Here is a 56,225-nt window from a genome sequence, read left to right on the forward strand (position 1 = left end):
GGGCCCACCTGCGCGAACTGCACGCCCTGCAGCAGCAGTCGGGGCTGGAGTCGCAGTGGCTGTCGGGGCGCGAGTGCCGGCGCCTGGAGCCGATGCTCGCGCCGGGCGTGCGCGGGGGGCTGCGAGTCGACGGCGATCACCAGATCGATCCGCGGCGGCTGGCCGGGGCGCTGGTCGCCGCCTGCGAGCGGACGGGCGTGGTCTTCCGCCGTACGTGGGCAGAGCGGCTCGCCGTCGTCCGGGACCGGGCCGCGGGTGCCGTCCTGGCCGACGGGACCGAGGCGGCCGCCGGGCAGGTGGTGCTCGCCGGGGGGAGTCTCAGCGGGCGGCTCGCGGGCGTCCCGGAGGACGTGCTGCCTCCCGTGCGGCCGGTGAAGGGCCAGGTCCTGCGGCTGACCATGCCGCAGCGGCACGGGCCGTTCCTGAGCCGGACCGTGCGCGCGGTCGTGCGCGGCAGCCACGTCTACCTGGTGCCGCGCGCGAGCGGCGAGCTGGTCGTCGGGGCCACCAGCGAGGAGCTGGGCTGGGACACCACCGTGACCGCGGGCGGCGTGTACGAGCTGCTGCGGGACGCGCACGAACTGGTCCCCGGCATCACCGAGCTGCCGCTGACCGAGACCCGGGCCGGCCTTCGGCCCGGCTCTCCCGACAACGCGCCCCTGCTCGGCCCGACCGGTCTGGAGGGGCTGCTGCTGGCCACCGGGCACTACCGCAACGGCGTCCTGCTCACCCCCGTGACCGGCGACGTCCTGGCCCAGGTCCTGGCGACGGGTGAACTCCCCGAGGAGGCACGGCCGTTCACCCCGAAACGCTTCAGTCCCGCCACCGCACTCACGGAGCAGCCCGCATGAACATCTCCGTCAACGGCGAGCCCCGGGACGTCGGGCCCGGCACGGCTCTGGACACCGTCGTGAGGTCGCTCACGGCCTCGCCCTCGGGCGTGGCCGCCGCCCTCAACGAAACCGTCGTCCCGCGCACCCAGTGGCCCTCCACCCCCCTGTCCGAGGGGGACCGTGTGGAAGTCCTCACCGCCGTCCAGGGAGGCTGACCATGGCCGACGATCCGTTCGTCCTCGGTGGTACGTCGTTCACGTCCCGTCTGATCATGGGCACGGGCGGCGCGCCCAGCCTCGACGTGCTGGAGCGGTCGCTGGCCGCGTCCGGGACGGAGCTGACGACGGTCGCCATGCGCCGGGTGAACGCCTCGGTGCACGGCTCGGTGCTGTCCGTCCTGGACAGACTCGGCATCCGGGTGCTGCCGAACACGGCGGGCTGCTTCACCGCGGGGGAGGCCGTCCTCACCGCCCGCCTGGCGCGCGAGGCCCTCGGCACGGACCTGGTCAAGCTGGAGGTCATCGCCGACGAGCGCACGCTGCTGCCGGACCCGATCGAGACCCTGGAGGCGGCCGAGACCCTGGTCGACGACGGCTTCACGGTCCTGCCGTACACCAACGACGATCCGGTGCTCGCGCGGAAGCTGGAGGACGTGGGCTGCGCGGCGATCATGCCGCTCGGCTCGCCGATCGGCTCCGGGCTCGGCATCCGCAACCCGCACAACTTCCAGCTGATCGTCGAGCGGGCCCGCGTGCCGGTGATCCTGGACGCGGGCGCGGGGACGGCGTCGGACGCGGCGCTGGCGATGGAGCTGGGGTGTGCGGGCGTGATGCTCGCCTCGGCCGTGACGCGGGCGCAGGAACCCGTGCTGATGGCTTCCGCCATGAGGAGCGGGGTGGAAGCCGGGCGGTTGGCGTATCGAGCTGGGCGCATCCCGCGGCGGCACTTCGCGCAGGCGTCTTCGCCGGGTGAGGGTATGGCTGTGCTCGATCCGGAGCGGCCTGCTTTTCAGTGACCCGCGCTTGTGCTGGGGGCGGACAGACGTCACAGGTCGGCTGCAGTCCCGCCCCGGAAACAGCCACGGGGACGGGGCTGTCGGTCATGGCTCGTACACTCGCCTGCGTGGACACGACCCTTCAGGACCCCTTGGTCGGGCAGGTGCTCGACGGCCGGTACCGCATCGACGCGCGGATCGCGGTCGGCGGGATGGCCACGGTCTACCGGGCCGTGGACACCCGGCTCGACCGGGTCCTCGCTCTCAAGGTGATGCACCCCTCGCTCGCGGTCGACGCCTCGTTCGTCGAGCGGTTCATCCGCGAGGCGAAGTCGGTGGCCCGGCTGGCCCATCCCAACGTGGTGCAGGTCTTCGACCAGGGCACCGACGGCTCGTACGTGTACCTGGCGATGGAGTACGTCGCGGGCTGCACCCTGCGGGACGTGCTGCGCGAGCGCGGGGCGCTGCAGCCGCGTGCCGCCCTGGACATCCTGGAGCCGGTGCTGGCCGCCCTGGGCGCGGCGCACCGCGCGGGGTTCGTGCACCGCGACATGAAGCCCGAGAACGTGCTGATAGGGGACGACGGCCGGGTCAAGGTCGCCGACTTCGGCCTGGTCCGGGCCGTGGACACGGTGACGAACACCACCGGCACCGTGCTCGGCACGGTCTCGTACCTCGCCCCGGAGCAGATAGAGGACGGCACGGCCGATCCCCGTGTCGACGTGTACGCGTGCGGCGTGATGCTGTACGAGATGCTGACCGGCGACAAGCCGCACGACGGGGACTCCCCCGCCGTGATCCTCTACAAGCACCTGCACGAGGACGTGCCCCCGCCCTCGGCCGCCGTGCCCGGTATGGCGTACGAGCTGGACGCGATGGTGGCCTCGGCGACGGCCCGCACCCCGGCCCTGCGCCCGCACGACGCGGTGGCGCTGCTCGCGCAGGTCCGCGACGGACGGGGCCGGCTGGACGAGGCGCAGCTGGACGCGGTGCCGCCGCAGGCGCTGGCGGTGGACCACGACAACGGCGACGACCGGACGACCGTGATCCCGCGCGCCCTGACCACGCCCCGCCCGCTGCCGGTCGACGCGGACGAGGAGGCCTCCGGGCCCGCCCTCAACCGCACCACCCGCTTGGCCTCCCCACCGCCGCCCCCGCCGTCCCGGCGCCGCCGTGGTCCGCTGCGCGGCCCGGCGGCGATCGTCGTCGCCGTCCTGCTCGCGCTGGGTCTCGGCGTCGGCGTCTGGTACATCAACTCCGGCCAGTTCACCGAGGTCCCGCCGCTGCTGACGAAGACCCAGGAGCAGGCCGAGGACCGGCTGCGCGACGCCGGCCTCGAACTCGGCAAGGTGGAGCACGCCTACAGCGACACCGTGGAGCGCGGCCAGATCATCAGCAGCGACCCGAAGGCCGGGACGCGCATCCGCGGCAACGACTCGGTGGGCATCACCATCTCCGACGGCCCCGAGACCGTACGGGTGCCGGCCCTCGCGGGACAGAAGCTGGGCAAGGCGCGTGAGCTGCTGAAGGACGACGGGCTGGAGCCGGGCATGGTCACCCGGAAGTTCAGCGAGGACGTGCCGCGCGGCTCGGTGGTCTCCGCGAGTCCGGCCGACGGCACGAAGGTACGAGCGGGCACGGCCGTGGCGCTGGTCATCAGCAAGGGCGCCCCCATCGACATCCCCGACGTCACCGGCGCGGACGAGGCCGACGCGCGGTCCGAGCTGACGGAGGCCGGCCTCAAGGTGGAGATCGCCACCGAGCGGGTCACCTCCTCCGAGTACGACAAGGGCCAGGTGGTCCGGCAGACGCCGAAGTCCGGCACGGCGGCCGAGGGCGACACGGTGACGCTGACGCTGTCGAAGGGCCCCGAGATGATCGAGGTCCCGGACGTGGTCGGCGACAGCGTCGACGACGCCCGGCGGGCCCTGGAAGGCGCCGGGTTCGAGGTCGACGAGGACCGCGGGCTGCTCGGCCTGTTCGGCGACGAGGTCAAAAGCCAGTCCGTCGAGGGTGGTCAGAGCGCGCCCAAGGGCTCCACGATCACCATCGAGATCAGGTGAGGCCGGCGGGCCGAGGCCCGCGGACGGGGCAGGGCCGGACGCATGACACCCTGAACGGGTGAACAATCAGCTGTCCGGCCCGTCCCGCAACCCGGTGGGCGGCCACGTCCCCGTGGCCGGTGGGCTCCACTCCGTCGGCCTGTCGTACGCCCGTGACCTGAAGGCCGAGACCGTCCAGGTCTTCGTCGCCAACCCGCGCGGCTGGGCCACGCCGGCCGGGAACCCCAAGCAGGACGAGGCGTTCCGCGCGGCGTGCGCGGACGGGTCGATCCCGGCGTACGTGCACGCCCCCTACCTGATCAACTTCGGCTCGCACACCGAGGCGACCGTGGAGCGGTCGGTGGAGTCGCTGCGGCACTCGCTGCGGCGCGGGCGGGAGATCGGGGCGCTGGGCGTGGTCGTGCACACCGGCAGCGCGACCGGCGGCCGGGAGCGGTCGGTGGCGCTGAAGCAGGTACGGGAGCACCTGCTGCCGCTGCTGGACGAGCTGACCCACGACGACGACCCGTTCCTGCTGCTGGAGTCGACGGCGGGCCAGGGCGCCTCGCTGTGCTCACGGACGTGGGACTTCGGCCCGTACTTCGAGGCGCTGGACGCCCACCCGATGCTCGGCGTGTGTCTGGACACCTGCCACATCTACGCCGCCGGGCACGACCTGACCGGCCCGAACGGGATGCACCGGACGCTGGATCTGCTGGTGGACACGGTCGGCGAGGGCCGGCTGAAGCTGATCCACGCCAACGACTCCAAGGATGTCGTGGGCGCGCACAAGGACCGGCACGAGAACATCGGCGTCGGCCACATCGGCGAGGACCCGTTCCGGGCGCTGATGACGCACCCCGCGACCGCGGGCGTGCCGCTGATCATCGAGACGCCGGGCGGCAAGCAGGGGCACGCGGCCGACGTGGAGCGGCTGAAGAAGCTGCGCGACGGCTGACGCCTCAGAGGTCGGGGCCGTCCCCCGGCAGTTCCTGGTACGAGTAGCGCTGCTCCCGCCAGGGGTCGCCGATGTTGTGGTAGCCGCGCTCCTCCCAGAAGCCCCGCCGGTCGGCGGTCATGTACTCCACACCGCGCACCCACTTGGGGCCCTTCCAGGCGTAGAGGTGGGGGACGATCAGGCGCAGCGGGAAGCCGTGCTCGGCGGTGAGCAGCTCGCCGTCCTTGTGGGTGGCGAACAGGACCTGCTCGTCGGCGAAGTCGGACAGCCGGAGGTTGGAGCTGAATCCGTATTCGGCCCACACCATCACATGGGTGACGTCGTCCGCGGGCGGGGCGAGGTCGAGGAGGGTGCGGGCGGGAATGCCGCCCCACTCGGCGCCCAGCATGCTGAACTTCGTGACGCAGTGCAGATCGGCCACGACGGTGGTGTGGGGCAGGGCCGTGAACTCCTCGTGCGTCCAGCAGTGCTTGCCACCGCCGGCGGTGGCGCCGAAGACGCGGAATTCCCAGCGCTCCGGCCGGAACTTGGGGACGGGCCCGTAGTGCGTGACCGGCCAGCCGCGCTGCAGCCGCTGGCCCGGGGGCAGGTCCGGCTGCGCCGCTCCTGCTGGATCGCGCCCTTCTCCCGATTCGTGTTCCAGCGGCTGACCCATGACTCCATCCTGACAGACCCCGGGCGGTGCCCCTGACCGAGGCCACCCCGAAACAGAACAAACTCGACTAAGCATGCCCTTACTTACTAAGTGCAGACTTACTGGACGATCTTCTTCCTCAGTGGAATCATGCGGCGCAACCTGCCAGTTCCCCCCGCGCGGAAGGAGCCTCTGCGATGCAGGGCGACCCCGAGGTCCTCGAATTCCTCAACGAGCAGTTGACCGGCGAGCTGACGGCGATCAACCAGTACTGGCTGCACTACCGGATCCAGGACAACAACGGCTGGACCAAGCTCGCCAAGTACACGCGTGAAGAATCCATCGACGAGATGAAACACGCGGACAAGATCACCGAGCGCATTCTCATGCTGGACGGCCTGCCCAACTACCAGCGGCTCTTCCATGTACGGGTCGGCCAGACGGTCACCGAGATGTTCCAGGCGGACCGGCAGGTCGAGGTCGAGGCGATCGACCGGCTCAGGCGCGGTATCGAGGTGATGCGCAGCAAGGGCGACATCACGTCCGCGAACCTCTTCGAGTCCATCCTCGAGGACGAGGAGCACCACATCGACTATCTGGACACGCAGCTGGAGCTGATCGACAAGCTCGGCGAGGCGCTGTACATCGCGCAGCAGATCGAGCAGCCGAGCTGAGGGCTGCCGTCAGGCGGCGTCTTCCAGTTCCGACAGCACCGGCTCGCCCCGGTCGGCCAGGTCACGGCGGGGGCAGGAGCCCCTGCCCAGGATCGCCTGGATGCGGCGCACACAGGACCCGCAGTCCGTGCCCGCCTTGCAGGCGGAGGCTATCTGTCGGGGGGTGCAGGCGCCGCCGTCCGCGTGCTGCTTGACCTGCTGCTCGGTGATGCCGAAGCAACTGCAGACGTACACGCGGTTCACCTCCCGACGGGTCGTTCCCGGATCTGCCGTCCCCGTTGATCGGTGAGGCTAACCTAACCTTACCCGTCGGGTCGGGAGCGGAAAAGTGGAGTGGGGCGCGGATCGTGTGATCCGCGCCCCAGTCCGTGCCCGGGTAACAGGCGCAAGCGCTACTGGTCCCTGTACATCTCGGCCACGAGGAACGCCAGGTCGAGCGACTGGCTGCGGTTGAGCCGCGGGTCGCAGGCCGTCTCGTAGCGCTGGTGCAGATCGTCGACGAAGATCTCGTCGCCGCCGCCCACGCACTCCGTGACGTCGTCGCCGGTGAGCTCCACGTGGATGCCGCCCGGGTGGGTGCCGAGGGCCTTGTGGACCTCGAAGAAGCCCTTGACCTCGTCGAGCACGTCGTCGAAGCGGCGGGTCTTGTGCCCGGAGGCCGCCTCGAAGGTGTTGCCGTGCATCGGGTCGGTCACCCAGGCGACGGTCGCACCGGAGGCGGTGACCTTCTCCACCAGCTCGGGGAGCTTGTCGCGGACCTTGTCGGCGCCCATACGGACGATGAAGGTCAGCCGGCCCGGCTCCCGCTCGGGGTCGAGGCGCTCGATGTACTGCAGCGCGTCCTGGGCGGTAGTGGTCGGCCCCAGCTTGATGCCGATCGGATTGCGGATCTTCGAGGCGAACTCGATGTGCGCGTGGTCGAGCTGCCGGGTGCGCTCGCCGATCCACACCATGTGCCCGGAGACGTCGTACAGCTGCCCGGTGCGCGAGTCGACCCTGGTCAGCGCGGACTCGTAGTCGAGCAGCAGCGCCTCGTGCGAGGCGTAGAACTCGACCGTCTTGAACTCCTCCGGGTCGGTCCCGCAGGCGTGCATGAAGTTGAGCGCGTTGTCGATCTCGCGCGCCAGCTGCTCGTAGCGCTGTCCCGAGGGGGACGACTTCACGAAGTCCTGGTTCCAGGCGTGCACCTGGCGCAGGTCGGCGTAGCCGCCGGTGGTGAAGGCGCGCACCAGGTTCAGCGTGGAGGCGGAGGCGTGGTACATCCGCTTCAGCCGCTCGGGGTCCGGGACGCGGGCCTCTTCGGTGAAGTCGAAGCCGTTGACGGAGTCGCCCCGGTAGGTCGGCAGCGTCACGCCGTCGCGGGTCTCGGTCGGCTTGGAGCGCGGCTTGGAGTACTGGCCGGCGATCCGGCCGACCTTCACGACGGGCACCGACGCGGCGTACGTGAGCACGGCGCCCATCTGGAGCAGCGTCTTCAGCTTGTTGCGGATGTGGTCGGCGGACACCGCGTCGAAGGCCTCGGCGCAGTCGCCGCCCTGGAGGAGGAACGCCTCTCCCTTGGCGACGGCCGCCATCCGGGCGCGCAGCTGGTCGCACTCGCCCGCGAAGACGAGCGGCGGATACGACTCGAGCTCCGCAACGACTGCGCGCAGAGCCTCGGTGTCGGGGTACTCGGGCTGCTGCGCCGCGGGCAGGTTTCGCCAGGTGTTGCCAGCACTCGCGCTGGTCTTAGCGTTCACGGTCACCTCACCAACACTACGGGGTCATGTCGGGCGTCCTGAGCCATGCCCAGTCAGTGAGACACCCCGAACACCCCTCGGACATGGGGTAGGGTGCGTCGCATGTTCGCGCACTCGATCCAGACCTGGTGGTGGACCGCTCATCCGGCGGCCCGCTGACTGCGCGTACTCACGACTTCGCGAAGGCCGCCCGAGGGGCGGCCTTCGGTGTTTTCCGGGGTCCGTTCCTCTCTCTCACCGAGACTCACCGAGATGGAGCACGGACCATGAACCTGCTCGGCTTGCCGGACGACTCCCGTCCGTTCGCCCTGCTGCGCCGCCGCACCCCGGGCCACGACCACGATCTGGTCGAGGTCCTGATCGGCCCGGTCGCCCCGTACGACCGGCTCGCCGACCTCCCCGGCCGGAGCCTCGCGCTGGTGCCCTTCCGGCAGATCCGCGAGCGCGGCTTCGACGTCCGCGACGACGGCACGCCCCTGCTGGCACTCACCCCCGAGGAGTCGTACAGCGTCCCGCTCGTCGACGCGCTGGGACAGCTCCCGGCGCACGGCGTGCGCGTCGAGGGCGGCGGCTTCGACGTCACCGACGAGGAGTACGGCGAGATCGTCGGACGCGTGCTGCGCGAGGAGATCGGCCGGGGCGAGGGCGCGAACTTCGTGATCCGGCGGACCTACGAGGGTGAGATCCCCGGTTTCGGCCGGGCCGACGCGCTGGCGCTGTTCCGGCGGCTGCTGGAGGGCGAGCGCGGGGCGTACTGGACGTTCGTCGTGCACACCGGGGACCGCACGCTGGTCGGGGCCAGCCCCGAGGTGCACGTGCGGATGTCCGGCGGCACGGTCGTGATGAACCCGATCAGCGGCACCTACCGCTACCCCGCCGAGGGGCCGACGCCGGAGCATCTGCTGGACTTCCTCGCCGACGGCAAGGAGATCGAGGAGCTGTCGATGGTCGTCGACGAGGAGCTCAAGATGATGTGCACCGTCGGCGACATGGGCGGCGTGGTCGTCGGGCCCCGGCTGAAGGAGATGGCGCACCTCGCGCACACCGAGTACGAGCTGCGCGGCAGGTCCACGCTGGACGTGCGGGAGGTGCTGAGGGAGACCATGTTCGCGGCGACCGTCACCGGCTCGCCGGTGCAGAACGCCTGCCGGGTGATCGAGCGGCACGAGAGCGGGGGGCGCGGGTATTACGCGGGTGCCCTGGCCCTGATCGGCCGGGACGCGGGCGGGGTGCAGACCCTGGACTCCCCCATCCTGATCCGCACCGCCGACATCGACGCGGGCGGGCTGCTGCGGGTGCCGGTCGGCGCGACCCTCGTGCGCGGCTCGGACCCGGCGAGCGAGGTGGCCGAGACGCACGCCAAGGCGGCGGGCGTGCTGGCGGCCCTGGGAGTCGGGCCGTCCCGGCCGCGTGCCGAGCGCACCCGGCCGTCCCTCGCCGACGATCCCCGGGTGCGGGCCGCGCTGGACGGACGCCGGGCCTCGCTCGCGCCGTTCTGGCTGCGGATGCAGCAGCGCTCACCGGAGCCGGCGGGGCACGCCCTGGTCGTCGACGGCGAGGACACCTTCACGGCGATGCTCGCGCACCTGCTGCGCGCCGGTGGCCTGGAGGTGAGCGTGCGGCGCTACGACGAGCCGGGGCTGCGGGAGGCGGTGCTCGGGCACGAGGGTCCGGTGGTGCTGGGTCCCGGGCCGGGGAACCCGTCGGACCTGGCGGATCCCAAGATGCGGTTCCTGCGCTCCCTCACCGCCGAGGTGATCGGGGGCGAACGGCAGGGTGTGCTGGGCGTCTGCCTCGGGCACGAGCTGATCGCGGCCGAGCTGGGACTGGACATCGTGCGCAAGGACGTGCCGTTCCAGGGGGCGCAGACGGAGATCGAGCTGTTCGGGCGGCGGGAGACCGTCGGGTTCTACAACAGCTTCGTGGCGCGCTGCGACGACGAGGCGGCGGCCGAGCTGGCGGCGCACGGGGTCCAGGTCGCGCGCGCGGCCGACGGTGAGGTGCACGCCCTGCGCGCGCCCGGGTTCGCCGGGGTGCAGTTCCATCCCGAGTCGGTGCTGACGCTGAACGGGGCCGCGATCGTGCGGGAGCTGGTGGGGCAGCTGCGGGGGGCGAACGCGCCGTCGGCGTAGTGCGGACCGGTCGGGGCCGCGCGGCCCCGACCGGCACCGGATGCCCGGCCGTCAGCCGAAGAACACCCCGACCTCCTCGTACAGCGCCGGGTCGACCGTCTTCAGGCGGGCGGTGGCGTCCGCGAGGGGGACGCGGACGATGTCGGTGCCGCGCAGGGCGACCATCCGGCCGAAGTCGCGGTCGCGGACGCAGTCGATGGCGTGCAGACCGAAGCGGGTGGCGAGCCAGCGGTCGAAGGCACTGGGGGTGCCGCCGCGCTGGACGTGGCCCAGGACCGTCGTACGGGCCTCCTTCCCGGTGCGCTTCTCAATCTCCTTGGCGAGCCACTCCCCGACCCCGGAGAGCCGGACGTGCCCGAAGGAGTCGAGGGACTGGTCCTTGAGGACCATGTCGCCGTCCCTCGGCATCGCCCCCTCGGCGACCACCACGATCGGCGCGTACGACGCCCGGAAGCGGGAGGTCACCCAGGTGCACACCTGCTCGACGTCGAAGCGCTGCTCGGGGATGAGGATGACGTTGGCGCCGCCGGCCAGGCCGGAGTGGAGGGCGATCCAGCCGGCGTGCCGGCCCATCACCTCGACGACCAGGACCCGCATGTGGGACTCGGCAGTGGTGTGGAGCCGGTCGATGGCCTCGGTCGCGATGCCGACGGCGGTGTCGAAGCCGAAGGTGTAGTCGGTGGCGGACAGGTCGTTGTCGATGGTCTTGGGAACGCCCACGCAGGGCACGCCGTGCTCGTCCGACAGGCGGGCGGCCACGCCCAGGGTGTCCTCGCCGCCGATCGCGATGAGCGCCTCCACCTCCAGTGCGGCGAGGGTCTCCTCGATCCGGCGGATGCCGTTCTCCACCTTCAGCGGGTTGGTCCGCGAGGAGCCGAGGATCGTGCCGCCGCGGGGCAGGATGCCCCGCACCGCGGGGATGTCGAGACGGACGGTGTCGCCTTCCATCGGTCCTCGCCAGCCGTCCCGGAAGCCGGTGAAGTCATAGCCGTACTCCTGCACGCCCTTGCGGACGACGGCCCGGATGACGGCGTTGAGTCCGGGGCAGTCGCCGCCTCCGGTCAGTACTCCGACGCGCATGGAACAGTCCCTTCGCCGCAGGTACCTGACGAAGGGTCAGTGTGACGTGCGCCTCACTCGTCGTCGAGGCCGCGCTCGATGGCGTACCTGACGAGCTCCACACGGTTGTGCAGCTGGAGCTTGCCGAGGGTGTTCTGGACGTGGTTCTGCACCGTGCGGTGGGAGATGACCAGACGTTCGGCGATCTGCTTGTAGCTCAGGCCCTTGGCGACCAGGCGCAGCACCTCGGTCTCGCGGTCGGTGAGCCGGGGCGCCCTGGGTTCGTCGGTGTCGGCGGCGGGGGCGGGTTCGGAGGCCAGTCGGCGGTACTCGCCGAGGACCAGTCCGGCCAGGCCGGGGGTGAAGACGGGGTCGCCGAGGGCCGTGCGGCGGACCGCGTCCTGCAGTTCCGCGGTGGAGGCGGACTTCAGCAGATAGCCGGTCGCACCGGACTTCACGGCCTCCAGGACGTCGGCGTGCTCGCCGCTCGCGGACAGCACGAGCACCCGCAGCGCCGGGTTCGCGGCGACGACCTCCTTGCAGACCTGCACACCGGGCTTGGCCGGCAGATTCAGGTCGAGCACGAGGACGTCGGGTGCGGTGGCCTTGGCGCGGCGGACGGCCTGCTCGCCGTCGCCCGCGGTGGCGACCACATCGAAGCCGGACTCGGCCAGGTCGCGGGCAACGGCGTCACGCCACATGGGGTGATCGTCGACGACCATGACCTTGATCGGGTCCCGCCGGCCCTCGGTGGTGTCCGTCATCGCTGCTCCGCCTTCCCCCGTGTGTCCGTCACGTCCTTCGGTACCTTCAGCTCGACCTCCGTGCCCTGACCCGGCACCGAGATCAGCTCCGCGCTGCCGCCGAGGTCGCGCAGCCGGCCGCGGATCGACAGGGCGACTCCGAGCCGGCCCTCGCCCTCGGCCTGGTCGAGCCGTCCCTCCGGGATGCCCGGCCCGTCGTCGCGTACGGTGACGATCACCTCGTCCGGCTCGTCCTCGACCAGGATCCACGCGCGTGCGTCCTGACCGGCGTGCCGGCGGACGTTGTCCAGGGCGGCTCCGACGGCGGCGGCCACCTCCCGGGCCGCGACCGGCGCCAGCGGCACGGGCGCCCCGGGCTCGGCGAGACTGACCCTGGCGGCCGCGTACGGCGCGAGCAGGGCGCGCAGGTCGACGGGTCCGCTCTTCTCCTCCGGCTCCTCGTCGACGGCCCGTACGACCGCTCCCTGTGCGGTGTCCTCCGACACCCGGGAGACGGGCACGAGGCCACCGGAGACCAGGGTGCGCAGCGCGACCTCCTGCTCACCCGCCATCCGGCCCAGCTCGGCCGCCTCTCCCCCGATCACGGCCCCGCGGCGCTGCACCATCGCCAGCACCTGAAGCACGCTGTCGTGGATGTCCCGGGCCAGACGCTCGCGCTCGCGGGTGGCGGCCTCGATCTCCAGGGCGCGGGCGAGGGTGCGCTCGGAGGCGCGGGCCACCTCGACGACGTAGCCGATGGCGACGGAGGCGATGCAGACCAGGATGACGTTGTGGACGGTGTCGCGGGCCGGGCTGCCGCGCTCGACCAGGTTGGCGACGGCCACCAGGCCGGAGGCGAGGGCCGCCCAGCGCCAGCCGCCCTTGATCGCGAAGGCCAGAACGGCACCGGCGGTCCATATCGACGGCAGGGTCGGGCCGCCCGACTGCACCCGCTCGTGCGCGTCGGCGACGGGCGTGAGCAGGATGCCGGTGAGGGCGATGGTGAGGTCGGCGGCGAGGAACCGCTTGGTGCAGCGGGCCGCGTTCGCGACCCGGGGCAGGGTGGCCAGGGTCCAGCCGCACAGCACCACGTAGTAGGCGACGGCGATCCAGGGGCGGGGGAAGTCCTCGTAGGCGGTGGCGAACAGGCCGACCGCGTACAGCATCGTGAGCACCCGGTAGCCGGTGAGCGCACGCCACAGCGGCTGCTCGACCGACATCCTCATGACGCGCTCGCGCTCGGCCATCTCCCCCGCCCCCCGATCCGAGCCCCCGCTAGGGCTCGGTCCGCCGCCGCTCGGGCCGCTGTTCCGTCTGCTGTTCCGCCTGCTTCTGCCGGCCGGCCTGCTGCTGCGCGGCCTGTTCCCGCTCGGCCTTCTCCTTCTCGGCCTGTTCCTTCTCCGCACGGGCGAGAGCGGCCCTGGCCGCCTTCTCGGCCTCCTTCTCCGCCTTCGCCGCTTCCGTGAGCTGCCGCTTCATGGCCGTGGCGTACATGTCGACGTACTCCTGGCCGGAGAGGTTCATGATCTCGTACATGACCTCGTCGGTCACCGCGCGCAGCACGAACCGGTCGTGCTCCATGCCCTGGTAGCGGCTGAAGTCCAGGGGCTTGCCGATCCGGATGCCGGGCCGCATCAGCTTCGGCACGACCTTCCCGGGCGGCTGGATCTTCTCCGTGTCGATCATGGCCACGGGGATCACGGGCGCGCCGGTGGCGAGCGCCACGCGCGCGAGGCCGCCCGGCTTGCCCCGGTAGAGCCGTCCGTCGGGCGAGCGCGTGCCCTCCGGGTAGATCCCGAACAGCTCACCGCGCTCCAGCACCTCTATGCCGCTCTTGATGGCGGCCTCGCCCGCGCCGCGCGCACCGGAGCGGTCCACGGGGAGCTGCCCGACCCCCTTGAAGAAGGCGGCCGTGAGCCGTCCCTTCACGCCGGGCGTGGTGAAGTACTCGGCCTTCGCGATGAAGGTGACCTTGCGGTCGAGGACGGCGGGCAGGAAGAACGAGTCGGAGAACGACAGGTGATTGCTCGCCAGGATCGCAGCGCCCTCGGCGGGTACGTTCTCCAGGCCCTCCACCCAGGGTCTGAAGGCGAGCTTCAGCGGACCCCCGATGGTGACCTTCATCGCGCCGTACAACAACCGAGTGCCTCCTGTATGTGTCGATCAGACCTTAACCCGGAGCGCTGTCAAAGGAGCCGACGGCCCTGGTCGGTGTCAGTGCGGTCGCGTACGGTGAAGGTCCCGCGAACGCCGTGCGACCCCTTCCATGACGTTCCGTGACATTCCGTGATCGTGCCAGTCCCTTCTCACGACCAGGAGGCCGAAGGTGCCGGTCCTTGCCGGAGCCGAGCCGTTTCACCACGAGGGCGGAGAGGTAGCCGTCCTTCTCTGCCACGGCTTCACCGGATCACCGCAGTCGCTGCGCCCCTGGGCGGAGCACCTCGCCGAGCACGGCATGACCGTCTCCCTGCCGTTGCTGCCCGGGCACGGCACGCGCTGGGAGGACCTGCGGATCACCGGCTGGCAGGACTGGTACGCGGAGGTGGACCGGCAGCTGCGCCTGCTGTGCGAGCGCCGCGAGACGGTCTTCGTGGCCGGTCTGTCGATGGGTGGCGCGCTGGCCCTGCGGCTGGCCGCGAAACACGGCGACGCCGTCCGCGGTGTCATGGTCGTCAACCCCGCGAACAAGGTGCACGGCCTGGCCGCGCACGCCCTTCCGGTGGTGCGCCACCTCGTCCCCGCGACGAAGGGCATCGCCAGCGACATCGCCAAGCCGGACGGCAGGGAGCTCGGCTACGACCGGGTGCCGCTGCACGCGGCGCACTCGCTGCGGCAGTTCTTCCGGATCGTCGACGGCGAGCTGCCGCAGGTCACCCAGCCGGTGCTGCTGCTGCACAGCCCCCAGGACCACGTGGTGCCGCCCGCCGACTCCGCCCGGGTCCTCAGCCGCATCTCGTCGACGGACGTGAAAGAGGTCGTCCTGGAACAGAGCTACCACGTCGCCACGTTGGACCATGACGCGGACCTGATTCACGAGGAGAGCCTCGCGTTCATCGGCCGCATCGCGTCCGGCCTCGGCAAGGAGCCCGGGCTCGGCAAGGAAGGGACGACCGCAGGTGGCTGAGCACGACTCCGACCGCGAGGGCCGGGAGCCGGACGACAAGGGCGTGCCCTTCGACGAGGAGGCCGCCTGGGCGGCGATCGTCGCCGGGTACGGCGACGAGCCGCCGGACCCGCCGGGCGCCAAGCCGTTCAAGCCCATCGAGGACCTGGCCCTGCCTGCGACCGGGACCAACGACGCCGTACTGGACGGCGACCGGGGTGACACGGCCGTGAAGTCCGGGGACGTCGTGAAGCCGGTCGAGTCGGAACAGGCCGAGGGGTCCGGGCCCGGGGACGAGCCCGTGAAGCCCCTGGGCGGCTCGGTCTCCTTCGCGCCCGGCGTCGGCCCGCGTGACTACACCACGCCCGAGCCCGCCGAGGACGACTTCGACGAGGACGACGAAGGCCACTTCGTGCCCCCGGAGCCGCCCCCGCTGCCCACCGCCGACCCCACCGCCAAGTTCGCCTGGCTCGGCGTGCTCGGCGGGCCGGTGCTGCTCCTGCTGGCCGTGCTGTTCGGCTGGGACATGACCTGGTGGCTGGCCACGCTGGGGATCGGCGGGTTCCTCGGCGGGTTCGCGACGCTGGTGATGCGGATGCGCACGGACGACGAGGAGGACGACGACCCCGGGCGGGGCGCGGTCGTCTAGGAGGGCGGGACCCTGAGGGCGGCCAGGACCGGAAGGTGGTCCGTGGCGGCCCTCAGGTCTGCTTCGGACACCCCCGGCTGCCCGGTTGGCACACCGCAGCCCAGCACCTCGATGCCCTTCGTCGCGAAGATCGCGTCGATGCGCTGGTAGGGGTCGCCGGGCGTCCAGGTGTGCTCGCCGCCCCAGGGGGCCGCCGCACGGCAGTCGGTGAGACCTTCGGCCAGCCGGCGGAAGGCCGGGCCGTCGGGGCGCTCGTTGAGGTCGCCGCCGGCGATCGCGTGTTCCACTTCCAGGCCGGCGAGCCGGTCCAGGAGCATGCCGGACTGCTCGTAGCGCTCGTCCTTCTGCAAGGACAGGTGGCAGCTGAGGACGCCGAGGCGGGCGCCGGCGATGCGGACGACCGCGGTGGCGAAGCCGCGGCGGTGCAGGCCGGGGGTGGGGGGCAGGAGGATGTCCTCGGTGCGTTCGACGCTCGCCCGGAGCGAGCTGAGGATGGCCGGACCGGTGGTGGTGGCGCCGCCGGTGACGATCACCAGGTCGGAGGCGAGGGCCAGGCGGGCGAGTTTCTTGCGCCAGCGGAAGAAGCGGGGGGCTTCCTGGATGAGGACGAGGTCGGGCTCGCACGCCCTGATGACGCGGGCCAGGGCGTCGGTGTCGTCGCGCATGGAGCGGATGTTGTAGCTGAGGACCCTGATGACCGCGGAACCGTCCGGTTCCGTACGGGAGTTGGGGAGCAGCGGCATGTGATCAATCTACGCCCCATGGCTCGGGGCGCGAGGTACGTGCGCGAGTGCCGGTTGTTCGTGGCTCGTCGCGCAGTTCCCCGCGCCCCCGGGGACAGGAACCTCAGGGCGTTCACATGATCGGGTCGGGTTCCCTCGCCAGGTCCGCCGCGCCCACCAGGCCCGCCTTGTTGCCCAGTTCCGCCGCGCGGACCTCGGCCACCGGACGCCAGTTGCCGCCGACCAGCCAGCGCTTGTACGACTTGCGGATCGGGCCCAGGACCAGTTCGCCCTCGTCGGAGAGGCCGCCGCCGACGATGAACGCGGAGGGGTCGAAGAGGGAGGCCAGGTCGGCGAGGCCCGCGCCGACCCAGCGGGCCAGTTCGCGGTAGGAGTCGACGGCCACCCGGTCGCCCTGACGGGCGGCCATCGAGATGTGCTTGCCCTCGATGCCGTCGGGCGTGCCGTTGCCGAGGCCGAGCAGGGTCTCGGCGTTCTCGGGGGTGGCGTTGGCGCGCTGCTTGGCGTACCGGACGAGGGCGCGGCCGGAGGCGTACTGCTCCCAGCAGCCCTGCGAGCCGCAGCCGCACAGCAGGCCGTCCGGCACCATGCGGATGTGGCCGAACTCGGCGGCCACGCCGAAGTGCCCGCGGCGCAGCTTGTTGCCGATGATGATGCCGCCGCCGAGGCCGGTGCCGAGGGTGATGCAGATGACGTTGCGGTGGCCCTTTCCGGCACCGAACTTGTACTCGCCCCACGCCGCGGCGTTCGCGTCGTTCTCCACGACCACCGGAAGCCCCACGCGGGCCTCGACCTTGTCCTTGAGCGGCTCGTTGCGCCAGTGGATGTTGGGCGCGAAGTAGACCTCGGAGCGCTGCCGGTTCACGTAGCCGGCGGCACCGATGCCCACGCCGACGATGTCGTGACCGACGCGTGCGCCGTCCACCGCCGAAGCGATGGCGTCCACGATGCCCTCAGCCGTGTCCGGGGTCGGCACCTTGTGGGTCGAGAGGATGTTGCCGTCCTCATCGACCACGCCGGCCGCGATCTTCGTGCCGCCGATGTCGACGCCGATGGTGAGTCCCATGAATCCCTCAGTTTCGGTCGAGCCCCGCTACGGCCAACGGTACCCGAGGCATGCCGCCGGGTTCGTCGTCGTCCGCACGCTGGGCACCCCGGGAGGCCGTGCCGGGGCCGCCTTCCGGCCGGGGCCGGGGACTCAGTCCAGGTCGATGCGCTGCCCGGGGCCGGCGTCGTCACCGCCGTCCCGGCGTTCGCTCCCGTCACGGGGGTCGTGCCGTTCGTCGCGGCCGGTCCAGCGGCGTTCCTGGGCCTGGACGGCGGAGCGGTAGGCGGCGAGCAGTTCGTTCCCGGCCGCGGCCAGGTGGCCGAAGACGTCCGGATTGCGCTCGATGACGGGCTCCACGGCGTCCTTGGCCTGCTGCACGACCTGTCGCACGGCCTGCTGGGCGGCGGGTCCGGCGACGGCGCCGAGCAGCGGGGACTGGGCCCCGGACAGCTTCTCGGCGACGGCGTCCACGAGCTTCTTCAGTTCCTCGGCCGCGGAGCCGGGGGGCGTGCCGTACTCGGCGCGGCGGCGGGCCTTCTCCGCCTGGAGGTCCTCGGCGCACGCGGTCGCCCAGGCGTCGGCGTCGGTCGCCCGATCGTCGTCCGCGGCCCCTTCCCGGGCGGCGCCGGACGGAGGGAGGTCTTCGCTCATCACGGACTCCTGACTACGGTTCGTCCCTACGACGTTACCCGAACGGCCGTACCGGGTTCACGGGCCGTGCCGGCCACTGTTCCTCCCCGTTCGGCACCGCTGTCTCACCGGCTCCGCGGCCACAGCTTCGGGTCGGGCGCGAAGCGGATCCGCAGCTCGCCCTCACGCAGGGCGGCCCCGTCGACGGTGCAGCGGCGCAGCACGGAGGGCAGCGGGACGATCCGGCGGAACCGCCCCGCCGTGACGACGAGTTCGTCGCCGCGCCGGACGAGGTCGAGTTCCTCGCGTATGGCGCCGGGCAGCGGGATCCGCCAGACGAGCACGCCGTCCTCGCCGAGCCGGTCGGTCACGGGCCAGTCGGCGGCGGGGACCGCCTGCCCGGTGCCGGGCACGGCGAGGGCGGTGAGGTCGTCGGTGCCGCGCGGTTCGCGCCCGAGGTGGGCGACGGTGCGGACGTCGTAGGTCTCCCGCCACTCCTCCAGCGTCTTGCGCTGCTGGGCGACCGGCCCGGCGAGCCAGGTGTCCGGGGACGCCTCGGGCAGCACGCGGTTGGCGACCACGACGTCGGTGCGCAGACCGCGCAGGGCGAGTCCGAGGCGGGCGGTGCGCAGCGCCTCGGCACCGGCCGGGCCGGGCTCGGCGACCAGGCGCACGACGGTGCCGGGATCGGCGACGACCGCTTCCACGGCGGCGAGTTCCAGGTCCTGGCGGGCCGCCGTCTCGTAGAGCCACTCGGCGGGCATGGGGACGCCGGCGAGGCGGCCCAGGACGGGGCGCAGGGCGCGGGCGGCCTGCCGCTCGGGCGGGAGGAGGCGGCGCAGGTAGCGGCGGAGCTCCTCGGGCAGGGCGAGCAGGGCGAGGGCCTGCGGGGCCGGGGGGAGGTCGACGACGAGGGTGTCGTACTTCTCCGACAGGGCGGCGTCGCGCAGGGCACGCAGCCAGGTGAGTTCCTCGGCCCCGGGCAAGGGGGTGAGTTCGTCGGGGTCGAGGCGGGAGGCGCCGAGGAGGTCCAGGGCGGAGGAGGCGCGGTCCTGCAGGGCGACCAGGTCCCTGCGGAAGTCCTGGGCGGCGTCGGGGCGCCAGACGGTGAGGTGCGGGGCGGCTTCGATCGGGGCCGAGCCGGTCGGGACGCCGAGTGCGGCACCAAGGGTGTCCGTGCGGTCGGAGCCGAGGAGGAGGGTGCGGGTGCCCTCGCGGGCGGCGGTGAGCGCGGTGGCAGCGGCGACTGTGGTGCGCCCGCTGCCGCCGGGGCCCATGATCAGGATGGTGCGCATGGGGATGAACGCTAACCCAGACGCCCCAAAGGGGCGCGGGGAACTGCGCGAGCGACCACGGTGCACCCACACCGAACCATGCACGGGTGCCCCAGCGGCGCGATGCGATCAGGCCGCTTCGACCCTCTTCTTCAGCCCCGCCAGCGCCCGGTCGATGATGACCTTCTCCGCCTTGCGCTTGATCATGCCGAGCATGGGGATCTTGACGTCCACCGTGAGCAGGTAGGTGACCTCCGTGCCGCCCGTGCCGGACGGCTTGAGGATGTACGAGCCGTCCAGGGAACGCAGCATCTGGGACTTCACCAGCGTCCAGGACACCTCGTTCTCGCCGGTCCAGGTGTATCCGAGGACCTGGTCGTCCTTGATCGCGCCCGCGTCCATGACGAGGCGGACCTGCTCGGCGCGGCCCTGGGCGTCGGTCTTGAGGACCTCCGCCTCCTTCACCTCGCCGGTCCAGTCCGGGTAGCGGGCGAAATCGGCGATGACCGCCATGACGTCGGCCGGGGCCGCCTCGATGGTGATGCTCGAGCTGGTGTGTTCCGCCATCGCCGTGGCTCCTCCAGATGCGGGCCGTTATGAGGTCGTGCGCACGAGTGTGCAGCGTGAAGGCTACCGCGCACGGGACCCGCGGATCTCACCCGACCTGAGGCGTCCTCACCACTCCAGGGCCCACGGCGTCCCGTTGCCCGCGAAGTGCCCCACGTTCACGCACTCGGTGGCCCCGATCCGCATCCTCCTCACCAGCGGCTGGTGGACGTGCCCGAAGAGGGAGTAGCGGGGCCGCGTGCGGCGGATGGCGTCCAGCAGGGCCCGGCTGCCCCGTTCGAAGCGGCGAGCGACGGTGTCGTAGACCAGCTCGGGGACCTCGGGCGGGATGTGGGTGCAGAGCACGTCGACCTCGCCCACGGCCTCGATCTTCGCCGCGTACTCCTCGTCGCTGATCTCGTACGGCGTCCGCATCGGCGTGCGCAGGCCGCCGCCGACGAAGCCGAAGACCCGGCCGCCGATCTCGACGCGCTCACCGTCGAGGACGGTCGTGCCGGGGCCCGCGTACTCGCGCCACAGGGGCGGCATGTCGACGTTGCCGTAGGTGGCGTACGTAGGAGTGGGGAAAGCGGCGAACAGTTCGGCGTACTGCTTGCGCACCGCCTTCTCGATCACGGTGGCGCGGTCCCCCTGGAGGCCGGCCCACAGCTCGGCCCCGAACACCCGGGCCTCCTCGAAGCGGCGGGCGGTGCGCAGCGCGACGATGCGGTCGGCGTTCTCGACGCCGAACAGGTCGGGGAAGATACCGCGCGAGTGGTCGGCGTAGTCGAGGAAGAGGACGAGGTCGCCCAGGCAGATCAGGGCGTCGGCGCCCTCGCCCGCCCTGGCCAGGTCGCGGGCGTTGCCGTGCACGTCGCTCACGACGTGGACGCGCGTCCGGTGGTTTCCGGCTGGTGTGGGTGCCATGACGATCAAGCGTAGGTCGCGCGCTGCGGTTGTGAACAGTGGCGGTCCTACCTGCGGTTACTGGCCAGTCAGTTAGCAGGTGGACTACTGTGCGCAAAGGAATACCCAACTGTGTGACGCAGCGAACATCTCGACAGGCCCCCCTGTCGTAGAAGCCATACCGGCGGGTAACGTCCGGCCAGTCCAGTCGTGCTCTGCATTTCAACAAGTGAATGCGCGAGCACTTCCCCGAGCCTTGGACCGCACCGTCGCAGCACACACCGTCGTGGCGCCGGCGCCCTATGAGGAGCAGCAGTCTTGCGCGAGTTCAGCCTTCCGGCTTTGTACGAGGTCCCTGCGGACGGGAATCTGACCGACATCGTCCGCAGAAACGCCGCGCAGCACCCGGACGTCGCCGTCATCGCCCGCAAGGTCGGCGGCAGCTGGCAGGACGTCACGGCCACCACGTTCCTCGCCGAGGTGCACACGGCGGCGAAGGGGCTGATCGCCGCCGGTGTCCAGCCGGGCGACCGGGTGGGCCTGATGTCCCGCACCCGGTACGAGTGGACGCTGCTGGACTTCGCGATCTGGAGCGCGGGCGCGGTGACCGTGCCGGTGTACGAGACCAGTTCGGCGGAGCAGGTGCAGTGGATCCTCGGCGACTCGGGGGCGACCGCCTGTGTCGTGGAGTCGGAGGCCCACGCGGCCGCGATCGAGTCGGTGCGCGACCGGCTCCCGGCGCTCAAGCACGTGTGGCAGATCGACGGCGGCGGTATCGACGAGCTGGGCCGGCTCGGCCAGGACGTCACCGACGAGACGGTCGAGGAGCGCGGCTCGTTCGCCAAGGCCGACGACCCGGCGACCATCGTCTACACCTCCGGCACCACCGGCCGCCCCAAGGGCTGTGTGCTCACCCACCGCAGCTTCTTCGCCGAGTGCGGCAACATCGTGGAGCGGCTGCGTCCGCTGTTCCGCACGGGCGAGTGCTCGGTGCTGCTCTTCCTGCCGCTCGCGCACGTCTTCGGCAGGCTGGTGCAGATCGCGCCCATGATGGCGCCGATCAAGCTGGGCACGGTCCCGGACATCAAGGACCTCACCGACGAGCTGGCCGCGTTCCGTCCGACGCTGATCCTCGGTGTGCCGCGCGTCTTCGAGAAGGTCTACAACTCGGCACGCGCCAAGGCCCAGGCCGACGGCAAGGGCAAGATCTTCGACAAGGCGGCCGACACCGCCATCGCGTACAGCAAGGCGCTGGACACCCCCTCGGGCCCGTCGCTCGGACTGAAGATCAAGTACAAGACGTTCGACAAGCTCGTCTACAGCAAGCTCCGCGCGGTCCTCGGCGGCCGGGGCGAGTTCGCCATCTCCGGCGGCGCCCCGCTCGGCGAGCGCCTCGGCCACTTCTTCCGCGGCATCGGCTTCACGGTGCTGGAGGGCTACGGCCTGACCGAGTCCTGTGCGGCCACCGCGTTCAACCCCTGGGACCGGCAGAAGATCGGCACGGTCGGCCAGCCGCTGCCCGGCTCGGTGGTGCGCATCGCCGACGACGGCGAGGTGCTGCTGCACGGCGAGCACCTGTTCAAGGAGTACTGGAACAACCCCGGGGCGACCGCCGAGGCGCTGGCCGACGGCTGGTTCCACACCGGTGACATCGGCACCCTCGACGAGGACGGCTACCTCAGGATCACCGGCCGCAAGAAGGAGATCATCGTCACCGCGGGCGGCAAGAACGTCGCCCCGGCCGTGATCGAGGACCGCATCCGGGCGCACGCGCTGGTCGCGGAGTGCATGGTGGTGGGCGACGGGCGGCCGTTCGTGGGCGCGCTGATCACCATCGACGAGGAGTTCCTGGGCCGTTGGTGCTCCGACCACGGCAAGCCGGCCGGTGCCACCGCGGCGTCGCTGAGCGAGGACCCGGACCTGCTGGCCGCGATCCAGGCGGCGATCGACGACGGCAACGCCGCGGTGTCGAAGGCGGAATCGGTGCGGAAGTTCCGCATTCTGAACTCCCAGTTCACGGAGGAGTCGGGCCACCTGACGCCGTCGCTGAAGCTGAAGCGCAACGTGGTGGCGAAGGACTACGCGCACGAGATCGAGGCGATCTACGCGAAGTGACCTCCCGGTCGCCTATGGCGCGGTGTCCTCGGCGAGGACCCGCGCCATCGTGCGTTCGGCGAGCGCGGTGATGGTCACGAACGGGTTGACCCCGAGCGACCCGGGCACGAGCGAGCCGTCGGTGACGTACAGCCGGGGGTATCCCCTGACCCGCCCGTAGTCGTCGGTCGCCCTGCCCAGTACGCAGCCGCCGAGCGGGTGGTAGGTGAAGTCGTCGGCGAAGACCTTGTTCTTCGAGCCGAACAGGTCGTACCGGTAGATCGTCGCGTTGGCCGCGTTGATGCGGTCGAAGAGCTTCCTGGCCATGGCGACGGAGACCGCGCTGTGGGCGGCCGTCCAGCCGAGCCGCAGCCGGTCCGAGCCGGTGTCGTAGGAGAAGGACGCCCGTTCCGGGTTCCTGGTGATCGCCAGGTAGAGGCTCACCCAGTGCTCCAGGCCCGTCGGCAGGGGGGCTATCTCGGCGAACACCGGGTTGGCGGCGTTCGCCCAGTCGTCGATGCCCATGACCGGCATGGTCGACTGGTTCGCCCCGACGGTGTCCCACACGTGGTTGGCCCGGCCCAGCATCACGTTGCCGTTGGTGCCCCAGCCGGCGCCGACATCGGCGCCGAGGCCGGGGAGCGTGCCCGTCTCCCGGGCGCGCAGCAGCAGTTCGGTGGTGCCGAGGCTGCCGCCGCCGAGGAAGAGGTACCTGCAGCCGTACTCCCTGGTCGCGACGGTCTTGCCGGTCTCGTCGATGCGGTCGGCGGTCAGGACCCATGTCCCGTCCGGAGCGCGGCTGATCGCGCGCACCTTCTCCAGGGTGTGGACCGTGACGTTGCCGGTGCCGAGGGCGGCGGCGAGGTACGTCTTGTCGAGGCTGCGCTTGCCGTGGTTGTTGCCGTAGATGACCTCTCCGCCGAGCGCGGACTTCGGGGCGGTGCCGGCCGCCTCGCGCTCCATGTGGCCGAAGTCGTAGACGCTCGGCACGAAGGTGGTCCGCAGGCCGGTCTTCTCGGCGTGCTTGCGGGAGACGCGGGTGAAGCGGTACCACTCCGTCGACTCGAACCACGCCGGGTCGACGGTGTTCACACCGAGGGCGGCGCGGGCGCGCGGGAAGTACGTGCCGTACATCTCGTCGGCGTCGACGGTGGGGAACTGCTCGGCGAAGTAGGACCGGGGCGGGGTGACCGCCATGCTCCCGTTGACCAGGGAGCCGCCGCCGACGCCCCGGCCGACGTACACGGACATCTGGTCGAAGTGCACGCGGTCGAGGACGCCCGGGTAGCGGCCGATGTCCCGGTTGACGACGTCCAGCCAGAGGAAGGTGCCGAGGGGGGCCTCGGTGCGGGTGCGGAACCACATGGAGCGGTGGTCGGGGGCGCTGGTGGTGCAGAAGACCTTGCCGTCGGGGCCCGCGGTGTTCCACAGGCGGCCCATCTCCAGGACGATCGTGCGGATGCCGGCCTGGGCGAGGCGGAGGGCGGCGACCGCTCCGCCGTAGCCGGAGCCGACGACGATCGCCGGGGCGGTGTCGGCTGCGTCGGGCTGGGCGGCTCGGGCGCTTTGGAGGCCTATGCGGGTGAAGCCGAGGGCGGCTGCGGTTTGCAATGCGGCCATGCCGAGGATTTGACGTCTTGTCAGCTGACGCTGCATCAGATTTACTGTCATGCGCGCAGCATCGGCGGAATATACGGTTCCGCCTAGTGGGGTGCGGCTTGATCCTTGTGGGCGGGTGCGGGTTGTTCGTGGTTTCTCGCGCCCACGCGGCGGAGCCGCACATCGATACAGCCCCGCGCCCCTTACGGAGCGATTGCTCTACAGCAAGTCTTTGAGGTGCTCCGCGAGCAGGTCCCAGCGCCACTTCTCCTCGACCCATTCCCTGCCCCGCTCGCCCATGCTGCGGCGCAGCTCCGGGTCGGCGAGGAGGGTGGTGATGCGGTCGGCGGCCTCTTCCGGGGAACCGCCTCGCACCACCCAGCCCGTCTCGCCGTCGAGGACCGCGTCCGGGGCGCCGCCCGAGTCGCCTGCCACGACCGGCAGGCCCGTCGCGGAGGCCTCCAGGTAGACGATGCCGAGCCCCTCGACGTCGAGGCCGCCGCGGCGGGTGCGGCAGGGCATCGCGAAGACGTCGCCGGCGCCGTAGTGGGCGGGCAGCTCGGACCAGGGCACGGCACCGGTGAAGCGGACGGCGGAGGCGACGCCGGTCTCGTGGGCGAGCCGCCGCAGGTCCCGCTCGTAGGGGCCGCCGCCGACGATCAGCAGGACGGTGTCGGGCTCGGCGGCCAGGATGCGGGGCATGGCCCGGATCAGGGTGTCCTGGCCCTTGCGCCGGACCAGCCGGGAGACGCACACCACCACCGGGCGGTCCGTCAGGCCGAGTCGTGCCCGGACCTCGTCGCCGCCCGAGCCGGGGTGGAAGGTCTTCTCGTCGACGCCGGGCGGCAGCTGCGCCATCCGGGCGGCCGCCTCGGGCGTCAGTGCGGAGGCGATGCGCGAGCGGGTGTACTCGCCCAGGTAGGTGATCGTGTCCGTGGCGTCGCCGATCCGGCGCAGCAGCTGCCGGGCGGCGGGCAGCTGCGCCCAGCCGGCCTCGTGGCCGTGCGTGGTGGCGACCAGCCGCTCGGCTCCCGCGGCGCGCAGCGCCGGGGCCATCAGGCCGAGCGGGGCCGCCGCCCCGAACCACACCGACTCGCACCCGTGCTCCCGCAGCAGGTTGGCGGCCCGCCGGGTGGCGCCGGGCGTCGGCAGCAGCATGGTCGTACGGTCCCGTACGACGGTGAAGGGCTGCTCGGCGTCGAAGGCGCGGGTCGCCTCGACGCCCTCGCGGGTCCGCTTCCAGGTCGAGGCGTAGACGACCAGCTGCTGCGGGTCCAGCCGCAGCGCCATGTTGTGCAGAAACGCCTGGATGCCCCCGGGCCTGGGCGGAAAGTCGTTCGTCACGATCAGGGTCTTGCGCACGCCGCCGACCCTACCGAACCGCCCTCACCGCCCTGTGCGCAAGCACATGTGGCACGCTCACAGCCGGTGGGCCCATCATGGCCCCATCAACACGGCACGCGAACGGGCAGGGATCACGTGAAGACGACGGGCACGAGGCGGTCCCTGGCATGGCTGCCGGTGGTCTGGTGTCTCACGAGGCTGTTGCTGCTGCTGTTCGTCCTGAAGGTGTACGTCTTCCCGGGCCCCGACGTCACCAGTGACGTGCAGGTGATCTACCAGGGCTGGTACCGCGTCCTGAGCACCGGGACCTTCCCGCTGGCCGACGTCACCTGGCAGTACCCGCCCGCCGCCGCCCTGGCGATCCTCTCCCCCGGCCTGCTGCCCTTCCTCGACTACGCGACGGCCTTCTTCGTGCTGGTCTGCGTCACCGACCTGGCCGTGCTGGCCCTCATGGCCTTCGCGGGACGCCGCCCGGGCCGTTCATTGCGCGGCGCCTGGGTGTGGGTGATCGGCGTGCCGCTGCTCGGCCCGACGGTGTACGCCCGCTACGACGTGATGGTCACGGCGGTGGCCGTGGCCGCGCTGCTCGCGGGGGCCAGGCATCCGAGGACCATGGGCGCCCTGGCCGCCTTCGGCGCGCTGCTGAAGGTCTGGCCGGCGATGCTGCTCCTGGGCGCCCGCCGCCGCAGCGCCTGGGTGTCGGCCCTGGTGACCGGCATCGCCGTGACGGGCGCGTTCGCCCTGGCCATGCCCGGCGCGTTCGCCTTCCTGACGTTCCAGCGCGACCGGGGCACCGAGGTGGAGTCGCTGGGCGCGCTGGTCTTCCACGTCGCCCGGCACTTCGGCTGGCAGGGCGAGGTGCGGCTGAACTACGGCTCGATCGAGTTCCTCGGGCCGTATGTGAGCGAGGTGAGCACGGGCGCGCTGTTCCTGACGGGGGCGGCCTTCGGCTGGCTGGTGCTGTGGCGGTTGCTGGCCCGGCGCTTCGAGGAGCACACGCTCGCCGACGCGGCCTTCGTGGCGGTGCTGATGTTCACCACCACCAGCCGGGTGATCAGCCCCCAGTACATGGTGTGGCTGGTGGGGCTCGCGGCGGTGTGCCTGTACTTCCCCGGCAGCCGGATGCGGCTGCCGGTCGCCCTGGTGCTGGTCGCGTGCTTCGTGACGGTGCTGGAGTTCCCGTTCTACTTCGCCGACGTGGTGGCCAGCAACGGCCTCGGGATCACCTTGCTGTTCGTGCGCAACGGTCTGCTGGTGGCAGCCGCGCTGATCGCGGCCCGGACCCTGTGGCGGCAGACCGTACCGCCCGTCACCCAGCCCGCACCCGTACCCCCTCAGCCGACCCGGACGGACGAGACCCCCGTCTCCTCCTGAGCCGGAACCCGCCAAAACAGCAGCCCCACCAGGGCACACTGCACCGCCGCCGCGGACGCCAGCGCCAGGCACACGCCGGGCAGTCCGAGCCCCGTCAGTCCGTACGCGAACGCCAGCTGGACCGCGGTCCCGAGCGCGGTGACGCGCAGCAGCGCGGGGGCGCCTCCGCTGCCCTCGAAGACACCGCCGAGCGCGATCAGGCCCGCCATCAGCATCCAGCCGGTCCCGCGGTCTACGGCTCAGTCCAGCCGGTGCCGCGGTCTCCGGGTCAGTCCAGCCGGTGCCGCAGACTCCAGGTCAGCCCAGCTGGTCCCGCGGACTCCAGGTCAGCCCAGCTGGTCCCGCGGACTCCAGGTCAGCCCAGCCGGTCCCGCGGTCTCCGGGGCGCTCCAGCCACTCCCGCAGTCTCCGGGTCAGCCCAGCCGGTCCCGCGGTCTCCGGGTCGCTCCAGCCACTCCCGCGGTCTCCGGGTCTGCCCAGATGGTCCCGCGGTCTAGGGCCAGTCCAGCCGGTGCCGCGGACTCCGGGTCAGCCCAGCTGGTCCCGCAGATACGCCCGCCAGTCCTCCGTGAAGGCCTCGGGCGTGGTCCCCAGGACCTTCCGCATCGCGTCCTCCACCGCCCCGGCCCGCTGCCGGTGCTCCCCGACGGCCCGGTAGAACGCGCCCAGCCGGGCCTCGCCCCAGCGGTCGGCGATCAGCCGGCACGCCGTCCAGCCGCTCTCGTAGGAGCGGGCCAGTCGGCCGGCGTCGCCGGTGAAGCCGAAGTCCTCGTCGCCGGGGAGCGCGGCGGGGATCCGGTCCTCGCGGACGGCCCGGGTCAGTTCCGGCGCGGCCTCGGCGGGGGTGCGGCCGGCGGCGCGGTAGCCGACCCAGTCGGCGTACCCCTCCGACAGCCACAGCGGCGTGGCGGCCGTGGTCCGGGCGCGGGTGGCGACATGGGTGGTCTCGTGGGTGACGACGACCTGCTCGCCGAGACCGCCGAGGAGCGCGAACGCGTCCGGGTTGACGATGATCCGGTCCGCCGGCGCCCGGGCCGGAGCCCCCGTCTCGCCGGTGGTGACCGCCGCGATGCCGCGGTAGGAGGAGGCGGGTGAACCGAGCAGCCCCGCCATCCCTTCCACCGACTTCGGCACCAGCACGACGACCCGCCGGCTCCAGCCCGTGCCCCAGGCGTCCGACACGGCCGGTACGGCGCGGTCGGCCAGGTCCGCGAAGTGCCGCAGCGCCCGCCCGGACTGCCCGACGCCGAGCACGAGACTGTGCCGGCCCCGGACCGGTTGCACCGCTCCCTGGTCCCACAGCTGCTGTGCGGCCTTTCTCGCCGGCCGGTCGGCGTCGACGAACCACCGCCCGTCCGGGTCCCGGGCCAGCCGGAGGGTGCGCCCCGCCACCACCGGCGCCCGGTCGTACCCCGCCACGCGGTACCGCAGTTCGGCGTCGGCGGTGGCCGTGTCGCCGGTGCGGTGCACGGCGGTCACCCGGTACGACCACGCGGCCACCGGAACCGCACGCAGCCTGGCGAAGTCCGTCCCCCCGCCCGTCCGTTCATAGGACCGCTCGTCGCGGTCCAGGACCGCGGCGGCCCTGCGGTCCAGCAGGCGCTGGACGTCGGCGGTGGCGCTGTCGGCCGTGGACCGCCCGCCGCACCCGGCCAGGAAGGCGAGCAGCACGACGAGCGCCACCAGCGCACGCCCCGACCTTCGACCAGCCACGTCCCGATCGTACGGGCGCCGGGCCGCGCCGGTCAGACCCTGGTGACCGAGGAGACGGGCATCATCCCGACCGGGTCGTAGCGCACCGGCGCGCCGGGATAGGGCGCGTGGATGACCTGGCCGTCGCCCATGTACATCCCGACGTGGCTGGCGTCGCCCCGGTAGAGGACCAGGTCTCCGGGGCGCGCCTCGGACAGCGGGACCTGCCGGCCGGCGTACCGCTGACCCTGGGAGGTGCGCGGCAGGGCGACCCCCGCCTGCGCGTACGACCACTGCATCAGGCCCGAACAGTCGAAGCCGGTGGGCCCGTTGGCGCCCCAGACGTAGGGCTTGCCGAGCGCGCTGCGGGCGGCGGCGACGGCGGCGGACCCACGTTCGGAGGCGGCGCCGGTGCCGCCGAGGCCTGACATGCCCGGGCGGCCGGAGCGGGAGGCACGGGCGTAGGCGTCTCGCTCGGCGTCCGGCAGGGAGTTGAGCAGTCGCCTGGCCGCGGCGAGTCTGCGCTCCACGGTCTTCTTGTGGGCGGCGACGGACGTGCGGCTCTTCTCCAGTTCGCGGAGCTTGGCGGCGGCCTCCTCGCGCTCCTGGGCGAGGTCGCGCAGGGCGTCCTGGAGCTTCCTCAGCTCACCGGCCTGGCGGGTGGTGAGGCGGTCGAGCCGGGACGCGTGGTCGAGGTAGTCGTCCGGGTCGTCGGAGAGCAGCAGGGCGAGCGACGGGTCGATGCCGCCCGAGCGGTACTGGGCGCCGGCGAGCGAACCGAGGGACTCACGCAGGTTGTTGACCCGCTGCTGCTGGCGGGCGACGCGGTCCCGGGCGGTGCCGGCCTCCTCGCGCAGCACGTCGGCGCGCTCGTCGGCCTCGTTGTACGCCTCGGTCGCCTTCTCGGCCTGCGCGTAGAGCCGGTCCACCGTGGCCCGGGTGTCGTCGTGCGGCGCGGCGCCCGCGGGTACCGTGCCCAGGGCGGCGGCCGCGACGGACAGGATGCTGACGGCGGCACCGGCGCCCCGGTCGAACCCGGACGGTGCAAGGCGGCGATGGGACCCCACGGGAAGCCGCTCTCCTTCCGCTGACGGACTTGGAACGCGGCAGACAGTAGCCCCGTCGCAGGGGGCCGCCAACGACCGTCCGTGGGTGTCCGGCACTGCGCCCCGCCGCTGACGCAGGTCAATGGCGGGGCGTGGGCTCACTCGGGCGGTCATGAATCGCCCGAACGGCGGACACGGTGTCCTGATCTTGAAGGCGCGGAAGGGACCTCGGGACGGTGTCGCGAGCTGCGAGGAACGGGGTCAGACGCGGACGCCGAACATGAACGGACCGCCGATCGTGCTCATCGACTCGTAGCGGACGACCGTGCCGGTGCGCGGGGCGTGGATGATCTGCCCGTTTCCGGCGTAGAGGCCGACGTGGTGCAGGTCGTTGAAGAAGAAGACCAGGTCGCCGACCTTGAGCTGGCTGGTCGAGTAGATCTTGGTGCCGATCTGGGACTGCGCCTCGGAGGTGCGCGGGATCTGGATGCCGGCGGAGGCGTAGGCCCGGGAGGTGAGGCCGGAGCAGTCGAAGGAGCTCATGCCGGTGGCGCCGTAGACGTAGGGCTTGCCGAGCTGGCTCTGGGCGAAGGCGAAGGCGGCGGCGGCGCGGCCCGAGCCGGGCGGGACGTCGACGTCGAGGGCGTCGCGCTCGCTGGCCCGGCTGGCGCGGTTCTGCTCGGCGGCGAGTTCGGCCTTCTCGGCGGCGGTGAGGCTGTTGAGCAGCTTCTGCGCGGAGGCGAGCTTGCCCTGGACTTCCTTCTTCTTGTTGCCCAGTTCGGTCCGGGTGGAGGCGAGGTCCTTGAGCTTCTCGGAGGCCTCGGCGCGCTCCTGGGCGAGTTCGCGCTGCTTCTCCTGGACCTTCTTCAGCGCCTCGACCTGCTGGCTGCTCAACTGGTCGAGCGTGGAGGCCTTGTCGAGGTAGTCCTCGGGGTTGGCCGAGAGGAACAGCTGGACCGAGGGGTCGATGGAGCCGGTGCGGTACTGGGAGGCGGCGGCGAGACCCAGACTGTCGCGGAGCTCGTTCAGCTCCTCCTGGCCGCGGGCCACGTTGTCCTGGATGGTGGAGATCTCCTTCTGGAGCTTCTCCTGCTTCTCCTTGGCACCGTTGTACTTCTCGGTGGCCTGCTCGGCCTCTTCGTAGAGCTTGTCGACCTTGGTCTTGACCTCGTCCTTGCTCGGCTTCTCGCTGGGGGCCGCGTTGGCGGCCTGCGAGCTGAAGGCGACGGCAGCGGCGGCGGCTGTGGTCAGCACGGTCACACGTGCGCGGCTCGGCTGCTTGGGACGACGGTGGGACGCCACGGGTGAAAAGCTCCTTCTGGCCCCTCCGCCGTCTCTCCCGATGAGTGATCACCCGAGCGGAGGTTGGGCCTGACCCTAGTGACCTTCCTGTGATCAGTTCAAATCCTCAGATGAAAAATTGCGTCACGGTAGGCCATCTTTTCCCCTGGACTCACAGGCAGTGAGACTCATTTGACGCACCGTGGCCCACGGGCCTCACCAATCCGGGCATCACGCCCGGAGGTTACAGAGCGGGCGTACGCCCCCTAGGCGCGCGAAAGGCGCTTGAGCAGCATGGCCGAGGCCACCGGGCGGGCACCGGCCCGGGCCACGCCGTCGGCGACCTCGCGGTCGGTGGACGCCACGATGACCGGACGCCCCGGCGGTTCGGCGCGCACCAGCTGGCGGATGAGTTCGTCGGCGGTGACGCCCGGCTTCGAGAACAGCACGCGTACGCCGCGCGGCGGGGCCAGCAGCACCGGCGCGGCGAGCTCGGCACCGTCGAAGACGCAGGTCACCTCGGCGCCGCTCTGCGCGGCCAGTTGGGAGAGCTGCCCGAGCAGCCTCAGGCGCTGCTTCTCCAGCGGCATCTGCGGATAGCCGGTCTTGGTGACGTTGTAGCCGTCGACGACCAGATGCGCCTGCGGCAGCGCCAGCAGCTGGTCGAGGACCTGCGGGTCGTCCTCGGACAGGGCGCGGGCGGCGATGTCCTTCGGGGTCATCCGGCCCGGCTCGACGGCGTCCACGGTCTCGGCGGGCCGCACCGACACCGGCGGCAGGGCCAGTTCGCGGCGCAGCCCCTGGGTGGCGTCCAGGAGGGTGTCCAGCAGCAGCCGTACCCGCATGTCCTCGACGCTGCGGCCCTCGCGTGCGGCCCGGCGTGCGGCCTCCAGAGCGGCCTCGGACTCGCTCAGCCGGGACTTCAGCCGCCGGGTCTCGCTCTCGGCGGCGGACACCTGGGCGTGCCCCTCGGCGCGGACGGCGTCGATCTCGCCGTGCGCCTTGCGCAGCGCGGCCTCGCCGCGCTTGACGTCGCTGAGGGCGGCGCGCAGCTTGCGGTGCAGCGCCTCGGTTTCCTTTTTGGCCGATTCCAGCTCCGTGCGCAGCCGCTCGGTCTCGGCCCGGGTGTGCTCGCGGGCCCGGTCGAGCTCGGCCCGCAGCCGCTCCAGTTCGGCCCGGCTCTCCTCGTCGGCGCGTTCGGCGTCGGCCCGCTGGGCCTCCTCACCGGCGGCGGCCACCAGCTTCACCCAGCCGGGTGGCCGCAGTACGTAGGCCGCGGCCGCCACGTCGAGCGGGTCCGCGGCCGGGGGCGGGGAGCCTGAGTCGAGAGCGCCGGTCAGCTCCGGCTGGGCCTCTCTGAGCTTCTCCCCGATGCGCTGCCGGAACAGCGCATCCGTCTCCAGCGCGGCCGCCATGGCGTTGCCTGCGAACTTCGTCCGGCGGTTCGGCGCGAACCGGGCGTACTGCCTGAGCTGTGCGGGCAGCTCGCCGACCGTCAGCGAGCCGAAGCCGTCGGAGACGATCTGCACGACTCTGCGGCGCACGCCGTCGGGCAGCGGACGGTCGAGCACCTCGGCGGCGCCGTCGCCCGGCCCCCCGCCTGTGGTCTCCACCATCCGTCACACCCCAATCCGTGCGGGGCCCTCCCCCACTCTCGACTTCGCTCGAGCGGGGGGACCCCCATCCTCAGGAGCCGGCGCCCGGCCTGTCCACGAGTTCCACCTGGTCCACCGCGTTGCACCAGCGGCAGCGCACCGACTCGATGGTCTCACTGAGCACCTCGCGCTCCTCGACCTTCGGCTCTCCGGCCAGGTCGAGGTGGACGTACTCGACGACCTTCGACGAGCGGGTCACGTCGAACCTCGTGAGGTTGCCGCAGAGGGTGCAGCGCCACCGCGTCCCGGCGGTCGGCAGGGGAACCGTCATCGTGACCTGTTCTCTTTCCTTCTAGTGTCCGTGACGCGACCGGCATCCCCGGTGCGTGTGGCTCGTAACCCTACGGCCTGGCGGGTCCTCGCCGCCCGCGCGTCCACGGCGGCGAGGCGATCTGCGAGGTTGCGTCCGGTTACGTCATGCTCTGTGTTCATGATCAGCAAGTGGAGCGCGTCGATCATCCGGGCCGGCCGATCGGTCCGGGGATCCTCGGCGCCGGTGACGTACGCACTGATCGCCGTGTGCTGCGCGGTCTTCCTGGCCGGGCCCGCCTCGGGACTCAATCCGGCGTACGGCACCGGCGACGAGGTGCTCGCGGTGCAGCGGGCCTACTTCCGGCGCTGGGGGGTGATCCCCGCAGAACTGTTCGAGGGGTCCGCGGGGGCGGCCCTCACCCCCGCGACGGCGCTCTTCGTCCACGGCAGCTGGGTCCACCTGCTCGGCAACATGCTCTTCCTCTACGTCTTCGGGGCGATGACCGAGGAGCGGATGGGCCGGGTGCAGTTCATCCTGTTCTACGTCGGCTGCGGCTACCTGGCCCTGCTGGGCTACGCCGTCGCCAACGCGGACTCCGATCAGTCCCTGGTCGGGGCCTCGGGGGCGATCTCGGCGGTCCTCGGTGCATTTCTGTACCTGTTCCCCCGGGCCCGGGTGACCAGTCTCCTGCCGTTCCTGTTCTTCCTGCCGGTGCGCTTTCCGGCATGGGTCGTCCTGCCGTTCTGGGCGGCGCTGCAGTGGCTGGCGGCGGGACGGGCCCCGGACGCGCCGGGGGTGGCCTACCTGGCCCACCTGATCGGTTTCGGTCTGGGCTTCGGCTACGCGTCGGTCCGCTACGGCCGCCCCACCGGCCCCACTAGAGTGAAGGCCGCCCCTGCTCCGGCTCCCGAGGGAGAGAACCAGCCGTGATCACCGCGATCGTCCTCATCAAGACCAGCGTGGACCGGATCCCCGAGATCGCCGAGTCGATCGCGGCGCTGGACAGCGTCAGCGAGGTCTTCTCCGTCACCGGCACCTACGACCTGATCGCGATGGTCCGGGTGAAGGAGCACGAGGACCTGGCGGAGGTCATCCCGGGCCGGATCAGCAAGATCCCCGGGGTGGAGGGAACCGACACGCACGTGGCGTTCCGCACGTACTCGCAGCACGACCTGGAGGCGGCGTTCTCCATCGGGCTCGACAACTAGGGCGCGTCGGTCCCCCCGGGGCGGCCGGTTAGGCGGAGGTGTCCGGCACGCAGCGGCCGTCCTGCGTGCGGTAGTTCCACTGCGCGCCGTCCGTCACGAGCTCCTTCACCGCCCGCACGAACCGCTCCACGTGCTCGTCGGGCGTGCCGGCGCCGAAGCTGACCCGGATGGCGTTGAGCGACTTCTCCCCGGGGGCGGCCTCGGGCGACCCGCACTCGCCCTGCGTCTGCGGGTCGCTGCCGAGCAGGGTGCGCAGCAGCGGGTGGGCGCAGAACAGCCCGTCCCGTACGCCGATGCCGTACTCGGCGGACAGGGCGGCGGCGAAGTGGGAGCTGTTCCAGCCCTCGACGACGAAGGAGAGCACGCCGACGCGCGGCGCGTCGTCCCCGAAGAGGGACAGGAACCGCACCTCGGGCACGTCGGCGAGACCGTCGCGCACCGTGCGGACCAGGTGCTGCTCACGGGCGACGAGGGTGTCGAAGCCCGCCTCGGTCAGCGCCTTGCAGGCCGACGCGACGGCGTAGGCGCCGATGACGTTGGGCGAGCCGGCCTCGTGGCGCGCGGCGCTGTCGTGCCACTCCACGTCCACTCCCCCGTCCTCGCGCCGGCTGACCTTGCGGCTGGCGCCGCCGCCCGCGAGGTACGGCTCGGCCGCGCGCAGCCAGTCGGCGCGTCCGGCCAGGACGCCCGTGCCGAAGGGCGCGTACAGCTTGTGCCCGGAGAAGGCGACCCAGTCGACGTCGAGGTCCGCGACGGACACGGGGTGGTGGGGGGCCAACTGGGCGGCGTCCAGGACGATCCGCGCACCGTGGGCGTGCGCGGCCGCCGCGAGCTCCCGCACGGGCCACAGCTCGCCGGTGACGTTCGAGGCGCCGGTGACGCAGACCAGCGCCGGCCCGTGGGGGTCACGGCCGGCGAGGGCGCGCTCCAGGGTCCCGACGGCCTGCCGGGGGGTGCGCGGGGCGTCCAGGTAGGTGACCCGGGCCTCCTGCCAGGGCAGCAGGGAGGCGTGGTGCTCGGTCTCGAAGACGAAGACCTGGCAGTCGGCGGGGAGGGCGGCGGCCAGCAGGTTGAGGGAGTCGGTGGTCGACCGGGTGAACACGACCTGGTCGTCCTCGCGGCAGCCGAGGAACTCGGCCACGGTCCGGCGGGCGTTCTCGAACAGGTCGGTCGACAGCTGGGACAGGTACCCGGCACCGCGGTGCACGCTGCCGTAGTACGGCGCGTAGGCGGCGACGTCGTCCCAGACCCGCTGGAGCGCCGGGGCGCTGGCGGCGTAGTCGAGCGCGGCGTAGGTCACCTCACCGCCGGTCACGAGCGGCACGGTGACATCCCGCCCCAGAACGGGCAGCGGGGCACAAACGGACTGGCCGGCGGCAAGGGTGGAGACAGACATGACGGAACTCCCGTGAAGGCAGGTGGAATCCGCCCGCGAGCGCGTACGGCTCGAGCGGGGGTGAAAGGAAAAGGGGATGCGGAGGCGGGGCTCTGCGGCCCTATCGCATTCGCTGGTTCACGGAAGACTCCTCGTCACGCGCTTGCCGCAGACCTCGCTGCCTGCGGCCCGGTCTTCACCCGGGGCACCCCGCCACGGACGGAGGGTTGCCGGACAGTCGGCCGGGGCCTCATGACTGTCACTCATGACCTGTTCAGGAACGTACGCGAAGAGATCGGCGCCCCGCAACCCGAGTCCGGATCGCGGGACGCCGGTCGTTCCGCCGACGGGGGTCCGCTACGCGTTGCTCGCGGCCACCCAGCGCTCCAGCGTGCGCTTGGCCGCCCCCGAGTCGATGGACTCGGCCGCCTTCGCCATCCCGGCGGCGATCTGCTCGGCCAGGGGCGCCGCGGTGGGCTCCAGAGCCACCAGGGCCGCCGCCGAGTTCAGCAGGACCGCCTCGCGGACCGGGCCGGTCTCGCCGTCCAGCAGGCGGCGGGCGACCTCGGCGTTGTAGGAGGCGTCGGCGCCGCGCAGCGCCTCCACCGGGACGAGTTCGAGGCCCACGTCACGCGGGTCGAAGGCCTCCTCGGTGACCTTGCCGTCCCGGACGGTCCACACCCGGGACGTGGCCGTGGTGGTCAGTTCGTCGAGGCCGTCGTCGCCCCGGAAGACCAGGGACGAGTTGCCACGCTCGGCGAAGACTCCCGCGACGATCGGCGCCATGCGCGGGTCCGCCACACCGACCGCCTGGGCACGGACCCGGGCCGGGTTGGTGAGCGGGCCGAGGGCGTTGAACACCGTGCGGATGCCCAACTGGCCGCGGGCGGCACCCGCGTGGCGCAGCGCCGGGTGGAACTTCACCGCGAAGCAGAAGGTGATCCCGGCCTCGTCGGCGACCTCCGCGACCCGGTGCAGCGGCAGTTCCAGGTTGACCCCGAGCTTCTCCAGCACGTCGGAGGCCCCGGACGCCGAGGACGCGGCCCGGTTGCCGTGTTTGACGACCTTGGCGCCGGTGCCGGCGACGACGATGGAGGACATCGTGGAGATGTTGACCGTCTTCGCGCCGTCGCCGCCGGTGCCGACGATGTCGACCGTCGCCCCGGGCACCTCGATCACGTTGGCGTGCGCGTACATCGTGCGGACCAGGCCGTTGATCTCCTCGACGGTCTCGCCCTTCGCGCGCAGGGCCACGACGAACCCGGCGATCTGCGCCTCGGTCGCCTCGCCGCGCATGATCCGGTCCATCGCCCAGGCGGTGTCGTCCGCGCTCAGGTGCCTGCCGTCCAGCAGGCCGTTCAGCAGCAGGGGCCAGGAGCGGCCCGCCGCGGTGTCGCCTCCAGCGGGGGTCACAGCGCTCATAAGCCGCTCCAGGGTCAGGCGTCCCGCACTGCGGGACGAGAGTCTCAACGGGTCCACCCTATCCAGCCCCGGGCAGGGCGAAGGGCCCCGTCCGGTGATCGGACGGGGCCCCTCTGTGGCGTGGCGAAGCAGTGATCAGTGGTGGCCGTGGCCGCTCGTGATCTCCCGGTACTCCTCGGCGGTGGGCTTCGGGATCTGGGCGCCCTCGCCGTAGTAGGCGTCGCTGAGCTTGGCGCGCAGCTTCTCGGAGCCCTTCACCTTGCGCTCGACACCGTTCTCGTCGACCGTCGGGCCGATCTCGGCCGGCTTGTACTGCTCGTGCGCCGTGAGCGTGTACATCTGCTCCTGGCTGAGCGGCTCGTGCACCTCGATGAACTCACCGTGCGGCAGGCGCTTGATGATGCCCGACTCGCGGCCGTGCAGCACCTTCTCCTTGTCCCGGCGCTGCAGGCCGAGGCAGATGCGCTTGGTGACGACGAAGGCGATGACCGGGCCGAGGAAGAACCCGATCCGGACGAACCAGGTCACCGCGTTGATCGACAGATGGAAGTGCGTGGCGACGATGTCGTTGCCACCGCCGATCAGCATGATGATGTAGCCGGTGACCCAGGCGACACCTACGGCCGTGCGCGTCGGGGCGTTGCGCGGGCGGTCCAGGATGTGGTGCTCGCGCTTGTCCCCGGTGACCCACGACTCGATGAACGGGTACAGGGCGATGATCGCGAGGAAGACACCGAACAGCACCAGCGGGATGAACACGCCCAGCACGAGCGTGTGACCCCAGAGGTTGATCTCCCAGCCCGGCATGGCGCGGACCAGACCCTCGGCGAAGCCCATGTACCAGTCCGGCTGGGCACCGGTCGACACCTGGTCGGGACGGTAGGGGCCGAGAACCCAGATCGGGTTGACGGTCGCGATGCCGGCGATGGCCGCGATGGCACCGAAGACCAGGAAGAAGAAGCCTCCGGCCTTGGCCATGTAGACCGGCAGCAGCGGCATGCCGACGACGTTCTTGTTGGTCCGGCCGGGACCCGCGAACTGGGTGTGCTTGTGGTAGAAGACCAGGATCAGGTGGCCGACCACGAGCCCGAGCATGATGCCCGGCAGCAGCAGGATGTGGATCGAGTAGAACCGGGCGACGAAGTCGGTGCCCGGGAACTCCCCGCCGAACAGGAACATCGAGATGTACGTGCCCACGATCGGCATGGACAGGATGGCGCCCTGCGTGAAGCGGACACCGGTGCCGGAGAGCAGGTCGTCCGGGAGGGAGTAGCCGGTGAAGCCGGTGAACATGCCCAGGACGAACAGCAGGAAGCCGAACAGCCAGTTGATCTCGCGCGGCTTGCGGAACGCGCCGGTGAAGAAGACGCGCATCATGTGCACGAACATGCCGGCGAGGAAGATGATCGCCGCCCAGTGGTGGATCTGCCGGATGAGCAGACCGCCGCGGACGTCGAAGCTGATGTCCAGGGTGGAGGCGAACGCCTCCGACATCAGCTGCCCCTGAAGCGGGACGTAACTGCCGTGGTACTCCACCTCGTTCATCGACGGGTGGAAGAACAGCGTCAGGTACACACCCGTGAGGATGATGATGATGAAGCTGTAGAGGCAGATCTCACCGAGCATGAAGGACCAGTGGTCCGGGAAGATCTTGCGCATGTTGGCCTTGGCCAGGGAGTAGATCCCGAGGCGGCCGTCGGCCCAGTCGGCGACCCGCTCACCCGCGGGTGCCTTGCGGCGATTCTGTGCAGTGCTCATCCGCGCTCCCAGAAAGCAGGGCCGACGGGCTCTTCGAAGTCGCCGAGCGCCTCGAGGTAGCCCTCGTCGTTCACGCCGATGCGGAGCTGCGGCAGGGCGTGACCGGCGGGACCGAAGATCACTCGGGCACCGTCGGAGAGGTCGAAGGTGGACTGGTGGCAGGGGCAGAGCACGTGGTGCGTCTGCTGCTCGTACAGGGAGATCGGGCAACCGACGTGGGTGCAGATCTTCGAGTACGCGACGATGCCCTGGTGCGACCACTCGAGCTCGCGCTTGTCCTTGATGTCCTCCGGCTGGATCCGGACGATCATCAGGGCGGCCTTGGCGATCTCGTTCTGGAAGTCGTGGTCGTGCTCCTCCAGGCCCTCGGGCTTGGCGAAGGTCAGCGACCCGACCGCGACGTCCGAGGGACGCAGCGGCTCGTTGGTGTTCATGTTGACGAGCAGCTTGCCCTTGGACCACAGCGTGTGGCGGAGCTTGGTGCCGGGCAGCGGACCGAGGTCACGCAGCAGCACGACGCCGGAGAGCGGCACCAGCGTGAGCGCGCCGAGCATGGTGTTGCGGATCAGCTTGCGGCGGCCGAGCGCGGACTCCTTGGCGCCCTGCTTGAAGTCGGCGAAGACCTTCTCGCGGACCTCGGGCGACGCCTCGATGGGGTGCCGCTCGTCGGCGACCTCCACGTCCGACATCAGGGTGCGGGCCCAGTGGACGGCGCCCGCGCCGATGCAGAACAGCGCGATGCCGAGCGTCATGCCCAGCGCGAAGTTCAGCGCGCTGATGTGGCCCAGCGGGAAGATGTAGACCGACTTGTCGACCGGGATCGCCACGAAGGAGGCGATGAAGGCGACGGTGGCCAGCATCGACACCGTGAACAGCAGGGCGACCGAGCGCTCGGACCGCTTGGCGGCCCGCTCGTCGATGTCCTGGACTCGGTGCTCGTGAGGGGGCAGGCCCGGGTCGGCGAACGGGTTCTTGTCGTCCGCGACGCTCACCGCGCCGTGCCCGTGCTCGTCATGTCCTGCGGACTGCGCGGCAGGCAGGTTCTCTTCTGGAATGTCTTGGCTACTCATGACTTCTTGGCCTTTGCGGTCCGGGCGGCGACCCACACGGCGACGGCGATCAGACCGCCGAGACCGAAGATCCAGCCGAACAGGCCCTCGCTGACCGGCCCGAGGCCACCCAGTTCGAGGCCGCCGGGGCTCTCGGTCTTTTCGCTGTTGACCGCGTCGAGGTACGCGATGATGTCCTTCTTGTTCTTCTCCGACAGCGTGGTGTCGGGGAAGGACGGCATGTTCTGCGGGCCGGTCTGCATGGCCTCGTAGATGTGCTTCGGGGAGACGCCCTCGAGGTCCGGCGCGTACTTGCCGTGCGTCAGCGCGCCGCCCTTGCCGGTGAAGTTGTGGCACTGCGCGCAGTTGGTGCGGAACAGCTCACCGCCCTTGGCGATGTCGGCACCCTCGGGGCCGTACTGCTCCTCCGTCGGAACCGACGGACCGGCGCCCAGCGAGGCGATGAACGCCGCGAGCTGGTCGATCTCGGCCTGCGAGTAGATGTTCTTCTTCTCCGGGACCTGGGGGCCCTGGGAGGTGGCGGCCGGCATACGGCCGGTGGCCACCTGGAAGTCGACGGCCGCGGCGCCCACACCCACCAGGCTCGGCCCGTCGGAGGTGCCCTGACCGCCGGTGCCGTGGCAACTGGCGCAGCCGACCGAGTAGAGCTTCTTGCCCTCCTCGATGGTGAGGGACTGGGCGGTTTCGTCGGCCTGTGCCTTGTCCGCGGGTGCGAACACGGCGTACAGCCCCCCGGTGCATGCCAGCGCGAGGAGTAGGACGACGAGCGCCGCCAACGGGTGGCGTCGTCGTGCGGAGAGCTTTTTCACGGATTACCCCGGTGTCAGGATCTTCTGCGTCGATGCTTCTGGGATGCGCGCTTCGTCGAGCACGCGCGGATGCGGGCCCTGCTACTTGATCATGTAGATCGTGGCGAAGAGACCGATCCAGACGACATCGACGAAGTGCCAGTAGTAGGACACGACGATCGCGGCCGTCGCCTGCTCGTGGGTGAACCTACTGGCCGCGTAGGTCCGGCCCAGGACCAGCAGGAAGGCGATGAGACCGCCCGTCACGTGCAGGCCGTGGAAGCCGGTGGTCAGGTAGAACACCGAGCCGTACGGGTCGGAGGACAGGGACAGGCCCGCGTCCTTGACCAGCTCCGTGTACTCGAAGACCTGACCGCCGATGAAGATCGCACCCATCACGAACGTGACGATGAACCACATCCGGAGCTTCTTCACGTCACCGCGCTCGGCGGCGAAGACGCCGAGCTGGCAGGTGAGCGAGGAGAGCACCAGGATGGTGGTGTTCGTCGCCGAGAACGGGAAGTTGAGATGGGCGGCCATCTCCTTCCAGTGATCGGGACCCGTCACCGATCGCAGGGTGAAGTACATCGCGAAGAGGGCCGCGAAGAACATCAGCTCGGAACTCAGCCAGATGATCGTTCCGACGCTGGTGAGGTTCGGCCGATTGACCGACGGGTGCGCGTGCCCGGTTTCTACTGTCGTTGCTGTCGCCACGACCGACATTATGTCGGTCGCTTATCCCGCCCTCACTCCGGGGGGTGCCGTTCGGAGTGTCTTCACCGTTCGTACCGGTGTTGACGTGGTGTTCAAGGGAGTAGCATCCGGCCCACGGGCCTGTCCTTACGACGCTGACGTCACGGAGGAACAATGCAGCCGACCGCCACGGTGCTGGTCTACAGCGACGACTCCAACACCCGAGAGCAGGTGCGGCTCGCCACGGGGCGGAGGCCGGCTCCGGACGTCCCGGTGGTGGAGTTCGTGGAGTGCGCGACTCCCGCCGCTGTGCTCACGGAGCTGGACCGGGGTGGGATCGACGTCTGCGTGCTGGACGGGGAGGCCGTGCCGATGGGGGGCATGGGTCTTTGCCGGCAGATCAAGGACGAGGTGTTCGAGTGCCCGCCGGTGCTGCTGCTGATCGGGCGGCCTCAGGATGCGTGGCTGGCGACGTGGAGCCGGGCGGAGGCGGCGGTGACGCTGCCGGTGGAGCCGGTGGAGTTCGCCTCCGCGCTGGCTTCTCTGTTGCGGGAGAAGGCGGCTTTGAACGCCTAGGGGGCCGGTTCGCCTCGTTGTTCGGCGGCTGCGGGCGCGTGGGGGTGTTCGCGCAGTTCCCCGCGCCCCTGAAGGCGATGCCCCCGAAGGCGTCTAGACGCTCTGGGGCCTCAGGCGGGCCCTGTCGGCCTCCGTGGGGCCGTCGGGGGTGCCGCCCAGGAGGGCGCTGCCGGTGCGCCACTTCGCCCAGTCGAGGTTCCAGTCGCCGTAGCCGTTGCCGAACGGCGCCATCGTGTCGCCGCCGGAGTTGATGACCTTGACGATGTCGCCCTCGCGGACGGTGTCGTAGAACCAGGCGGCGTTCTCGGTGCTCATGCCGGTGCAGCCGTGGCTGACGTTGGCGAAGCCCTGGGAGCCGACCGACCAGGGGGCGGCGTGGACGTACTCGCCGCTGTTGGTGACGCGGACGGAGTGGTGGACGATCAGGTCGTAGAAGTCCGAGGCGCCGATGCTGGCGCTGGTCATGCGGACGGTGCCCTCCTTGGCCAGGACGACCTTGACGCCGTTGCGGGTGTCGTAGCCGGGCCTGCCCGTGGTGACCGGTATCTGGCGGACGATCTCGTCGTTCTTGTAGACGGTCATCTGGTGGGCGGCGGCGTCCGTGACGGCTATGAGCTTGTCCCCGGTGGTGAAGGTCAGCGGCTTGGCCTTGCCGCCCCGCATCCGGTCGCCGATCTTGATGCCCTGCAGGTTGCTGCGGACCTGGACGGTGGCCTGGGCGGGCCAGTAGTCCTTCGGGCGGTAGTGGAGCTTCTTGTCGTCCACCCAGTGCCAGGCGCCGTCCGTGGCGGGCGTGGAGGAGACCTTGAGGGCACGCTCCACGACGGCCCGCTGGGCCTTGTCCCTTACGGGCTGGCTCAGCTCGGCGGTGACGGGCTGGCCGACGCCGTAGGTGCCGGTCTTGGGACCGAAGGTGACGTCCAGGCGCTTCTTGGTGGTGGGCTTGCCGGTGTCGAAGGTGACGACCTTGCGGCCGGGCGCCCCGTCCTCGTCCTCGGTGCTCACACGGACCGTGTAGCTGGCGTTGGCGGCGAGCGGGGAGGTGCTGTGCCAGCGGCTGCCGTCGGCGGCGAGTTCGCCCGCCACGTAGCGTCCTGAGGCGTCGTGGGCCGTGACGTCCGTGATGCGCCCGTCGGAGTCCTCCACTATTTCCAGGGGCTTGTCCGGATCCGCCTTCTTGCGGTCGCCGTCGGGGGCGTTGAAGGAGATCTGGTCCGCGGCGTCGTAGGGGCGGGCGGCCAGGGGGTTGCCGTCGGAGCCGCAGGCGGTGACGCCCGCGCTGAGGGCTATCACCAGCAGCGTGCAGCTGACGACGGTGCGGGGGCGGGAGATCACTGTGTGGCTCATGACCTCACGCTAGGAACGGGAGTCAAGAGCGGCACGCCGAACGACTCGTACGAGTGACATCCATGACGGCAGAAGGAAGGGGCCCGGACGCTCCTGTCGGAGTGTCCGGGCCCCTTGGGCGCTCGGCGCGTGCTACTGAGTGCGGTTCTCACCGCGGTAGTACTCGAAGACCCAGCCCCAGACGCCGATCAGGATGATCGGCAGCGAGAAGTACATCAGCCACCAGCCGATGGCGACCGAAAGAAAGGCGAGCGCGCCGCCGATGCCGAGCGAGAGCGGCTGCCAGCTGTGCGGGCTGAAGAACCCGACCTCGCCGGCGTCGTCCGCGACGTCCGCCTCCTTGTCGTCCTGCGCGCCGACGTCCACCCGCTTGGCCGTGAAGCCGAGGTAGAAGCCGATCATGATGCACAGGCCGAACGCCAGGAAGAGCGCCGTGGTGCCGGCCGGCTCCTTCGACCAGAAGCCGTAGACGACGGCCATGGCGAGCACGAAGACGCTCAGCCACATGAACATCTTGCCCTGGATCTTCACTTGCCGGCCTCCTTGCCGCCAGCGAGGGCCTTCTCGCCGTGACCGGCGTTCTCGAGCTGGTCGAGAGCGGCGATCTCCGGGTGGTGCAGGTCGAACGCCGGGGATTCACTGCGGATCCGCGGCATGGTGATGAAGTTGTGCCGCGGCGGCGGGCAGGAGGTCGCCCACTCCAGGGAGCGGCCGTAGCCCCACGGGTCGTCGACGCCGACCGGCTTGCCGTACTTGGCCGTCTTCCACACGTTGTAGAAGAACGGCAGGATCGACATGCCGAGCAGGAACGAGCTGATCGTCGAGATCGTGTTCAGCGCGGTGAAGCCGTCGGCCGCCAGGTAGTCGGCGTAACGACGCGGCATGCCCTCGGCGCCCAGCCAGTGCTGGACCAGGAACGTGCCGTGGAAGCCGATGAACAGCGTCCAGAAGGTGATCTTGCCGAGGCGCTCGTCCAGCATCTTGCCGGTCCACTTCGGCCACCAGAAGTGGAAGCCGGAGAACATCGCGAACACCACGGTGCCGAAGACGACGTAGTGGAAGTGGGCCACCACGAAGTACGAGTCGGACACGTGGAAGTCCATCGGCGGCGAGGCCAGGATGACACCGGTCAGACCACCGAAGGTGAAGGTGATCAGGAAGCCGGTCGCCCAGAGCATCGGCGTCTCGAAGGACAGCGAGCCCTTCCACATGGTGCCGATCCAGTTGAAGAACTTCACGCCGGTGGGTACGGCGATGAGGAACGTCATGAAGGAGAAGAACGGCAGCAGCACACCGCCGGTGACGTACATGTGGTGGGCCCACACCGTCACGGACAGACCCGCGATCGCGATGGTCGCGCCGATCAGACCCGTGTAACCGAACATCGGCTTGCGGGAGAAGACCGGGATGACCTCACTGATGATGCCGAAGAACGGCAACGCGATGATGTACACCTCTGGATGGCCGAAGAACCAGAACAAGTGTTGCCACAGCAACGCGCCGCCGTTGGCGGAGTCGAAGACGTGGGCACCGAACTTGCGGTCCGCCTCCAGGGCGAACAGGGCCGCGGCCAGGACCGGGAAGGCCAGCAGGACCAGGACACCGGTCAGCAGCACGTTCCAGGTGAAGATCGGCATGCGGAACATCGTCATGCCCGGGGCGCGCATGCAGATGATCGTGGTGATGAAGTTGACCGAGCCGAGGATGGTGCCGAAGCCGGAGAAGGCCAGGCCCATGATCCACATGTCGGCGCCGATGCCCGGGCTGCGGACCGCGTCCGACAGCGGGCTGTAGGCGAACCAGCCGAAGTCGGCCGCGCCCTGCGGGGTGAGGAAGCCGCCCACCGCGATGAGCGAGCCGAACAGGTACAGCCAGTAGGCGAACATGTTCAGCCGGGGGAAGGCCACGTCCGGCGCGCCGATCTGCAGCGGCATGATCCAGTTCGCGAAGCCGGCGAACAGCGGCGTCGCGAACATCAGCAGCATGATCGTGCCGTGCATCGTGAACGCCTGGTTGAACTGCTCGTTCGACATGATCTGCAGACCAGGCCGGGCGAGCTCGGCGCGCATGAGCAGCGCCATGACGCCGCCGATGACGAAGAACGCGAACGACGTGGCCAGGTACAGCGTGCCGATCGTCTTGTGGTCCGTCGTCGTCAGCCACTTGACCACGACACTGCCGCGGTTCTGGCGCCTGACCGGCAGCTCGTCCTGGTAGTGGGACCCTGCTGCCGCGGCACCCTGGGGTTCGTTGAGGATGCTCACAGGTTGTTCGTCTCCCGGTTCTTCTCGTGGCTCGTCTGCGCGATGCCGGCAGGAACGTAACCGTTCTGCTGCTTGTCCACGAGGTCCTTGAGGTGCTGCTCGTAGCGCTCGGGGGAGACGACCTTCACGTTGAACAGCATCCGAGAGTGGTCGACGCCGCAGAGCTCGGCGCACTTGCCCATGAAGGTGCCCTCCTTGTTGGGGGTCACCTCGAAGGCGTTGGTGTGGCCCGGGATGACGTCCTGCTTCATGAGGAACGGCACCACCCAGAAGGAGTGGATGACGTCACGCGAGGTGAGGACGAAGCGGACCGTCTTGCCCTTGGGCAGCCACAGGGTCGGGCCCGGGTTGCCCGTCTGCGGGTTGCGCGTGCCCGGGGTGCCGCAGTCGTAGACGCCGCCGGCGCCTGCCGGGAAGTCCTTCTTGAACCGGTCCGGGATCGCGTCCAGGTCCTTCGAGGTCTTGGCGTCCCCGGTGGAACCGGCGACCGGCTCGATGTAGTTGAAGCACCAGCTCCACTGGAAGCCGACCACGTTGACCGTGACGTCGGGCTTCTTCTTGAGGCTGAGGAGCTCGGACTCGTCACGGGCGGTGAAGTAGAACAGCACCGAGACGATGATGAGCGGGACCACGGTGTACAGCGCCTCGATGGGCATGTTGTACCGGGTCTGCGGAGGAACTTCGACCTTGGTGCGGCTGCGCCGGTGGAAGAAAGCACTCCACAGGATCAGACCCCACACCAGCACGCCGACGGCGAGCGCAGCCGCCCAGGACCCCTGCCACAGGGAGAGGATCCGCGGAGCCTCTTCCGTGGTCGGGGTGGGCATACCAAGGCGGGGGAAGTCTTCCCAGTTGTACGAGCAACCGGTGGCTGTCGCCAAGACCAGGCCCGCGGTCAGTGCCTGCAGCAGCTTCCGCCGCATCGGGCGCCGCGGCGAGCGGTCGGAGCCGTTGGGACTCACGTAGCGCCTTCCCGAGAGTCTCGCCCGCGCGGATCGGCTGCGGCCTGGCCTTCTCGCTGGTCGGTCGCCGCCCTGCGTCGGGCAGGGGTTTGGATGTTTATGCGGACCAAACCCTAGCCGACGCCCTCCGGGGGTTCTCGGGGAGGGGTGCCTACTCACCCGGGCGGTTCGCTGAATTGGCGGCTGCGGGTGGTTTGTGGCTGTTCGTGCCCTGCGACGGAGCCGCAGATGTCGCAGCCCGCGCCCCTTTGGGGGCGTCCGTGTGCTGGGCGTTCTAGCGTTGCCCTGTGGGTTACTTCGATGCTGCTTCCGGTGCTCCTCTTCATCCTGTCGCCCGGCAGGCTCTGCTGGCCTCGCTCGACGAGGGGTGGGCGGATCCCTCGCGTCTGTACAGGGAAGGGCGGCGGGCCCGGCTGCTGCTGGACGCCGCGCGGGAGGCCGCCGCCGAGGCCGTGGGGTGCCGACCGGACGAACTGATCTTCACCTCGTCCGGAACCCGTGCCGTGCACACGGGGATTGCCGGGGCGCTGGCCGGGCGCAGACGCGTCGGGCGCCACCTGATCGTGTCAGCGGTCGAACACTCTTCTGTCCTCCATTCGGCCGAGCTGCACGAGACGGACGGCGGTTCGGTCACCCAGGTGACCGTCGACCGGGGCGGGTCGGTGGATCCGGTCGTCTACGGCGATGCCCTGCGCGCCGACACGGCGCTGGCGTGTCTGCAGTCGGCCAACCACGAGGTGGGCACGGAGCAGCCGGTCGCGGCGGTGGCGGAGCGGTGCCGGGAGGCCGGGGTGCCGTTGCTGGTGGATGCGGCGCAGTCCCTGGGATGGGGGCCGGTGGAAGGGGGCTGGTCGCTGCTCACGGGCAGTGCGCACAAATGGGGCGGGCCGTCCGGGGTGGGGCTGCTGGTCGTGCGCAAGGGGGTGCGGTTCGCGGCGCAAGGGCCGGTGGACGAGCGGGAGTCGGGGCGGGCGCCCGGTTTCGAGAACCTCCCGGCGATCGTGGCGGCGGCCGCGTCACTCAGGGCCGTTCGGGCCGAGGCGGCCGAGGAGGCGGTGCGCCTGCGGGAGCTGACGGACCGGATCCGGGCGCGGGTGCCGCGACTGGTGACCGACGCCGAGGTCGTCGGTGATCCGGCGCGCCGGCTGCCCGGGGTCGTCACCTTCTCCTGTCTCTACGTCGACGGCGAGGCGCTGCTGCACGAGCTGGACCGCGAGGGTTTCTCCGTCTCGTCCGGATCGTCCTGCACGAGCAGCACCCTGACGCCGAGCCATGTGCTGCGGGCCATGGGTGTGCTGAGTGAGGGAAATGTGCGGGTTTCGCTGCCCCTCGGGGCGGCCGAGGAGGAGGTGGAGAGGTTCCTGGAGGTGCTTCCCCGGGCGGTGGCCGCGGTGCGGGAGAAGCTGGGGGCGCCGGTTCCCGAGACGGTGGTGCGGGAGGCCGACGAGCTCGTCGTGGACTCCCTGGGCAAGAGGTGCCCGATCCCGGTCATCGAACTCGCCAAGGTCATCGGCGACGTGCCGGTGGGCGGTCTGGTCCGGGTCCTGTCGGACGACGAGGCGGCCCGGCTGGACATCCCGGCGTGGTGCGAGATGAGGAACCAGGAGTACGTGGGCGAGGAGCCGGCGGACCAAGGAACGGCGTACTTGATCCGCCGGGCGAGCTGAGTCACTCGGGGGCGCGGGGCTGTGTCGACATGCGGCTGCCGCCGCGGGGCGCGACCGGCCCCCACGCACCCGCGGCCGACGACGGTCAGCCCAGATGCCCCCGGACCTCTTCCGCGGCCTCGTCCCCGTACGCCTTGGTGAACCGCTCCATGAAGTGCCCGCGCCGCAGCTGGTACTCCTGCGTGCCCACCGTCTCGATGACGAGGGTCGCCAGCATGCAGCCGACCTGCGCGGCACGCTCCAGGGAGACGCCCCAGGCCAGACCGGAGAGGAACCCGGCACGGAAGGCGTCGCCGACGCCCGTCGGGTCGGCCTTGCGCTCCTCGTCGGGCGTGCCGACCTCGACGGGGTCCTCGCCGGCCCGCTCGATGCGTACGCCGCGCGCGCCGAGGGTGGTCACCCGGTGGCCCACGCGGGAGAGGATCTCCGCGTCGCTCCAGCCGGTCTTGTTCTCGATGAGGCCCTTCTCGTACTCGTTGGAGAAGAGGTAGGTCGCCCCGTCGAGCAGGATGCGGATCTCCTCGCCGTCCATCCGGGCGATCTGCTGGGAGAAGTCGGCGGCGAACGCGATCTCCCGGGAGCGGCACTCCTCGGTGTGCCGGAGCATGGCCTCCGGGTCGTCGGCGCCGATGGACACCAGGTCGAGCCCGCCCACGCGGTCGGCGACGGTCTTCAGCTCGATGAGGCGGGCCTCGCTCATGGCACCGGTGTAGAAGGAGCCGATCTGGTTGTGGTCGGCGTCGGTCGTGCACACGAAGCGAGCGGTGTGCAGCGTGTCGGAGATGCGGACGGACTCCGTGTCGACGCCGTGCCGGTCGAGCCAGGCCCGGTACTCGTCGAAGTCCGCGCCCGCCGCGCCGACCAGGATCGGGCGGGTACCGAGCTGCCCCATGCCGAACGCGATGTTCGCGGCGACGCCGCCGCGGCGGACGTCCAGCTTGTCGACCAGGAACGACAGCGAGACCGTGTGCAGCTGGTCCGCTACGAACTGGTCGGCGAAGCGGCCGGGAAAGGTCATGAGGTGGTCGGTGGCGATGGAGCCGGTGACTGCGATGCGCACGGCGTGGATTCTCCTGAGGGAGGCGGACCTTGACGGTTCACGCTATCGGGTGGGCCGGCAGCGCTGAAGGCATCGAAACTACCCGATAGTAGATCTTTCTCGGTGAGCTCGGCCGTGCATACGGTGCCGCTATGACGAACCTCAAGGTCCATGCGCCCGTTCCGGTCGATCTCGAAGGCGACCTGGCGTCGCTGCCGGGTGACGGGGCGCGGATGGCTCCGCACTGGGCGGTCCCCCGGGTCGCTTCCCGACCGGTCTCCCCGGCCCTGATCCACGGTGTGTCCGTACCTCCGGCGTCGGCGCGGCTGCTCGACGCGATGTCCGACTACGGGGACTGAACGGCGCACGCGCGGGAACCGTGAGCTCCCCCGCTGCGTCCCATCGCTGTCCCCCGTAAAGGGGAGGCGGGATACGACCCACCAGCGGTCCGTGTGCGACCGGGCAGGGTCCCATGGGACAGCTGTGCAGCCGAAGGAGCGATGCGGTGAACACCGAGCGACCCGACAACGACGCCGACGCCAGGGAAGCGGCCGGCGCCACCGCGGACGCCCCGAAGGCCGGGGAGCCGGGCACGGGAGAGGCCAGGGCGGCGGCTGAGGGGTCGAAGGGTCATGAGGCACCTGCCGAAGCAGGAGAGTCGCCGGAGGCCGGGGCTCCGGCGCGAGCTGGAGAGTCGGTGGCGGCCGGGGCTCCGGCGGATGCCGCCGACTCCGACGGGGCCGCCGAGTCTCCCGAGGGCTCGGTCGACGATGAGCGGGACGCCGGGGCGGCGGCCCCCGCCCCGCCGGTCGCGGAGACCGGCGCGCCGGAAGCCTCGGGGGCGGACACCCCCGAAGGCGCGCAGCGCGACGGCGAGTCCGCCGCGGCCACCGGGGACCGGCAAGGCGGCACCGAGCGGTCCCCGGACCGCGAAGCCGCCGCGGACGCCGGGGAAGGCCAGTCCACCACGGACGCCGGGGAAGGCCAGGTCGCCTCCGACGCCGCGGAAGGCGCAGACGGCGAGGGCGTTCGCTCCGGCTCGGCCCCGACGCCGGTGCCGGGATCAGCACCTGAAGGCGACGCCGCGGCGGGGGACCTGACCGGCGCCGGGACGGCCCGTCCCCGTGCCACCACCGCACCCGCCGGTGACCTGCCCCGCCACGAGGAGGACCTGGTCCGCCCCGGCGGTGGCCGTCCCCGTACGCCCGCGATCATCGCCTCCGTCGCCGCCGCCGTGCTGCTGATCGGCGGCGGTGGGGCGTGGCTCGCTTCCAACGCCGCCAGTGGACCGGGCGGCGGCGCGACGTCCGGTGCGCCCGGTGGTGGCGGCACTCCCCCGCCGCTCGCGCTCGACGGCTACTCGGAGTCCACCGCCGGTGGCGGCAACGGCATCGCGCCCGGCGAGCCCAACCCCTACGGCGCCACCTACCGCGTCGCCGGCACCCTGCCCGAAGGCCCCGGCGAGGCGCCGGTGTACCGGGCGCGGGGCGAGGTCACCGAGGCGGACGTGACCCGGCTGGCGAAGGCCCTCGGAGTCGAGGGGGCGCCGGTGGCGCAGGGCGAGGCCTGGAAGATCGGGGGCCAGGACGGGTCCGGGCCGAGTCTGCAGGTGAACCGGCAGGCACCGGGCTCCTGGACGTTCAGCCGGTACGCCCCCGGCACGGACAACTGCAAGGGCACCGACACCTGCACGGCCCCGCAGTCCGGTGGCACTCCGGTGAGCGAGGAGGCGGCCGGGAAGGCCGCGGCGCCCGTGCTGAAGGCGGTGGGTCAGGACGACGCGAAGGTCGACGCGAGCCAGGTCATGGGGGCCCAGCGGGTGGTGAACGCCGATCCCGCGGTCGGCGGACTCCCCACGTACGGCTGGACGACCGGGATCACGGTCGGCCACGACGGCGAGGTCGTCGGCGGCAGCGGACAGCTGAAAGCGCCGGTGACGGGTGACACCTACCCCGTGGTCAGTGCCGGGAAGGCGCTGCAGCTGATGGAAGGGCAGCCGAAGAGCGACCACCGGATGGGCATCGGCGGCTGCGCCGAGCCCGTGCCCCTGGAGGACCGGCTGGAGCAGCCCTGCGGTCAGTCGGCGAGCGGCGCTCCCGAGCAAGACACCGTGACCGTCGAGAAGGCGGTGTTCGGGCTGGCCGCGCACGACGTGGACGGACGGCGGGCGCTGGTGCCGTCCTGGCTGTTCGAGGTGACGGCGGCGGGCGCGAAGGACCCGTTCACGGTGACGTACCCGGCGGTGGAGCCGAAGTACCTGGCCTCTCCCGAGCCGAGCCGGCCGGGCGAGAAGCCCTCGCCGGCGCCCGGTCCGCGCGAGGAGAAGGTGGAGGGCTACCGGGCCGAGGGCGCGGAGCTGACGGTGACCTTCACGGGCGGCGTGTGCGCCGACTACGACGTGAAGGCGAGCGAGAAGGGCGACGAGGTGACGGTCACGGTCACGTCGACCCCCTGGCCGGGCAAGGTCTGCGTCATGATCGCCAAGCAGTTCCAGAAGACCGTGCAGCTGGACGAGCCGCTCGGTGACCGGGCCGTCGTGAACGCGGACGGCAAGGCGGTGCCGCTGGCGAAGGAGGGCGCACGGCTGCCGGCTCCCCCGACGCAGGAGCGGTAGGCAGGGACCGGTACAGCACGAAGGCGGCGGCCCCCTGAGGGGGCCGCCGCCTTCGTCGTGTCCGCGGCCGCCCATGGCGGCTCGGCAGGCTCAGCTGAAGGAGTCGCCGCAGGCGCAGGAGCCCGTCGCGTTCGGGTTGTCGATCGTGAAGCCCTGCTTCTCGATGGTGTCCACGAAGTCGATCGTGGCACCGCCCAGGTACGGGGCACTCATGCGGTCGGTGACGACCTTCACACCGCCGAAGTCCTTCTCGACGTCGCCGTCGAGGGCGCGCTCGTCGAAGAAGAGCTGGTAGCGCAGGCCGGAGCAGCCGCCGGGCTGGACGGCGACGCGCAGCGCGAGGTCCTCGCGGCCTTCCTGGTCGAGCAGCGCCTTGACCTTGGACGCGGCGGCGTCGGTCAGGATGATGCCGTCGGTGACGGTGCTGGTCTCGTCCGATACGGACATCTACATCTCTCCCGGGTTGTACGGAGACTGCTTGCCGACGGTTGCAACCGGCGGGGCCGCGGATTCATTCCGCGCCGGGCTCTCGATCCCGGCTCCTTTTCATGCTCGCACACGCGCCGGGAACCGGAAAACGGCTCTTTCCGGGTGTTCCCGGGAATGAACGGCGGCTCGCCGGGATTCACGTCACACAGACGCTATGGCCATCGTCAAAGTGACGTGAAGCGGTTATGATAGATAGCGTCAAATCGACGAAAAGTCGCAGAAACAGAAAGGGTGCGTGTGGTGACCACCGCCCAGACCCAGGAGCTCGACGTCCAGCCGACGCCCCTCGCCCTGCTGCTCCTCGGCCGTGAGGCCGACCCGAAGAGCGAGCGCGGTGTGGAGTGTCCCGGCGACCTGCCCTCGCCGTCCGACCCGGACCTGGTGGAGCGCGCCCGCAAGGCGAAGGAGAAGCTCGGGGACAAGGTCTTCGTGCTCGGCCACCACTACCAGCGTGACGAGGTCATCCAGTTCGCCGACGTGACGGGTGACTCGTTCAAGCTCGCCCGGGACGCGGCCGCCCGCCCGGAGGCCGAGTACATCGTGTTCTGCGGCGTGCACTTCATGGCGGAGTCGGCGGACATCCTGACGTCCGACGACCAGAAGGTCGTTCTGCCCGACCTGGCCGCCGGCTGCTCGATGGCCGACATGGCGACGGCCGAGCAGGTCGCCGAGTGCTGGGACGTGCTGACCGAGGCCGGGATAGCCGAGCAGGTCGTGCCCGTCTCGTACATGAACTCCTCGGCCGACATCAAGGCCTTCACCGGCAAGCACGGCGGCACGATCTGCACCTCCTCCAACGCCAAGCGGGCCCTGGACTGGGCCTTCGAGCAGGGGGAGCCCTCGGCAACAAAGGTGCTCTTCCTGCCGGACCAGCACCTCGGCCGCAACACCGCCGTGCGGGACATGGGCATGTCCCTGGACGACTGCGTCGTCTACAACCCGCACAAGCCGAACGGCGGACTGACCGCCGACGAGCTGCGCGCGGCGAAGATGATCCTGTGGCGCGGCCACTGCTCGGTGCACGGCCGCTTCAGCCTGGACTCGGTGAACGACGTGCGCGAGCGGATCCCGGGGGTGAACGTCCTGGTGCACCCCGAGTGCAAGCACGAGGTCGTGGCCGCGGCGGACTACGTCGGCTCGACGGAGTACATCATCAAGGCCCTGGAGGCCGCGCCGGCCGGTTCCAAGTGGGCCATCGGCACGGAACTGAACCTGGTCCGCCGTCTGGCGAACCGTTTCGCTCCCGAGGGCAAGGAGATCGTCTTCCTGGACAAGACGGTCTGCTTCTGCTCGACCATGAACCGCATCGACCTCCCCCACCTGGTCTGGGCCCTGGAATCCCTGGCCGAGGGCAACCTCGTCAACCGCATCGAGGTGGACAAGGAGACGGAGGCGTTCGCGAAGCTGGCCCTGGAGCGGATGCTGGCGCTGCCGTAACCCACGCCCCTTCCGTCGTCACCCCGAGCGCGGTTTCCGCTCGGGGTGGGCGGGGTCCAGGGTGAAGATGCTGCCGCCCGGGGTGGTCGCCACGAGGGCGCCTTCGAGGAGCCGTACCGGGGTGGCGCCCCAGTCGGTGGCGTTGCTCTGGGCCCTGGGCTGCGTCTCCCAGAGCAGCGTGCCCTTCTTCGTGTCGAGCGCTCCGACGCGGCCGCTGGCGCTGGCGAGGTACACGGCCCGGGTCCGCGGGTCGTACGTCGCCTCACCCGGCTGTTCCAGGCTGGTCGGGGTCTGCCACAGGGGCTTGCCCGTGCGGGCCGACACGGCGGTGACGCGTCCACTGGCGGTGGCGAACCACAGGGTGCCGTCCGCCAGCGTCACCTTTCCCTCGTACTCCTCGGCCAGCTTTGTCGTGCTCTGGGCACCGGTGGCGGGGTCCACGAGCCGGATGGCCGCATAGGGCGGGTCCTGGCCCACGAGGATGTTCCCGTCCTCGTCCTGGGTCAGGTCCAGGAACAGGAGCCGGCCGTCGAAGGTGCCGAGCAGCCCGTCGGCCTGGTGGGGCACGCTCAGCCGGCGCGCCGGGCCGTCGGCCGGGTGCAGCTCCATGACGAGAGCCTCTTCCGGTCTCGCCTCCGGGCTGCACTCCAGCCACAGCTTCCCGGCCACTTCTTCGATCCCGCAGGCGTGCTTCGCGGGCAGACGTTCCGTCCAGCGCGAAACGCCGGTGCGGATCGTGCGGGCCGTCACCGAGGTGCCGTCGCCCTCCGGGAGCACGACGACGTCACCCGACAGGGCCACCTCCGCCCACGCGTCGTTCACCGCGCGGTCCCACAGCCGTTCGCCGGTCCGGGTGTCGAACGCGAGGACCCGGGTCGCCCCCTCGCCCGGGGGCTCCTGCTGCACCAGGACGGCGTCGTCCCGGACGGTCAGGATCTCGAACCTGGAGAGGTCGTCGCCGGTGACGGCCGCCACGGGGCCGGCGCGCCAGACCGTCTCGCCCGTCCTCCCGTCCAGGCGGACGGGCAGGATGCCGTCGCCCGCGCAGTAGACGGCCCCCTCGTCCGTCCGGCACACCGGACCGCCCCGCAGCCCTCCGGGCTGCGGCTGCTGCGTCCTGCGCACACCGCGTGCGGCCGTCTCGTACACGGTCGTCTGCCAGGGCTGCCAGCCGGCCGGGGGCGCCGCCCACCGGGAGTTCGCGGACGGTGACGCCCCTTCCCGGTCCGCGCTCTGCGCCCACCCGGGGCCGAGCGTCAGATAGGCCGTCAGGCCGAGGACGGCGGCGCCGACCGTGCCCGTCGCCGCGAGCAGCGGGCGGATACGGCGGGGGCGGGCGGGGTCCGCCACGGTTGCGGGGTGGGCGGGCTCGACCGCCGCGAGCCGGTCCGCGCGCAGGGACATGGTGGCCGGGTCGCCGTCCCCCGGCTCGGGCAGGACGGCCGCCAGCTCCCGGGCCAGCTCGTCGAGACCGGGCCGGTCCGGGGCGTCCTTGGCCAGGCAGCGTTCCAGCAGGGCGCGCAGCCGTGGTTCCACCCGTTCGAGCACGGGTTCGTCGTGCACCACCCGGTACGCCGTCAGATAAGGGCTGTCCGCGTCGAAGGGGCCGCGTCCGGTGACGGCGTACACCAGCAGGGACCCGAGGGAGAAGACGTCCGAGGCAGGGCCGACCGCGCGGGCGTCGACGAGCTGTTCGGGGGACATGAAGGGCGGTGTGCCGATCATCTGGCCGGTCTCGGTGAGCGTCTGGTGGTCCCCGGCCGCGCGGGAGATGCCGAAGTCGATGACGCGCGGGCCGTCTGCGGCCAGCAGGACGTTGGCCGGCTTCAGGTCCCGGTGCACCACCCCTGCCCGGTGGATGTCGTGGAGGGCCTCCACCAGGCCCAGGGCCAGCCCGCGCAGTTCGCCCTCCGGCAGGGCGCCCCGGTCGCGGATCCGACGGGCGAGCGAGGGCCCGGGCACGTACTGGGTGGCCATCCAGGGCCGCGCCGCGTCGGGGTCCGCGTCCAGGACCGGGGCCGTGAAGGCGCCGCTGACCTTGCGGACCGCCGCGATCTCCTGCCGGAACCGGGCCCGGAAGACGGGGTCCGCGGCGTACTGGGCGTGGACGACCTTGATGGCCACGTCGCGGCCCGAACGCGCTCTGGCCCGGTAGACGACGCCCATGCCCCCGGCCCCGAGCCGGTCGAGCAGCCGGTAGCCGCCGACCGACTTCGGGTCCTCGCTGTGCAGCGGCACGCCCGAATCACCTTCCCCCGTAAAGCCGTTCGAGGCCACAGGATACGTAAGGGGACAAGGCGGCGGCCGGGCACCGGACCTCCCGTGTCCGGTGCCCGGCCGCCGCCGGGTCACGCCGTCACGCGCGCGCGTGCTCCGGTTCCGTCGCGTCCGTCCGCTGGGCCGGCAGGCCCTTCTTCGCCGCGCGCTTCTTCGCCCGGCGCTCCTTGCGGAGCTCGACCATCGCGTACAGC

The 56,225-nt window shown here is 71.2% G+C and carries 53 protein-coding genes, 1 pseudogene and 1 riboswitch (2 of these 55 running past the window's edge); of the genes and pseudogenes, 19 read left to right on the top strand and 35 right to left on the bottom strand.

Annotated elements, in window-relative coordinates; genetic code table 11:
- The 5 genes from thiO to AB0F04_RS09060 all read left to right on the top strand — a co-directional run.
- Positions 1-851, top strand: partial view of a glycine oxidase ThiO gene (gene thiO, locus AB0F04_RS09040; protein WP_362039363.1) — the 3' portion only. 334 nt of this gene lie to the left of the window's left edge; only the last 851 of its 1,185 coding nucleotides appear in the window; its start codon lies beyond the left edge, outside the window; the stop codon is at positions 849-851.
- Positions 848-1,048 (top strand): sulfur carrier protein ThiS, encoded by a 201-nt coding sequence (gene thiS, locus AB0F04_RS09045; protein ID WP_053671923.1) that lies wholly within the window; start codon positions 848-850, stop codon positions 1,046-1,048. The genes thiO and thiS overlap by 4 nt, the downstream gene beginning before the upstream one ends.
- Positions 1,049-1,050: 2 nt before the next feature.
- Entirely contained in the window at positions 1,051-1,848 is a 798-nt protein-coding gene (locus AB0F04_RS09050; RefSeq protein ID WP_362039365.1) for a thiazole synthase, read from the top strand.
- Between the two features lie 107 nt (positions 1,849-1,955).
- Complete coding sequence (gene pknB / locus AB0F04_RS09055) at positions 1,956-3,890, top strand: Stk1 family PASTA domain-containing Ser/Thr kinase (RefSeq protein WP_362039367.1); 1,935 nt, start codon at positions 1,956-1,958, stop codon at positions 3,888-3,890.
- A gap of 58 nt (positions 3,891-3,948) precedes the next feature.
- Positions 3,949-4,827, top strand: coding sequence for a deoxyribonuclease IV (locus tag AB0F04_RS09060; RefSeq protein WP_362039370.1), 879 nt, complete (start codon positions 3,949-3,951; stop codon positions 4,825-4,827).
- A gap of 4 nt (positions 4,828-4,831) precedes the next feature.
- On the opposite strand, the gene AB0F04_RS09065 is transcribed toward AB0F04_RS09060, so the two are convergent.
- Complete coding sequence (locus AB0F04_RS09065; protein WP_362039373.1) at positions 4,832-5,482, bottom strand: sulfite oxidase-like oxidoreductase; 651 nt, start codon at positions 5,480-5,482, stop codon at positions 4,832-4,834.
- 176 nt (positions 5,483-5,658) lie between these two features.
- On the opposite strand from AB0F04_RS09065, the gene bfr reads away from it, so the two are divergent.
- The gene (bfr, locus tag AB0F04_RS09070; RefSeq protein ID WP_344457173.1) at positions 5,659-6,135 is read left to right on the top strand and encodes a bacterioferritin; all 477 of its coding nucleotides are present in this window, start codon (positions 5,659-5,661) and stop codon (positions 6,133-6,135) included.
- A 9-nt stretch (positions 6,136-6,144) separates the two neighbouring features.
- Here bfr and AB0F04_RS09075 read toward each other — a convergent pair whose 3' ends face one another.
- Complete coding sequence (locus AB0F04_RS09075; protein WP_053671928.1) at positions 6,145-6,378, bottom strand: (2Fe-2S)-binding protein; 234 nt, start codon at positions 6,376-6,378, stop codon at positions 6,145-6,147.
- Positions 6,379-6,527: 149 nt separating this feature from the next.
- On the bottom strand, positions 6,528-7,880 hold the full coding sequence (locus tag AB0F04_RS09080; RefSeq protein WP_362039375.1) for a class II 3-deoxy-7-phosphoheptulonate synthase: 1,353 nt from the start codon (positions 7,878-7,880) through the stop codon (positions 6,528-6,530).
- 96 nt (positions 7,881-7,976) lie between these two features.
- On the opposite strand from AB0F04_RS09080, the gene AB0F04_RS09085 reads away from it, so the two are divergent.
- Both AB0F04_RS09085 and AB0F04_RS09090 read left to right on the top strand, forming a co-directional pair.
- The gene (locus tag AB0F04_RS09085) at positions 7,977-8,033 is read left to right on the top strand and encodes a trp operon leader peptide (protein WP_078602827.1); all 57 of its coding nucleotides are present in this window, start codon (positions 7,977-7,979) and stop codon (positions 8,031-8,033) included.
- 107 nt (positions 8,034-8,140) lie between these two features.
- On the top strand, positions 8,141-10,006 hold the full coding sequence (locus AB0F04_RS09090; RefSeq protein ID WP_362039377.1) for an anthranilate synthase family protein: 1,866 nt from the start codon (positions 8,141-8,143) through the stop codon (positions 10,004-10,006).
- Positions 10,007-10,057: 51 nt separating this feature from the next.
- Here the strand turns inward: AB0F04_RS09090 and AB0F04_RS09095 are convergent, their stop codons facing one another.
- The 4 genes from AB0F04_RS09095 to AB0F04_RS09110 are packed head-to-tail and all read right to left on the bottom strand — an operon-like array spanning position 10,058 to position 13,932.
- Positions 10,058-11,086: a 6-phosphofructokinase gene (locus AB0F04_RS09095; RefSeq protein WP_362039379.1), complete on the bottom strand. Its 1,029-nt coding sequence runs from the start codon at positions 11,084-11,086 to the stop codon at positions 10,058-10,060.
- A 53-nt stretch (positions 11,087-11,139) separates the two neighbouring features.
- Entirely contained in the window at positions 11,140-11,829 is a 690-nt protein-coding gene (locus AB0F04_RS09100; protein WP_362039381.1) for a response regulator transcription factor, read from the bottom strand.
- The gene (locus AB0F04_RS09105) at positions 11,826-13,055 is read right to left on the bottom strand and encodes a DUF5931 domain-containing protein (RefSeq protein WP_362039382.1); all 1,230 of its coding nucleotides are present in this window, start codon (positions 13,053-13,055) and stop codon (positions 11,826-11,828) included. The genes AB0F04_RS09100 and AB0F04_RS09105 overlap by 4 nt, the downstream gene beginning before the upstream one ends.
- Positions 13,056-13,083: 28 nt before the next feature.
- Positions 13,084-13,932 carry a lysophospholipid acyltransferase family protein gene (locus AB0F04_RS09110; protein WP_362039384.1) on the bottom strand — a complete coding sequence of 283 codons (849 nt, stop codon included), beginning with the start codon at positions 13,930-13,932 and terminating at the stop codon, positions 13,084-13,086.
- Between the two features lie 202 nt (positions 13,933-14,134).
- Between AB0F04_RS09110 and AB0F04_RS09115 the strand changes: the two genes are divergently transcribed.
- Entirely contained in the window at positions 14,135-14,932 is a 798-nt protein-coding gene (locus AB0F04_RS09115; RefSeq protein ID WP_362039387.1) for an alpha/beta fold hydrolase, read from the top strand.
- A complete protein-coding gene (locus AB0F04_RS09120) occupies positions 14,925-15,560 on the top strand; it encodes a hypothetical protein (protein ID WP_362039389.1) in 636 nt (211 codons plus the stop codon). Before AB0F04_RS09115 ends, AB0F04_RS09120 begins: the two co-directional genes overlap by 8 nt.
- Here the strand turns inward: AB0F04_RS09120 and AB0F04_RS09125 are convergent.
- From AB0F04_RS09125 to AB0F04_RS09150, 6 genes are all read right to left on the bottom strand, one after another.
- The gene (locus tag AB0F04_RS09125) at positions 15,557-16,303 is read right to left on the bottom strand and encodes an endonuclease/exonuclease/phosphatase family protein (protein ID WP_362039390.1); all 747 of its coding nucleotides are present in this window, start codon (positions 16,301-16,303) and stop codon (positions 15,557-15,559) included. The two genes, AB0F04_RS09120 and AB0F04_RS09125, sit on opposite strands and share 4 nt — an antisense overlap.
- A 112-nt stretch (positions 16,304-16,415) precedes the next feature.
- The gene (locus AB0F04_RS09130) at positions 16,416-17,369 is read right to left on the bottom strand and encodes an ROK family glucokinase (RefSeq protein WP_362039392.1); all 954 of its coding nucleotides are present in this window, start codon (positions 17,367-17,369) and stop codon (positions 16,416-16,418) included.
- A gap of 132 nt (positions 17,370-17,501) precedes the next feature.
- Positions 17,502-18,002, bottom strand: coding sequence for a DUF5304 domain-containing protein (locus AB0F04_RS09135; protein WP_362039395.1), 501 nt, complete (start codon positions 18,000-18,002; stop codon positions 17,502-17,504).
- Between the two features lie 104 nt (positions 18,003-18,106).
- Entirely contained in the window at positions 18,107-19,276 is a 1,170-nt protein-coding gene (locus AB0F04_RS09140) for an ArsA-related P-loop ATPase (protein ID WP_362039396.1), read from the bottom strand.
- Between the two features lie 108 nt (positions 19,277-19,384).
- Entirely contained in the window at positions 19,385-19,822 is a 438-nt protein-coding gene (locus tag AB0F04_RS09145; RefSeq protein ID WP_362039398.1) for an SRPBCC family protein, read from the bottom strand.
- Positions 19,823-19,930: 108 nt separating this feature from the next.
- Positions 19,931-20,728 (bottom strand): metallophosphoesterase, encoded by a 798-nt coding sequence (locus AB0F04_RS09150; protein ID WP_362039400.1) that lies wholly within the window; start codon positions 20,726-20,728, stop codon positions 19,931-19,933.
- Positions 20,729-21,025: 297 nt separating this feature from the next.
- On the opposite strand from AB0F04_RS09150, the gene AB0F04_RS09155 reads away from it, so the two are divergent.
- Entirely contained in the window at positions 21,026-22,822 is a 1,797-nt protein-coding gene (locus tag AB0F04_RS09155; protein WP_362039401.1) for an AMP-dependent synthetase/ligase, read from the top strand.
- 12 nt (positions 22,823-22,834) lie between these two features.
- Here the strand turns inward: AB0F04_RS09155 and AB0F04_RS09160 are convergent, their stop codons facing one another.
- Positions 22,835-24,421: a GMC oxidoreductase gene (locus AB0F04_RS09160; RefSeq protein WP_362039402.1), complete on the bottom strand. Its 1,587-nt coding sequence runs from the start codon at positions 24,419-24,421 to the stop codon at positions 22,835-22,837.
- 198 nt (positions 24,422-24,619) lie between these two features.
- Positions 24,620-25,762 carry a glycosyltransferase family 4 protein gene (locus AB0F04_RS09165; protein WP_362039404.1) on the bottom strand — a complete coding sequence of 381 codons (1,143 nt, stop codon included), beginning with the start codon at positions 25,760-25,762 and terminating at the stop codon, positions 24,620-24,622.
- Positions 25,763-25,879: 117 nt separating this feature from the next.
- Between AB0F04_RS09165 and AB0F04_RS09170 the strand changes: the two genes are divergently transcribed.
- A complete protein-coding gene (locus AB0F04_RS09170; RefSeq protein WP_362039405.1) occupies positions 25,880-27,118 on the top strand; it encodes a glycosyltransferase family 87 protein in 1,239 nt (412 codons plus the stop codon).
- On the opposite strand, the pseudogene AB0F04_RS09175 reads toward AB0F04_RS09170, so the two are convergent.
- From AB0F04_RS09175 to AB0F04_RS09200, 6 genes and pseudogenes are all read right to left on the bottom strand, one after another.
- Positions 27,079-27,333 (bottom strand): annotated as a pseudogene (locus AB0F04_RS09175) (MATE family efflux transporter); the annotation flags it as partial. The gene AB0F04_RS09170 and the pseudogene AB0F04_RS09175 sit on opposite strands and share 40 nt — an antisense overlap.
- Before the next feature lie 313 nt (positions 27,334-27,646).
- Positions 27,647-28,831: a hypothetical protein gene (locus AB0F04_RS09180; protein WP_362039406.1), complete on the bottom strand. Its 1,185-nt coding sequence runs from the start codon at positions 28,829-28,831 to the stop codon at positions 27,647-27,649.
- Between the two features lie 32 nt (positions 28,832-28,863).
- Entirely contained in the window at positions 28,864-29,877 is a 1,014-nt protein-coding gene (locus AB0F04_RS09185) for an NlpC/P60 family protein (RefSeq protein WP_362039407.1), read from the bottom strand.
- A 240-nt stretch (positions 29,878-30,117) separates the two neighbouring features.
- Positions 30,118-31,158, bottom strand: coding sequence for an NlpC/P60 family protein (locus AB0F04_RS09190; RefSeq protein WP_362039410.1), 1,041 nt, complete (start codon positions 31,156-31,158; stop codon positions 30,118-30,120).
- Between the two features lie 245 nt (positions 31,159-31,403).
- Positions 31,404-32,753, bottom strand: a complete 1,350-nt coding sequence (locus AB0F04_RS09195; protein ID WP_362039412.1) for an NYN domain-containing protein — start codon at positions 32,751-32,753, stop codon at positions 31,404-31,406.
- Between the two features lie 70 nt (positions 32,754-32,823).
- On the bottom strand, positions 32,824-33,063 hold the full coding sequence (locus tag AB0F04_RS09200; RefSeq protein ID WP_114251597.1) for a hypothetical protein: 240 nt from the start codon (positions 33,061-33,063) through the stop codon (positions 32,824-32,826).
- A 159-nt stretch (positions 33,064-33,222) separates the two neighbouring features.
- Between AB0F04_RS09200 and AB0F04_RS09205 the strand changes: the two genes are divergently transcribed.
- Together AB0F04_RS09205 and AB0F04_RS09210 are read left to right on the top strand one after the other, a co-directional pair.
- On the top strand, positions 33,223-33,975 hold the full coding sequence (locus AB0F04_RS09205; protein WP_362039415.1) for a rhomboid family intramembrane serine protease: 753 nt from the start codon (positions 33,223-33,225) through the stop codon (positions 33,973-33,975).
- Positions 33,972-34,253, top strand: coding sequence for an Lrp/AsnC ligand binding domain-containing protein (locus tag AB0F04_RS09210; protein ID WP_030848030.1), 282 nt, complete (start codon positions 33,972-33,974; stop codon positions 34,251-34,253). The genes AB0F04_RS09205 and AB0F04_RS09210 overlap by 4 nt, the downstream gene beginning before the upstream one ends.
- Before the next feature lie 28 nt (positions 34,254-34,281).
- Here the strand turns inward: AB0F04_RS09210 and AB0F04_RS09215 are convergent, their stop codons facing one another.
- The 6 genes from AB0F04_RS09215 to AB0F04_RS09240 form a co-directional block, all read right to left on the bottom strand.
- Entirely contained in the window at positions 34,282-35,649 is a 1,368-nt protein-coding gene (locus AB0F04_RS09215) for an aminotransferase class V-fold PLP-dependent enzyme (protein ID WP_362039416.1), read from the bottom strand.
- A 133-nt stretch (positions 35,650-35,782) separates the two neighbouring features.
- Positions 35,783-35,899, bottom strand: a riboswitch (SAM riboswitch).
- Between the two features lie 86 nt (positions 35,900-35,985).
- Positions 35,986-37,050 carry an anthranilate phosphoribosyltransferase gene (gene trpD / locus AB0F04_RS09220; RefSeq protein ID WP_053671955.1) on the bottom strand — a complete coding sequence of 355 codons (1,065 nt, stop codon included), beginning with the start codon at positions 37,048-37,050 and terminating at the stop codon, positions 35,986-35,988.
- A gap of 135 nt (positions 37,051-37,185) precedes the next feature.
- Positions 37,186-38,808, bottom strand: a complete 1,623-nt coding sequence (locus AB0F04_RS09225) for a cytochrome bc complex cytochrome b subunit (protein WP_362039418.1) — start codon at positions 38,806-38,808, stop codon at positions 37,186-37,188.
- The gene (locus AB0F04_RS09230) at positions 38,805-39,878 is read right to left on the bottom strand and encodes a Rieske 2Fe-2S domain-containing protein (RefSeq protein WP_362039420.1); all 1,074 of its coding nucleotides are present in this window, start codon (positions 39,876-39,878) and stop codon (positions 38,805-38,807) included. The genes AB0F04_RS09225 and AB0F04_RS09230 overlap by 4 nt, the downstream gene beginning before the upstream one ends.
- Complete coding sequence (locus AB0F04_RS09235; RefSeq protein WP_362039422.1) at positions 39,875-40,687, bottom strand: c-type cytochrome; 813 nt, start codon at positions 40,685-40,687, stop codon at positions 39,875-39,877. The genes AB0F04_RS09230 and AB0F04_RS09235 overlap by 4 nt, the downstream gene beginning before the upstream one ends.
- Positions 40,688-40,768: 81 nt before the next feature.
- On the bottom strand, positions 40,769-41,389 hold the full coding sequence (locus tag AB0F04_RS09240) for a heme-copper oxidase subunit III (RefSeq protein ID WP_003989683.1): 621 nt from the start codon (positions 41,387-41,389) through the stop codon (positions 40,769-40,771).
- A 144-nt stretch (positions 41,390-41,533) separates the two neighbouring features.
- Between AB0F04_RS09240 and AB0F04_RS09245 the strand changes: the two genes are divergently transcribed.
- The gene (locus tag AB0F04_RS09245; RefSeq protein WP_362039424.1) at positions 41,534-41,935 is read left to right on the top strand and encodes a hypothetical protein; all 402 of its coding nucleotides are present in this window, start codon (positions 41,534-41,536) and stop codon (positions 41,933-41,935) included.
- Positions 41,936-42,028: 93 nt separating this feature from the next.
- Here AB0F04_RS09245 and AB0F04_RS09250 read toward each other — a convergent pair whose 3' ends face one another.
- The 4 genes from AB0F04_RS09250 to coxB form a co-directional block, all read right to left on the bottom strand.
- Complete coding sequence (locus AB0F04_RS09250; RefSeq protein WP_362039427.1) at positions 42,029-43,282, bottom strand: Ig-like domain-containing protein; 1,254 nt, start codon at positions 43,280-43,282, stop codon at positions 42,029-42,031.
- A 132-nt stretch (positions 43,283-43,414) separates the two neighbouring features.
- Complete coding sequence (locus AB0F04_RS09255) at positions 43,415-43,813, bottom strand: cytochrome c oxidase subunit 4 (RefSeq protein WP_362039428.1); 399 nt, start codon at positions 43,811-43,813, stop codon at positions 43,415-43,417.
- Positions 43,810-45,546: a cytochrome c oxidase subunit I gene (gene ctaD, locus AB0F04_RS09260; RefSeq protein ID WP_362039429.1), complete on the bottom strand. Its 1,737-nt coding sequence runs from the start codon at positions 45,544-45,546 to the stop codon at positions 43,810-43,812. Before ctaD ends, AB0F04_RS09255 begins: the two co-directional genes overlap by 4 nt.
- Positions 45,543-46,508, bottom strand: a complete 966-nt coding sequence (coxB, locus tag AB0F04_RS09265) for a cytochrome c oxidase subunit II (RefSeq protein ID WP_030837547.1) — start codon at positions 46,506-46,508, stop codon at positions 45,543-45,545. The genes ctaD and coxB overlap by 4 nt, the downstream gene beginning before the upstream one ends.
- Positions 46,509-46,795: 287 nt before the next feature.
- Between coxB and AB0F04_RS09270 the strand changes: the two genes are divergently transcribed.
- Positions 46,796-48,175 (top strand): aminotransferase class V-fold PLP-dependent enzyme, encoded by a 1,380-nt coding sequence (locus AB0F04_RS09270; RefSeq protein ID WP_362039431.1) that lies wholly within the window; start codon positions 46,796-46,798, stop codon positions 48,173-48,175.
- Positions 48,176-48,260: 85 nt separating this feature from the next.
- On the opposite strand, the gene AB0F04_RS09275 is transcribed toward AB0F04_RS09270, so the two are convergent.
- Positions 48,261-49,235 carry a carbohydrate kinase family protein gene (locus tag AB0F04_RS09275; protein ID WP_362039433.1) on the bottom strand — a complete coding sequence of 325 codons (975 nt, stop codon included), beginning with the start codon at positions 49,233-49,235 and terminating at the stop codon, positions 48,261-48,263.
- A gap of 131 nt (positions 49,236-49,366) precedes the next feature.
- Between AB0F04_RS09275 and AB0F04_RS09280 the strand changes: the two genes are divergently transcribed.
- Together AB0F04_RS09280 and AB0F04_RS09285 are read left to right on the top strand one after the other, a co-directional pair.
- Complete coding sequence (locus tag AB0F04_RS09280) at positions 49,367-49,573, top strand: hypothetical protein (protein ID WP_053671966.1); 207 nt, start codon at positions 49,367-49,369, stop codon at positions 49,571-49,573.
- A 791-nt stretch (positions 49,574-50,364) separates the two neighbouring features.
- The gene (locus tag AB0F04_RS09285) at positions 50,365-51,828 is read left to right on the top strand and encodes a hypothetical protein (RefSeq protein ID WP_362039796.1); all 1,464 of its coding nucleotides are present in this window, start codon (positions 50,365-50,367) and stop codon (positions 51,826-51,828) included.
- Positions 51,829-51,918: 90 nt separating this feature from the next.
- Here the strand turns inward: AB0F04_RS09285 and AB0F04_RS09290 are convergent, their stop codons facing one another.
- On the bottom strand, positions 51,919-52,275 hold the full coding sequence (locus AB0F04_RS09290) for an iron-sulfur cluster assembly accessory protein (protein WP_031109243.1): 357 nt from the start codon (positions 52,273-52,275) through the stop codon (positions 51,919-51,921).
- Positions 52,276-52,557: 282 nt separating this feature from the next.
- Here AB0F04_RS09290 and nadA point away from each other — a divergent pair, with 282 nt between their 5' ends.
- A complete protein-coding gene (gene nadA / locus AB0F04_RS09295; RefSeq protein WP_362039435.1) occupies positions 52,558-53,754 on the top strand; it encodes a quinolinate synthase NadA in 1,197 nt (398 codons plus the stop codon).
- An 18-nt stretch (positions 53,755-53,772) separates the two neighbouring features.
- Here nadA and AB0F04_RS09300 read toward each other — a convergent pair whose 3' ends face one another.
- Together AB0F04_RS09300 and AB0F04_RS09305 are read right to left on the bottom strand one after the other, a co-directional pair.
- Positions 53,773-55,992: a protein kinase gene (locus AB0F04_RS09300; RefSeq protein WP_362039437.1), complete on the bottom strand. Its 2,220-nt coding sequence runs from the start codon at positions 55,990-55,992 to the stop codon at positions 53,773-53,775.
- A gap of 118 nt (positions 55,993-56,110) precedes the next feature.
- Positions 56,111-56,225 carry the 3' end of an efflux RND transporter permease subunit gene (locus AB0F04_RS09305; RefSeq protein WP_362039438.1) on the bottom strand. Its footprint extends 3,005 nt past the window's final position, so the window shows 115 of its 3,120 coding nt (coding positions 3,006-3,120); the start codon falls outside the window, past its right edge; it ends in the stop codon at positions 56,111-56,113.

The sequence above is a fragment of the Streptomyces sp. NPDC029041 genome, assembly GCF_040637515.1.
GTDB lineage: Bacteria > Actinomycetota > Actinomycetes > Streptomycetales > Streptomycetaceae > Streptomyces.

What these genes read in the sequence shown, in the direction of transcription:
- thiS (WP_053671923.1), top strand. Translation starts at nt 848, where the DNA reads ATGAACATCTCCGTCAACGGCGAGCCCCGGGACGTCGGGCCCGGCACG.
- AB0F04_RS09050 (WP_362039365.1), top strand. Translation starts at nt 1,051, where the DNA reads ATGGCCGACGATCCGTTCGTCCTCGGTGGTACGTCGTTCACGTCCCGT.
- AB0F04_RS09065 (WP_362039373.1), bottom strand. Translation starts at nt 5,482, where the DNA reads ATGGGTCAGCCGCTGGAACACGAATCGGGAGAAGGGCGCGATCCAGCA.
- bfr (WP_344457173.1), top strand. Translation starts at nt 5,659, where the DNA reads ATGCAGGGCGACCCCGAGGTCCTCGAATTCCTCAACGAGCAGTTGACC.
- AB0F04_RS09090 (WP_362039377.1), top strand. Translation starts at nt 8,141, where the DNA reads ATGAACCTGCTCGGCTTGCCGGACGACTCCCGTCCGTTCGCCCTGCTG.
- AB0F04_RS09095 (WP_362039379.1), bottom strand. Translation starts at nt 11,086, where the DNA reads ATGCGCGTCGGAGTACTGACCGGAGGCGGCGACTGCCCCGGACTCAAC.
- AB0F04_RS09100 (WP_362039381.1), bottom strand. Translation starts at nt 11,829, where the DNA reads ATGACGGACACCACCGAGGGCCGGCGGGACCCGATCAAGGTCATGGTC.
- AB0F04_RS09105 (WP_362039382.1), bottom strand. Translation starts at nt 13,055, where the DNA reads ATGGCCGAGCGCGAGCGCGTCATGAGGATGTCGGTCGAGCAGCCGCTG.
- AB0F04_RS09110 (WP_362039384.1), bottom strand. Translation starts at nt 13,932, where the DNA reads ATGAAGGTCACCATCGGGGGTCCGCTGAAGCTCGCCTTCAGACCCTGG.
- AB0F04_RS09125 (WP_362039390.1), bottom strand. Translation starts at nt 16,303, where the DNA reads ATGCCGCTGCTCCCCAACTCCCGTACGGAACCGGACGGTTCCGCGGTC.
- AB0F04_RS09130 (WP_362039392.1), bottom strand. Translation starts at nt 17,369, where the DNA reads ATGGGACTCACCATCGGCGTCGACATCGGCGGCACGAAGATCGCGGCC.
- AB0F04_RS09135 (WP_362039395.1), bottom strand. Translation starts at nt 18,002, where the DNA reads ATGAGCGAAGACCTCCCTCCGTCCGGCGCCGCCCGGGAAGGGGCCGCG.
- AB0F04_RS09140 (WP_362039396.1), bottom strand. Translation starts at nt 19,276, where the DNA reads ATGCGCACCATCCTGATCATGGGCCCCGGCGGCAGCGGGCGCACCACA.
- AB0F04_RS09145 (WP_362039398.1), bottom strand. Translation starts at nt 19,822, where the DNA reads ATGGCGGAACACACCAGCTCGAGCATCACCATCGAGGCGGCCCCGGCC.
- AB0F04_RS09150 (WP_362039400.1), bottom strand. Translation starts at nt 20,728, where the DNA reads ATGGCACCCACACCAGCCGGAAACCACCGGACGCGCGTCCACGTCGTG.
- AB0F04_RS09160 (WP_362039402.1), bottom strand. Translation starts at nt 24,421, where the DNA reads ATGGCCGCATTGCAAACCGCAGCCGCCCTCGGCTTCACCCGCATAGGC.
- AB0F04_RS09195 (WP_362039412.1), bottom strand. Translation starts at nt 32,753, where the DNA reads ATGGTGGAGACCACAGGCGGGGGGCCGGGCGACGGCGCCGCCGAGGTG.
- AB0F04_RS09200 (WP_114251597.1), bottom strand. Translation starts at nt 33,063, where the DNA reads ATGACGGTTCCCCTGCCGACCGCCGGGACGCGGTGGCGCTGCACCCTC.
- AB0F04_RS09205 (WP_362039415.1), top strand. Translation starts at nt 33,223, where the DNA reads ATGATCAGCAAGTGGAGCGCGTCGATCATCCGGGCCGGCCGATCGGTC.
- AB0F04_RS09215 (WP_362039416.1), bottom strand. Translation starts at nt 35,649, where the DNA reads ATGTCTGTCTCCACCCTTGCCGCCGGCCAGTCCGTTTGTGCCCCGCTG.
- trpD (WP_053671955.1), bottom strand. Translation starts at nt 37,050, where the DNA reads ATGAGCGCTGTGACCCCCGCTGGAGGCGACACCGCGGCGGGCCGCTCC.
- AB0F04_RS09225 (WP_362039418.1), bottom strand. Translation starts at nt 38,808, where the DNA reads ATGAGCACTGCACAGAATCGCCGCAAGGCACCCGCGGGTGAGCGGGTC.
- AB0F04_RS09230 (WP_362039420.1), bottom strand. Translation starts at nt 39,878, where the DNA reads ATGAGTAGCCAAGACATTCCAGAAGAGAACCTGCCTGCCGCGCAGTCC.
- AB0F04_RS09240 (WP_003989683.1), bottom strand. Translation starts at nt 41,389, where the DNA reads ATGTCGGTCGTGGCGACAGCAACGACAGTAGAAACCGGGCACGCGCAC.
- AB0F04_RS09245 (WP_362039424.1), top strand. Translation starts at nt 41,534, where the DNA reads ATGCAGCCGACCGCCACGGTGCTGGTCTACAGCGACGACTCCAACACC.
- AB0F04_RS09250 (WP_362039427.1), bottom strand. Translation starts at nt 43,282, where the DNA reads ATGAGCCACACAGTGATCTCCCGCCCCCGCACCGTCGTCAGCTGCACG.
- AB0F04_RS09280 (WP_053671966.1), top strand. Translation starts at nt 49,367, where the DNA reads ATGACGAACCTCAAGGTCCATGCGCCCGTTCCGGTCGATCTCGAAGGC.
- AB0F04_RS09290 (WP_031109243.1), bottom strand. Translation starts at nt 52,275, where the DNA reads ATGTCCGTATCGGACGAGACCAGCACCGTCACCGACGGCATCATCCTG.